We start from the raw sequence: 56,387 nt of genomic DNA, 5'->3' as shown, positions 1-56,387 counted from the left end.
GTCCAGCATCACCTGTGCGTCTTTATACAGATCACTGGCGCTTTCCCCGACCACTTCGTCGGTCAGAATGGCCGGGAAGGTTCCGGCCAGTTCCCATGCGCGGAAAAATGGGGTCCAGTCGATATAGTCGCGCAGCTCCGCCAGATCCCAGTCTTCATAAATATGCAGGCCGGGTTTTTTCGGAGCAGGCGCCTTCTTGCCCATATCGATGGCCGCACCATTGGCACGGGCTTCATCCAGCGTCGCCAGCTTCTTGGCCGTCTTGCCCGCGCGTGCCTGGCGAACCTGCTCGTAATCCTCGCGGGTGCTGGCGATAAAACCTTCAGCCTGTGTGTCGCTGACCAGTTGCGAGGCGACGCCCACGGCGCGGCTGGCGTCGAGCACATAGACAGTTGGCCCGGAATAGGCCGGTTCGATCCGCAGGGCCGTATGGGTTTTCGATGTCGTCGCCCCGCCGATCAGCAGCGGCATGGTCATCTTGGCGCGTTCCATCTCTTCGGAAACGGTCACCATCTCGTCGAGCGACGGCGTGATAAGGCCGGACAATCCGATCATGTCCGCGTCATTTTCATTGGCCGCCTTCAATATGTCTGTCCACGGCACCATGACCCCGAGGTCGATGACTTCAAAACCATTGCACTGCAGAACCACACCGACAATATTTTTTCCGATATCGTGCACGTCGCCTTTCACAGTAGCCATGACGACTTTGCCCTTGCCCTTGGCGCCTTCTTCCTTTTCCGCCTCGATATAGGGGAAGAGATGGGCGACGGCCTTCTTCATCACGCGTGCGGATTTCACGACCTGTGGCAGGAACATTTTGCCCGATCCGAACAGGTCGCCGACGACATTCATGCCGTCCATCAGGGGGCCTTCAATAACCTCGATGGGCCGCCCGCCGGCATCCTTCACCGACACCCGCATTTCTTCGGTATCTTCGATAATATGGGCATCAATGCCTTTGACCAGCGCATGTTCAAGGCGCTTGACGACATCATAGCCGCGCCATTCGGCAGCGGCTTTTTCGGCCGCCTTGTCGGTACCGCGAAATGTCTCGGCCAGCGTGATCAACCGGTCGGTGGCATCACCACCATCTTTCGGTTCACGATCGAGAATGACATCCTCGCAATGTTCGCGCAGAACGGGATCGATATCGTCGTAAATATCCAGCTGCCCGGCATTGACGATAGCCATGTCGAGTCCGGCGGGAATGGCGTGATAGAGAAAGACACTGTGCATCGCACGGCGTACCGGTTCATTGCCCCGGAAGCTGAAGGACAGATTGGACAGCCCGCCGGAAAAATGCACATGCGGACAGCGTGCCTTGATTTCAGCAACGGCCTCGATGAAGTCCAGTCCGTAGCGGCGATGTTCGTCTATCCCGGTTGCCACCGCAAACACATTGGGGTCGAAAATAATATCCTCGGGCGGAAATCCGATGCCGGTGAGCAGCTTGTAGGCCCGCTCGCAAATCTCGACCTTGCGCTCTTTGGTATCGGCCTGTCCGGTTTCATCAAAGGCCATGACGACAACAGCTGCGCCATAAGCCATGCATTTGCGGGCATGGGCGAGAAATTCCTCTTCGCCTTCCTTCATCGAGATGGAATTGACGATCGGTTTGCCGGACACGCATTTCAGGCCCGCCTCGATCACCGACCATTTGGAGCTGTCGATCATCACCGGCACGCGGGCGATATCGGGTTCTGCCGCGATCAGCTTGAGGAAGGTCGTCATCGCATGTTCAGCGTCGAGCAGGCCTTCATCCATGTTCACGTCGATAATCTGTGCGCCATTTTCGACCTGCTGGCGCGCGACTTCCACGGCGGCTTCATAGTCGTCGTTAAGGATGAGCTTTTTGAACCGCGCGGACCCGGTAACATTGGTGCGTTCGCCAATATTGACGAATTGCGCGGAAGAGGGAGCTGTGGTCATTTACTGATGTTTCTTTTGCATATTGCCGGCGATCGGATCAGGCGGCCATGGTGAAAGGTTCAAGGCCGGACAGGCGTGTCTGTACCGTCGAAGAAGCAACAGCCCGCGGCTTCGCGCTCTCTACCGTTTTGGCGATGGCGCCAATATGCTCCGGCGTTGTACCGCAGCAGCCACCAACAATATTGACCAGACTGTCATCCAGCCACTCGCCAATCAGCGCCGCGGTCTGCTCCGGCGTTTCATCATATTCGCCCAGTTCATTGGGCAGGCCGGCATTGGGATAGGCCATGATCAGCGTGTCGGCTTCCTTCGCCAGCATCGCGAGATGCGGGCGCAACTGATCCGCGCCAAAGGAACAATTGAGACCCATGGTCAGCGGTTTCAGATGGCGCACCGCGTGCCAGAAAGCCTCAACTGTATGGCCCGACAAATTGCGGCCTGAGAGGTCCGTAAGGGTCATCGAGATCATCAGGGGCACGTCGCGGCCACTGGCCTCGGTGGCTTCCCGTGCGGCCATGCCCGCGCATTTCGCGTTGAGCGTGTCGAAAATCGTCTCGATCAGCAGGAAATCGACGCCGCCTGCGATCAGGGCATCGCACTGTTCGCGATAGACGCCTTTCAGATAGTCGAAATCAATCTCGCGAAAACCGGGATCATTGACGTCCGGTGACAGTGACAGCGTCTTGTTGGTCGGGCCGATGGAGCCGGCCACAAAGCGTTTCCTGCCATCTTTCGCCTCGGCCTTGTCACAGGCCCGGCGTGCGATTTCGGCGGATTTGATGTTGATGTCCCTGACCAGATGCTCGCAGCCATAATCGGCCTGGCTGATCTCGGTAGAACTGAACGTATTGGTTTCGACAATATCCGCGCCCGCTTCCAGATAGGCGGTGTGAATACCCTCGATAATATCCGGCCGGGTCAGGCTGAGCAGGTCGTTATTGCCCTTCTGGTCATCGCTCAGCTCCAGCGTTCCGCGATAGTCCCGTTCGCCGAGACCATGGTTCTGAATCGCCGTGCCATAGCCACCGTCAAACACCAGTATTCGTTCTGCAGCAAGCTGGCGAAATTGTTCGGCAATATCGGTCATGCCGCTTTCTCCTCGGCCTTGCCCTCAGGGCGTTTGCCGAGAAGATGGCAAATCGCATAGCTGAGTTCGGCGCGGTTGAGCGTGTAGAAATGGAATTGGCGGACGCCACCGGCATAGAGTTTCCGACAGAGTTCGGCAGCGACGGTTGCAGCAATCAGCTGACGTGCCGCGGGATGATCGTCGAGACCTTCGAACAGGTCGTTCATCCACCCGGGTATCTCCGCCCCGCACATTCCCGCGAATTTGCGTGTTTGTGCGACATTCGAAACAGGAAGTATGCCCGGAACGAGCTCCGCGTCGATTCCGGCTTTTGTCGCTTCTTCGCGAAAGCGGAAAAACGCTTCCGCCGTGAAGAAGAACTGCGTGATGGCACGGCTGGCACCGGCATCCAGCTTGCGCTTCAGATTGTCGAGATCCGACTGCGGGCAATTGGCCTCCGGATGCGTTTCCGGATAAGCCGCGACCGATATCTCAAACGGGGCGATTTCCTTCAGCCCGGCGACCAGATCAGCGGCACTGGCATAGCCTTCCGGATGGGGGACGAATTTTGCGCCTTCGGCCGGGGGATCTCCCCGCAAGGCGACAATGTGCCGGATACCGGATTCCCAGTAAGCTTCGGCCACCTGCGCGATCTCTGCCTTGCTGGCGTCAACGCAGGTCAGGTGCGCAGCAGCCGGAATGCGGGTTTCTTTCGCAATTCTCGCGACTGTTGCGTGGGTCCGTTCTCTGGTCGATCCACCGGCACCATAGGTGACCGAAACGAAGCGGGGTGCCAGCGGCTCCAGTGTAATGACACTGTCCCACAAGGTTTTTTCCATCTTCTCCGATTTCGGCGGGAAAAATTCGAACGACACGTCGGCATCGCCATTGAGACCTGCAAACAGGGGGGTGTCAATCGCGCGTTTCGCTTCTTCAAGCTGGCTCAGGCCCAACGGGGGAATATGATCTGTCATGCACTTTCTCTGCGGTTTTGGGTCTCTTCACGTGACATGTCGATGCCCGAAGGGTGAATACGGCCAAGATCGGATTTTCGTCCGATCCATATCTTTACGGTCAGCTTGCCCCCATCAAGAGAACGGGTCTGGACAAGATCGATAGCCGCCTGTTTCAGCCAGCTGTTCATGCTTTCATCCGAGAAACCGAGCCGCGCATGGGCGTGTTCCGTACGCAGCTCCTCGTAATTATGCGCGGCGAAGTCAGCGATGAGAATGAATCCACCCGGGCTCAACACCCTGGCTACTTCTTCCAGCACGGCTTCCGGGTGCTGCGCATAATGCAAAACCTGGTGCATGATGACGCTGTCAATTTTGCCGTCCTTGATCGGCAGCCGGTTAAAATCTCCCAATCTCAGCTCTGTCTTGCGCGTGAGGCTGGTCTGACCAGACGGGCTGCTGTTGTCATCCAGAAGTTTCGCCCGCGCAAGACGTAGCATCTCCGGGCTATTGTCGAGAGCGGTCACCTGCTCGGCATGGGGTCCGAACAGTTCGACCATTCGTCCCGTTCCGGTGCCGATATCGAGCATATGTCCCAGATTCAAATCCTTGACCAGCGCCAGCATGGCCTGTTCAACCTTGTCCTCCGGCAGATGCAGCGAACGGATCGCATCCCATTCCGCGGCATGGGATGCAAAATATTGTTCGGCCATTTCCGCACGTTTTTTCCGGACCAGTGCCAATTTGGCCTCGTCGGCTGCCGCCTGGTCGGACGACCGGATGCTGTCCGAACGAAATATGCGCTGCAAAATGTCGAGGGCGGGAGCTTTCCCCGGGCGTAAAAACACCCAGCTACCCTCCTTTCGGCGTTCGGCCAGCCCGGCTTCATCCAGTATCCGGATATGCCTCGAAATCCGCGGCTGGCTCTGTTCCAGAATTTGCGCCAGCTCCCCAACCGCCAGCTCCATTTTCAGCAATAGCAGCATGATTCGAACCCGCGTGGGATCGGCAAGTGCGCGGAAAATGGTCAGAACGTCATCCATAAGCCACCTTATATAAAGAATCCTTTATATCTGGTCAATCGCTTAGATTTATTGGGTTTGCTGCCTTGATAAGGGGCAAGTTTACAAGAAATATCATGATGTGGGCAGCACCGTGAACGGTTGATTATTGATATCTCGTTTCGATCCCGCTAATGACGTGCGCCACATCCGGACGGAGGGAATTTTCTCGTTCGTTTGTTGGTATAATGAGGAAAATTAGAGGGTTTACCCAAATGAAAAAAGTTACAACATCAATCGTACTTGCTGCTGCTCTCGGACTGGCTGCTTGTTCCGGTGCAGAAAATGCCGAAGCCGGCGCTGAAGAAGCTGTAGAAGGCACGGAAGCAACCGCTGAAGAAGCTGCAGAAGACGCTATGGACGCCGCTGAAGGTTCTGCAGACGCCATGGGCGAAGCTGCTGCTGAAGCTACCGAAGAAGCCGGTGCCGATGCTGCTGAAGCCGCTGAAGGTTCGACCGACGCGATGACCGACGCTGCTGACAAGGCCAAGAATGCCGCTGAAGCTGCTGGTGACGCCGCTGACGCTGCTGGCGAAGCTGCCGACAAGGTAAAAGCTGCTGCAGACAAAATCGGCGGCTAATTGCTGATCCGACAAGTTTGAAAAAGGGCTGCCCTCGGGTGGCCCTTTTTTTTGCCAGTCAGGCCTGGGCTTATGTCCTGCTTGGAATCACAGTCCATCCCGGCTAGTTTCGCGCCATGGGCATTTCAACACATCGATGTAAAGTCGTCAGCGCCGGATTGGCGACGCTGCTGATGGTCAGCTCCTGCGGTCCGGCGGAGAATGATCCGGGGCCAGGCGGCGTCACCGTCGGCGAAGCAAGGGCGCTTGATGAAGCCGCCGAGATGCTGGATGAGCGCAACGCCATTCTGACGGAAACAGAAGACAGCGGATCCGTCAGCCCAACCGAATAGCCGCCGGCAAGATTATCTAGCGACGATGATATCGCGCGACGGCACGGGTGACGGACTGCATCAGCTGCATGCGTTCCGGGACGGGTGCCGTGGTATTGCCGAGCATGACAGCAACCGCGTAACGGGTGCCGTCCGGAGCCGTCATGATGCCGACATCATTATAGCCGGTGGATACCGCGCCAAGGACCTGTCCTGTGCCTGTTTTGTGCAAAAACCCCCAGCCAGGCGGTACACCGGCTTTCAGGCGCTTTGGCCCGCTTCGCGTGCGGGTCAGGATGGATTGCAGCAGGCGGGTGGAATTTTCTGACAGCAGTTTGCCGCGCGCCATCTTGTCGAGGGCATTGACAATCGCCCCGGGTGTCGCCCCATCAATCGGATCAGCGAGATAATCCGCCAGCGCCTGTTTCCGGCGCTCAATCGGGAGATTGGCCCGGGCCGTGTAAAATTTCCGGCCCTTGGACAATTCCTGGTTCCAGGTGAGGCCGGCAATCCGGCTCTGCATCAGTCTTTCTCCAGGTCCGAACCTGATTTCGCCCAGGCGGCTCCGGCGGATGAAATCATTGACCGCATCCGGTCCGCCCGCGTGACGCAGCAAGGCATCATTGGCGGTATTGTCGCTTTGTGCCAGCGCTCGGTCGAGCAAGGTGTATACGGATTTGGTGACGGCCCCGTTGCGTGCCACTTCTCGCGCGAGCGGCTGATAGAATAATGTCAGGTCATCGGGTCCGATGCGGATCGAATCGGACAAGGAGATTTCTCCCTTGTCGACCTTGTGCAACACCGTCATCGCGACCCACAGTTTCGACACGCTTTGTTGCGGAAAATTTTCATTGGCTCGCTGGCCGATTTCCCAGTTTTGACCAGATTTCGACGAATCTATGCGCTTGATGGCAATGCCGGTCTTGCCGGGAAAGGCGCGCCAGAGTTCGAAAATCTCGCGTTCCAGCGCAGGATCGGGCTGATTGGCGGCAAAGGTCACCGGGGGGCGTGGCTTCGGTTTCGCCTTTTGGGGTGGCTGCGGGGGTGCCTTGGCGCGTTCAACCGTTACGGGTGCGCTACCCTGCGAGGGGGCCACACAGGCGGAAATGCTGCAGGCGATGACGATTGTCGCGAGATATCGAAAATATGTCATAGGATCCAACTCATACCCTGATTGCCTCCGGAAGAGCGGTCGATGACCCGGGCAACCGCCTCCGATCATCACCCTACGTACAACCCCAAGCGTTAACAGAGACAAAACGCGGGTTTGCGACGAACGATTCTCCCTGTGCGATAAATGGCACCCGAAGTCGCGAATGCCGGGTGCCGCTATTCAGTCCTCTTTGCCTGATGGAAGGCGGTCCAGCCTCGTGAGACCCAGGTTGAACCGGCGAGTCACCGTGTAATCCAGTGTGTTCACAATGAAATAGGAAAGAGCCCAGCGGATACGGTTCAGCAGGGATTTCCGTGACTTGTGCACTTCGGGAGTGATCTGTTGGGATGCCCCGCACATCTGCATCACGAGATTGCGGGCATGATCGGCAAATGCCCGGTCTTCTATACGCACCATCATTTCGACATTGATGAACAGGCTGCGGATATCGAAATTGGCTGATCCGACATAGACAGCATCGTCGACGACGACCAGTTTCGTGTGCAGCCGCCGCGGCTGATACTCAAATATCCGGGCGTTGCGTTTGAGCAAATAGCCATAGAGAAGCCGGCTGGCCCCGATGGTGGCGCCATTGTCGGTTTTCCCGGGCAGCAGCAGATTGCTGTCTCCGCCTTTTTTGGACAGCCTGGCGATGCGGCGGAGGAGCCCCTGACCCGGCGAAAAATAGGCCGCGACCAAGTCGAGCCGTGATCCGGCCTCCAAGTCATTCTTTATCGACCATGCCCATCGGCTGAGACGATTGCTCGGGCCTCCCAGCAGCCAGCGGAACCTTCCATCGCCCGCGCTCCATGTCCTTACCATCTTTTGCAACTTCAAAATATTGCCATTGTCATGCTCCACCCAGTCGGACAGCCTGTCATACCATCGCGCCAGTGCCGAGACTTCCGGTCCCTCTATGGCGACACCGACATCTTCCCACATATTGGGTTCGCCTTCTTCCCGCCGGTTGAAATAGTCATCCGTGATGTTGAAGCCGCCGACAAGTGCGCGTGATGTATCTGAGATCGCTATTTTCTGGTGGTTGCGAACCAGATAACTGGTGGAAAAGCGCGGGCTGAACACGCCAAATTTACCGCCAGCGGCTATCAGCGGATTGAAGAAGGCGCGGGCGGTGGTATTGGACCCGAAACTGTCGATCATCAGTTCGACGGAAACACCGCGTTCACAGGCAGCAACAAGCTTGCTCAGAAGTTTGGTTCCGACCGCATCATCTTCAAACATGTAATAGAATAGCTGCAGCCTGTGTTCTGCCCGATCAATCAAATGCGTCAGGGCATCCATGCGATCCTGCGGTTCATGCACCAGTTTCAGGCGGTTTTCCCCGATGTCGAACCATGGAGGCTGATGATCTGAAGGAGAAGCCCGACTGTCCATTCCGGCGATGTAGGCGATCCGCTTTGCCGTCGCAACACTGGCCTGTTCGGGGATCAGCCGGCGTGACGGATTTGTTGACAAAAGCTGGCTGAAACCCTAGATGCACCTCTCATTTTCAGGAATTTTAGAGAATCAGGAGCGGCTTATGGCTCGCGTTACCGTTGAAGACTGCGTGGACAAGGTCACCAATCGTTTTGATCTGGTGCTTTTTGCGGCGCAGCGCGCTCGTGAAATTTCCGGTGGTGCGGAGCTGACCATTGACCGCGACCGTGACAAAAATCCGGTGGTGTCGCTGCGCGAGATTGCCGAAGAAACGATCAAGCCGGATGAACTGGAAGACAGCCTCATTCAGTCGTTGCGCAAAGTGCAGGTTGATGATGATGATGCGCCGGACGAAATCGGTTCGATCAGCCAGTCTGCAGAAGCCCTTCGGCTGACCGCAGCCGCGCCGCCACGCAGTGCAGGCGTCCCCGGAGACTATGGCGCCAACCGCCGTTAATCTCCAGTTTGCTGTTCAAAAAAACGGGCGGTGCTCTCAGGAGTGACCGCCCGTTTTTTGTGGCTTTTTGCTGTGTGACCGAAACGGCTCGACCAGGCTCCAGCCGAGACCCGAAGGCGCATCGGACTGATATTCATCCAGTCCGATGGTCATGCCTGCATGTCCGTCTTTGGGCTGCTCGACATATGTCCCGAAAAGCCGGTCCCAGATGGTCAGAAAGAAGCTGAAATTGCTGTCCGTTTCTGCGGGGCGAACCGAATGATGAACCCGGTGCATGTCGGGCGTGACAATTATCCATCGCAGGAGAGAATCCAGTCTAGCTGGCAGGCGAAAATTCGCATGATGAAATAATGATGCAGCGTTCAGGATAACCTCAAACAGGAAGACGGCGATTGCTGCCGGGCCGATTGCGGCAATGCAGAGCAGTTTCCACAGCATCGACAGGACGGCCTCTACCGGGTGGAAGCGGACCCCGCTGGTCACATCGAGATCGCGGTCGGCATGATGGATCTTGTGAAACCGCCAGAATATCGGAACCTTGTGAAACACAACATGCTGGGCATAGATCAGCAAATCGAGCAACAGGAAGGCCATGATGATTTCCGCCCAGAGCGGCAGGGTGATCATCGCCAGCAGCCCCCATCCATTTTGTGTGGCGAGGAGCGCCATTCCAATCGCCAACATGGGCATAGTAACCCGCAAGAGCAGCGTACCGGTGATGACCAGACCGAGATTTGTCGCCCATCGATATCCGCGCGGCTGCACCCGCTGTTTTCGGGGCATCACGGCTTCAACAACCGCCATGATCAGCAACATGCCTGCAAAAACGCCCAATCGGATTGCAGATTCATAGGGGGCGAGAAATTCCATTATGGCATTTTGCAGTGAAACCCGCCCGAGGCAAGGCCTTGTTCACGCAGCCTGCTCTACCAGACAACTCGCCAGATGCGCGTGCCGGTGGCTATGCGGACGGGTCAGCAGAAAATCGCAACCGGCGTTTGCGGCTGCGGCGCATCGCTCCTCCGACAAGGCCGAATCCGCCGATCATCATGGCCCAGCTGGCCGGCTCGGGTGTCGGACTGGATGATGGATAGTCGATCATCACAGACGTGAAGGAATCGGCATCAAAAATGTTCACAGGACCGGAGAGATCGAGCGATAATTCTATCACATTGTCGGAAAGCAGACCGTTCAGGTCGGCGAGGGACAGGTCAAAAACAGCCGTGAATTCGACATCATTGAAACTGAACCGGGTGAAACTGTCCGCGCCGACGGGTGCAAGGGCACCGGTCAACAGGCCCTCGATATCATATTCCAGAAACTCGATATCGGGAAATGGCGTCGAGTAATCCCCGCGCGCTGTAATCGTAATCGTTCCGGGACCGGTGGCCGGTTCCAGCCCGCCAAAACTGTAGGTGAACAATTGCCCGGCGCTCGTCTGGGCCTGGGTATCCATCACGGTCGCGGCTTGTGCTGATGCGGGCAACGCCATGGCGGTGATGAGTGCAGTTTTCAGAAATCTGGACATGCGGGGCAACTCCTTCCTGCAGAAGCCCCCGGATTGTCCGGAAACGGTCCCCTGTAAACCGCTGCCGAACAAAAGGAAATTTACTACGCCTGACCGATTCCTTCAACGGGCACCAGGTTCCGTCCGTCGCAAAATACCGGATTTGATCGGGTCTCGTGCCCGGACTGTCGCGGACAGGGCTTCAGATGCCCTGTGGCTTGGGATCTCCGCCGCCAAACGGACCCTTCCGCTTCTTCCCGGCTTTGGGGATCGACGTTCCGACGCTGGGAACTTCGGACGGCTTGATCACATCGCCGTCCGGCCGTTCGAATTTGCCCGTTTCAATGAGCTCGTCAATTTCGTCCCCGGACAGGGTTTCATATTCCAGCAAGGCATTGGCCAGCAGGTGCAACTGCTTCTCGTGCGTGGTGAGCACGTCCTTTGCCCGGTCATAACCGGCATCAACCAGTCCGCGGATTTCCTTGTCGATCAGTTTGGCGGTTTCGTCGGACATATGGACGCGCTGAGCCTGGGAATAGCCGAGAAAGGTTTCACCCTGTTCCTCTTCATATTGCAGAGGCCCCATCTTGTCGGACATGCCCCACTGGGTGACCATGTCACGGGCCAGTTTTGTCGCATATTGAATGTCGCCGGATGCGCCGGAAGACACCTTGTCATAGCCAAAGATGATTTCTTCGGCGACACGGCCGCCCATCGATACAGCCATATTGGCGTGCATCTTGTCCCGGTGATAGCTGTAATTGTCCCGCTCGGGCAGGCGCATGACCATGCCCAGTGCGCGGCCACGCGGAATGATGGTGGCCTTGTGAATCGGGTCGGAAGCCGGTTCGTGGACAGCGACCAATGCATGGCCTGCTTCGTGATAGGCGGTCATTTTCTTTTCGTCTTCGGTCATCACCATCGACTTGCGTTCGGTGCCCATCATGACCTTGTCCTTGGCCGCTTCGAACTCGTCCATCGCCACCATGCGCTTGCCGCGCCGGGCAGCCATCAGGGCGGCTTCGTTCACCAGGTTGGCGAGATCAGCACCGGAAAATCCGGGCGTGCCACGGGCAATGGTGCGCGCATTGACGTCGGGTGCAATCGGCACCTTCTTCATGTGCACTTCGAGAATCTTTTCGCGGCCCTCAATGTCGGGACGCGGGACCACGACCTGGCGGTCAAAGCGACCAGGACGCAGCAGCGCCGGATCAAGCACATCCGGCCGGTTGGTGGCGGCGATAATGATAATGCCTTCGTTGGCTTCAAAACCGTCCATTTCGACCAGCAGCTGGTTCAGCGTCTGTTCGCGCTCGTCATTGCCGTTGCCGAGGCCGGCACCACGGTGGCGACCCACTGCATCGATCTCGTCGATAAACACGATACAGGGCGCGTTCTTTTTGGCCTGTTCAAACATGTCGCGGACACGGCTGGCGCCGACGCCGACGAACATTTCGACAAAGTCGGAACCGGAAATCGTGAAAAACGGCACACCAGCCTCTCCGGCAATGGCCCGGGCGAGCAGCGTTTTACCCGTACCCGGTGAGCCGACCAGCAGCGCGCCCTTCGGGATCTGGCCGCCCAGCTTTGCAAAGCGTCCGGGGTTTTTCAGAAACTCGACAATCTCTTCCAGCTCTTCCCGCGCTTCGTCGATACCAGCCACATCTTCGAAGGTCACCTTGCCCTGTTTTTCGGTGAGCATCTTTGCCTTGGACTTGCCAAAGCCCATGGCGCCGCTGCCGCTGCCTTTCTGCATTTGCCGCAGCACGAAAAACGCGATGCCGAGAATAAGGATGAAGGGCAGGGACTGGATCAGGAGATATTGCCAGATGCTTGGGGTTTCTTCGGCCTGGCCGCTATAGTCGACGCCATTGTCGTCGAGCAGCTTTACGAGGCCGGTATCATTGCCGACGGGCGTGGTGGTGAAGCGGTCGCCGTTGGTCAGTTCACCGGAAATCTGGTCAGGAGCAATAGCGACGCTTTTGACGCTGCCTTCCGCAACCTTGTCGCGGAAGGATGAATAGCTCATCGCGCTACCCTGTTCGGCCGTAGCGCCTGCGCCAAACATGGACACGGTCAGCAGCAGTGCGACGATGACGCCTGCCCAGATGAGCATGCTTTTCATCCACGGATTTTCCTTGGGATCCTGTTCGTCATTCATGATGTCGTGCGTCCTGTCATTATTCAGCGGACCAGTGCCCGGTTTTGGCTTCTGGCGGGGAAATTCTTCCCTCAAGATAGGTCTTTTCCGGGTAATGACAATATCATTAGCCATGTTTTTGACGGAGTGACCCCCATGGCCGCCCGATGCCGTCTGGATTTTGTCCGGAATTCAACTGCTTCGGCGACTGGGGGCCTTGGAAAATTGCCATTTTTTACCACCTTTGCAGATGATATCTCCAATCGTCACCGTCTGACCCTGCTGCAAGGCGGAAATGGTCCGTTCGAGTTGCGCACCCCGCGGCGAAAGGGCCGGATCGCATAGATGCAGGGATTTCAGCACCAGGCGGCGCACGATTTCATGCGGAAAATCCCAGCGCTCCAGCACAGCACCCGTCCCGGTCTTGCGCAAATGTTGATCGGCCTGTTGGTCAACCGCCCACTGCAATGCTGTCCGGGAGTCGTCCAGCGCGGCAGCACTCTGGCTCGCGTTGCTGACATTGAACCCCTGTAACTCAGCTAATGCCTTGCGAATTCGGACCCGATCGAAACTGTTGTCGGCATTGGACGGGTCGTCAATCGGAGTGATGCCCTGAGCCGCAACAAACTCCGCCAGCTCATCCTTGGCCAGATGCAACAGCGGACGAATGATATGCCCGCGTCGCGACCGAATGGCCGACATGCCGTCCAGTCCGCTGCCCCGCAAAATCCGCATGACCAGGGTTTCCAGTTGATCATCGGCATGATGGGCGGTGGCGAGCCAGGCAATCTGGTGCCGCTCCAGCCAGCCGCCCAGCAAGGTATAGCGGACCTTTCGGGCTTCCGCCTGAATACTGCCCCGAATGGGAATGGCGGGCTGCAATATTTCATGGGGTATGCCCCTGTCGGCGCAGAGGCTGGCCACGAATTTGCATTCTGCTCGTGCTTCCGGGCGCAAGCCGTGATCGACACTGGCCGCAGCGATCCGGTCAGGGCTGTGCTGATGGGCGAGCAGAAGGAGCGCAAGGCTGTCAGGCCCGCCCGATACGGCCAGACCCAGCCGGTCACTATTGTCGGCAAAATCCGGAAGCAGTTTGTTCAGCGCCAGGGCAAAACGATCCTGGAGGGAGACTTCAGTCACGTGCCAAAGATCCCGGGCCCCACATGACTACCGGCAATTGGCGGCCTGTTTCCCGCTGGCAACGCGCCGGGCCAGGCGACCGCTCGCCAGATCGGGATAGACGTCCTCCAGTTCGGCCAATACCCGGCAGGCATCGTCCTTTTTGTCCAGCTGCACCAGAGCAGTGCTCAGAAAATACAGGCTGTCGGCTGCGCGACCGCCGCGCGGCCGTTTCTGGTAATTTTCATAGAGGGCAACCGATGCCAGAGCGGGCTTGCCGTCATCCAGATACGCGCGGCCCAGCAAATTTTGGGCAAAGCTGGCACGGCGGTGGTCGGGATGATCCTCGACCGTTTTCTTCAGCTGCGCCTGCGCCTCGGGATAATATTTGGCCTCCCAGAGACGGAAGCCGTAAATGTAGGAATCTTCCCCGGCGTCACCGGTGTCGGGCATCACAATGGCCGCCACCGCGCTGACGCGCTCCGGATCCGGCGCCGGTGTTGCCGCGGCGGGCGTGGTTGTTGCGGTTGACGATGGTCCGCTGTCACCAATTGCTGGCGGTGCGGGCGCCGTTTCCATTGCGGCCAGCTTGTCTTCGATCTGCTTCATGCGAAAGCCGTTGCGTTCTACCTGGTCGGTCAGGTTCGCGAGGCTGCGTTCCAGGGCATCAACCCGGGTAATCAGGTCCGATACGGCGGACGTTGTGGTTGCAGGGGCGTTGGCTGTCTCCGTTTCCGGTGCAATGTCGGGTTCGAAAAACCTTGAAGAACCGCCCGGGAAAACCTTTCGTTGTACAGCGCGCATTTCTTTTTCCAGGCGCTCGACCCGCTTGTCCACACCGCTTTCCTGCGCCGCGGCGGGAACGGAAAAGAGCAAGCCCGAAACGAGGAAGGGCAAAACGAACAATTTCATGCAGTGGCTCCTGAGGCTCAAACGGAATTTCAGCTTTCTGTTAACCATAAACGAGTTGCAAAAGCAAAGCAGGATCGGTCATGCCGACACCCAGTTATTGATAAACGAGACCGACCACGCGCTACTCAGCGTTGTCGCTATTTCCACTATTGGTGTTGCCGACACTACTGGATGCTTCGCTTCCGACATTGTTGCGTGCAAGCAGGGCCGCCGCGCTGATCCCGACATCCTTGATTGTTCGTTCTGCGGTCCCCAGCGCAGGGATCACATTGCCGTCGATCGTGACAGTGAGTGCGTCCGGTCGACCCGTCAGGATCTGGGGTCCTGCGGCATCCGAAGGCACCGTGTAGGTTTCGCCCGGTGCCATCTCTTTTTCAAACAGGCGGTCGCCGTTTTCATCATAGATTTTCAGCCAGACAGTCTCGGTTGCCGTGAGGACAACAGTACCATCCGCGGACGGCTGATCTCCCGCGGCAGCCGGGATGGTGCCATCGGTGACGATATCGCTGGCCGAATTACCGTTGTCGGCAAGATCGGTGCTGTTGCCCAGCGCATCAAAATCGGATGGCTGCAAGATCACCGTACGCCAGACAATATAGCCGACGAGAATGATTGCACCGAGGCCCGCGGCAACAACGGCCAGGGTCTTCGGAGGAATGCTGCTCGGACTGGCAGGGGAATAGCCGCTGGTTTCCGGTTGATAGGCGGCATGGCCCTGATCATCCATTTCTTCGCGCAGCTGCGTGCCAATGGCGGCATCGCTCAGTCCGACAGCTCTGGCATAGGATTTCCCGAATCCGATGGCATAGGTTCGTCCCGGAAGCGCCTCAAAATCCCCAATTTCAATGGATGACAAATGTCGTTGCGGGATGCGCGTTGTCTTCGCGACTTCCTCGATGGTCAGATTTTTTTGCTCGCGCGCCTGTTTGAGCAATTGGCCTGCGCTGTGCAAACTGAGTTCTGCTACACCGTCATCATTCTCTTCATTGTCAATCGATTCTGCGGCCATATCACTCTCCAGCGGCCGGTTCGCGGTGCGACCCTTTCCCCCAACTGCAAACAGAAAAGCCATCTGGACGGCCAAATGTCAATGGCAATCACCGGCCGGTGAATCGGAATTTGTAAATAGATGTTTAGCCGAGATCGATCTTGCGCTCTTGCGCCCATTTTTCCAGCGCGGTTCGGGAATCGGTGATCGGGCTGGACAGATGGTCTTCCATAAACGCCGAAATGTCCTCCAGATTCACGGAACGGATCATCGCCTTGATCGGTCCAACGGATGCGGGTGTAATCGACAATCGGCGGATCCCGAGGCCGAGCAAGGCCAGAGCGTCCAGTGTACGACCACCCATTTCTCCACATACGCTGAGCTCAACGCCCAGCGAGTCTGCCTGACGCGCGATCCGGCGCAAATAGCGCAGGATGGCCGGGCTGAGCCAGTCGAACCGCTCGGCCAGCTTGGGGTTGCTGCGATCTGCGGCAAACAGGAACTGGGTGAGATCATTGGTGCCGATCGAAAGGAAATCGAGCCTGGGTGCGATCAGGTCGAGGCACTCGGCCAGCGCCGGGACTTCCAGCATCGCGCCATAGCGAATGGAAATCGGCAATTGTTTTTTCCGGTCTTTCAGGAAGGCCAGCTGTTTCTCAAAAACCGCCTTGGCTTCGTCAAATTCCCATGGTTCGGCGATCATTGGAAACATCACGTTGAGTTTTCTTCCGGCGGACGCCTCCAGCAAGGCCCGCGCCTGAACCTTCATCAGCGCATCCCGTTCGAGCCCTATCCGCAGGGCGCGCCAGCCCATGGCCGGGTTTTCTTCCCTGACTTCGCTGGCCTGAAAATAGGGCAGGGGCTTGTCGCCACCAATATCCACCGTCCGGAATATCACAGGCTTGTCGCCCGCCGCATCGAGGACGTCGCGGTAGAGTCGCAACTGGCCCGCCCGACCCGGCATGGTGGCCGCCACAAGAAACTGGAATTCGGTCCGGAACAGTCCGATACCATCGGCGCCGGTCAGTTTCAGCATGCCGACATCGTCCCGCAGTCCGGCATTGATGTTTAGCGCAATCCGCGTGCCATCGAGCGAAATGGGCTCCTTGTCGCGGAGTGCCATATAGGTGGCCCGCTTTTTCTGGCTGAGTTCCACCTGTGCCTCGAACGCTTCCTCCATCGACGGATTCGGACGCACGAACAGCGCATTGTCATCGACATTGAGGAGCAGCAGATCATTTTCGCGAATCCGCTGCCTGAGGCCCGGCACCTGACCAAGAATGGGAATGCCCATGGCCCTTGCAATGATGGTGACATGGGCGGTCAGCGAACCTTCCTCGAGCACGACCCCCTTGAGCCGTCGCCGATCATATTCGAGCAGCTCTGCCGGACCGAGATTGCGCGCGATCAAGATGGTGTCCTGGCGCAGGCCGAGAGTGGCCGCCGTACCCATTTGTCCTGACACGATCCGCAGCAGCCGGTTGGCCAGATCCTCGAGATCATGCATCCGGTCGGCAAGCAGCGGATCGTCAATCTGGCGCATCCGCATGCGGGTATGCTGCTGCACGCGTTCGATCGCGGCCTCGGCGGTCAGACCGCTGTCGATCGCCTCGTTGATCCGCCGGCTCCAGCCTTCGTCATAAGCGAACATCTTGTAGGTTTCGAGCACCTCTTCATGTTCCCCGCCGACACCGAATTCCGCCTGGGTCGTCATATTATCGATCTGGACCCGCATCTTGTCGAATGCAGAGTAAACGCGGTGGCGTTCGGCTTCGATATCTTCTGCGACCGTATGCTCGATCTTCACGCGTGGCTGGTGAAAAACGGCATGTCCGCTGGCCTTGCCCTTGACCAGTTGGAACCCCGAGAGCCGGATGGCACCGCTTTCGGTCGCCTCGGTGATTTCCGCGCTATTGTCATCAATCAGTTCCGCATTGGAAATCAGTTCGGACAGCACCATCGCCGCCGTCTGAAAAGCTTCGATTTCCTCTTCATGATATTTCCGCGGTTCAATATGCTGGGCGCATAATACCCCGACCGCTTTCTGGTTGCGGATGATCGGGACGCCGGCAAAGCTGTGGAATTTTTCCTCACCGGTTTCCGGCCTGTATTGAAAGTCCGGATGGCTGGCCGCCTCGTCCAGGTTCAGGGTTTCGACATTATTAGCAATATAGCCGGTAAGTCCTTCCCCCAAAGCGAGTTTTGTGACGTGGACAGCTTCCTGGTTCAGACCGCGCGTGGCGAAAAGTTCGAGCACGCCATCGCGGCGCAGATAGATTGAGCACACCTCACTGCTGACGGCGTCAGCAATGGTATCGACAACCTGATTCAGTTTCGACTGCGCATTGGTTGACGCGGCCATGATCTCGCGCAACCCCGTGAGAATATTCCGCGCGGTGACCGGAACAGGATTCGGTTTTGTGTCCATGAGGCATGCCTAGCAGAAAGCATGCCCTCAGGCGACATGCATTGGGGTGTCAAAATGCGTAATCTTTGAATTTTGGAGTCGGCCGAAGCGCCGAAAGCTCAGGCCTCGGCGAGCATCTCTTCCTTGAGCCGCAATTTCTCTTTCTTGAGACTGTGGATCAGAATTGTATCGGGGGAAGGGCGGGACTCTTCTTCGCTGATCTTGCGGTCGAGAGCTTCGTGTTTTCCGCGCAATGCCGACACATGATTCTGATCCATATTAATTCTCCTCAAAGACTAGATTTTCGATGATGAAAGCGGTTGCGGGTGTCCCTTTCTGCGATCCGGCCGGCATTATCTTGCGGTCCGGGAGTTCACGATCCGATTGGCTCCGGCCGATTTGTCTTGGTTTCGGCCTGTTCCGTGAATAAGGTGAAGATGACAAAAATGTAGCGGACAGGCAAGAGAGAATTAGGACCGTTATGGGGATGAGCGATGAGGAGTTGCGGCAACGGCTTGAGCTGCTGCGGGAAGAGCATCGTGATCTCGATGAAGCCGTCACGGCGCTGCGTGATTCCGGCAGCCAGGACCAGTTGCGGATCGCCCGCCTGAAGAAACGGAAACTGCAACTGCGAGACCGCATGATCATGATCGAAAATCAGTTGATACCGGACATCATTGCCTGAACTCCGGCTGTCGGTTTGTGCATGACAGCCCGTTAACCCTGATCGTCAACTGATTAACCTGCAACTCCGGGCCGTATCACATTGAAACAACCGGAATATTAACCCTGTTTCCGGAAATTTTAACTGTCCCTGCAGGGGAAAATACTGCTATGATCGCTTCATGTCGACAAGTGGAACACTGATCACGCCGAAGGTGCTGGATGCCCTCTATACAGAGGCTATGGTGCTTGCTGATGAAGCAAGATCCTATTTCGAATCGGGCCGCTTCCACGACGAATGTTCCGATGATCCGGAAGTTTCGGTCGCTTTTTCCTGCGAGTCCCTGAAAGTCACCACACGGTTGATGCACTGCATCGCCTGGCTGCTGAACCAGCGCGCGCTGCATGGCGACGAGCTGACCGAAGGCGAGGCCTGGAACCATGACCGGGCGTTGGGCTATGCGGCGTCCAGTGACACCGAAATGACCCGGCTTTTCCCGGAAGAAGCCCGTCAGATTGTGATGGCGAGCGAAGAACTGTTTTTCCGTCTGCAGCGCTTGTCGGCAAAGCTGGAGACGATTGCCGATCCCGAGCCCGAAGTGCACAACCTGTTCCGCCGGTTGCAATCTTCCTTCTAGCTCTTCCTTCTCACTTGTCCTTTTGACGGAGCCGCCACCGGCCCGCCTCGGCTGCGTTCAGGCTTAGGCAGCTGTTTCCCGGTTTTGGTCCATCGTCGGATAGTCCACATAACCTTCCGGCCCCTGACTGTACCAGGTCGGCGTGAAATCAATCGGATTGAGGTCAGCGCCTGCCTTGAAACGTTCCGGCAGGTCGGGATTGGTCATGAAGGTCCGCCCGAAACTGATCGCATCAGCCCGGTCATTGGCCAGCGCATCCGTGGCGTTATCGTAGAAATAATCACTGTTCAGAACCAGCGGGCTATTGAATACCGGGCGGATATCCGGACTCACGGGTGGCACATCCGTGGCGCCATAAGTGCCATGTGCGGGCGGTTCCCGCAGTTCCAGAAACGCGATTCCGATCTTGTCGAGCAGCATGGCCGCCGCCGTAAAGGTTTCGACAGGGGTCGCATCGTCAGCGCCCTGGGAATCGCCATTGGGGGACAGGCGCACGGCCGTCCGGTCGCTGCCCCAGATATCGACAAGCCGCTGCGTGACCTCGCCGAGCAGGCGGATCCGGTTTTCGATCGAACCGCCATATTCATCTTCCCGGAAATTACAGCCCGAGCGGATGAACTGGTCGATCAGATAGCCGTTGGCACTGTGCAGCTGCACACCGTCAAACCCGGCCTTCTTCGCATTCTCGGCAGCATGGGAATAGTCGTCGAGCAGGGCAGGGATTTCGTCCTTTTCCAGCGGCCGTGCTTCCTCATAGTCTTTTTTGCCGAGATAGGTGCGCACCGAACCCGGAGCGGTGGTCGCGGATGAGGAAACGGGCTTTTCCCCATCCAGAAAATCCGGATGAACAATCCGGCCCATGTGCCACAGCTGACAGATGATCCGCCCACCGGCTTCATGTACGCGTTCGACAACGGGTTTCCATGCTTCGGTTTGTGCTTCGTTCCAGATACCCGGCGCGAACGGTGTACCGAGGCCCTGCTGGCTGATGCCGGTGGCTTCGGAAATGATCAGGCCGGCACCGGCGCGCTGGGCGTAATATTCGCCCATCAGCGGGGTTGGCACGAATTCCATGGTAGAGCGACACCGGGTCAGCGGTGCCATCAGCATCCGGTTCGGCGCTTCAATGGCTCCCAGCTTGATGGGGTCGAACAATGTGGTCATGGCGGAATTCCGATGTGCAGATGAATGTTAACTGCACAGTTAAGAGCGCGCACATCGAAATGCAATGCTTTGAAAGCCCATATGTTTCCCCTATATTGATAGCAGCGCAAATCGCTGTGATAACTCCGGAGTCGCCATGACCGCCAGCCTTCCCGAAGACCCCACCCTTGATGAAGTGCGCGCCTTTCTGGCGCCGTCGCTGGCCATGCAGGCGGCATTTGACGGATGGAACGAGACAGCCGTCGAAGCGGCCGCCGTGCAGGACGATGTCGATACCGACCTCGCGCGACTGGCGTTCAATGATGGTCCAGTCGACATGATTGCAGCCTGGTTTGAATCCGTCGACGCCCGCATGGCTGAAAGATATTCTGCTGAAGAACTGGAGGCGATGAAGATCCGCGAACGGATCACAAATCTGGTGCGGGCGCGGCTCGAAATTCTGGAACCGGATCGCGAGGGGCTGCGCCGGGCGCTGGCCATTCTCGCTGCGCCACCCAATGTCCGCCGGGCCGCAAAGCTGGGCTGGGGTGCCGCGGACAAGATGTGGCGGCTCGCCGGCGATACCGCGACGGATTATAATCACTATACCAAGCGGACCTTGTTATCTGCAGTCTATGGCAGCACCATCAGCGTGTTTCTTGACGATGAAAGCGAAGACTTCGCCGAGACGCGGGCGTTTCTGGATCGGCGGATCGAAAATGTGATGCAGTTTGAAAAGATCAAGGCAAGGGTGACGGGCCGGGGCGGCGACCGCTTCAGCATGGCGCGCTTCTTCGGTCGGCTTCGCTATCGCAATCTCTGATCCGGATGTCCCGCAACAAAAGACTCGCCAGCCTGTTTCTATAATGATAATCACTCGCAACTAACCTGTTTTCGAGTAGCTGAATGGCCCGTTCCGATCTAACTGAAATTACGCTCGATCGCCTGTCCTTGCGACAGGTGGCGCAAATTCGCTCTGTCGACTGGGAAGCCATGTCGGAAAACGAGGGGCGCCGCTTGCGCGCCCTCGGGCTCGACGAAGGAGTTGCGGTGGAAAAACTACACAAGGGCATGTTCGGCTTTAACGACCCGATAGCCCTGAAAGTCGGGCGGATGATGGTGGCCGTCCGGAAATCCCACGCCATGGCCATTTCGGTTGTTCTGAGCGACTGATGATGACGGAAGCAGCGCCCCTGATTGTCCTCGCGGGCAACCCCAATGCCGGAAAAAGTGCGCTGTTCAACGCGCTGACCGGCGCACGTCAGAAAATCGCCAACTATCCGGGCGTGACAGTGGAACGCAAGGCGGGACATTTTGCCCTGCCAAATGGCCGGCCGGCGGAACTGGTCGATTTGCCTGGAAGCTACAGTCTCGATCCAACCAGTCCGGACGAAGCGGTGACGCGTGGCGTGATCATGGGCGCGCAGGATGGCGAGCGGAAGCCGGACGCGATCATTGTGGTTCTGGATGCTGCCAATCTCGACAATCATCTGCGCTTTGCGCTGGAAATTATTGCGCTGGGGCAACCGACCATTATCGCACTCAACATGATGGACCTGGCTGAGAGAGACGGGCTGACGCTCGATCCTGCGAAGCTTGAGGAATTGCTCGGCGTGCCGGTCGTACCGACAGTGGCCGTCCGCCGCCGGGGACTGGAGGATCTGTCCGCCGCCGTCGAAAACCGTCTGTCCGGAAACGCCCCGGTTGCGGAGCCGGTGGTGGCGAAGGAACGGGATCACGGACTGCGTTTTCAGGCCAAGAAAATCGCTCAGGCGGCCATTGTCTCGGAAACCGCCGGGCGGCGCTGGTCGGAGCGGGCCGATGCGCTTTTCCTGCATCCCGTTGCCGGACCGATCATCCTGCTCGCCATCCTGTTTGTCATGTTCCAGGCGGTCTTCGCCTGGTCCGAGGCGCCGATCGGGTGGATCGAGCAGGGCACGGAAATCGCGGCCGCCGCCGTCGAAGCCGGGCTGCCCGACGGGTTTTTCAAGGACTTTCTGATCGAAGGCGCCATCGGTGGTGTCGGGTCAGTGGTGGTGTTCCTGCCGCAGATTCTGATCCTGTTCCTGTTCATCCTGCTGCTGGAGGCCAGCGGTTACATGACCCGTGCGGCCTTTATCATGGACCGGCTGATGGCCAGCGTCGGGCTGTCTGGCCGGAGCTTCATTCCGCTGCTTTCCTCCTTCGCCTGTGCGATTCCCGGGATCATGGCGACGCGCAGCATATCGGATCCCAATGACCGGCTGACCACCATTTTGGTCGCCCCCCTGATGACCTGCGCGGCGCGGCTGCCCGTTTATGCGATCATCATTGGCGCCTTCATTCCGGCTCGCGACGTTGGTGGCGGTGTTGGCCTGCAGGGGCTGGTCCTGTTCGGGCTTTACATATTTGGCATAGTCGGCGCGATGATCGTCGCGCTGGTTCTGCGCAGCACGGTCGCCAAAGGACCCAATGCCGGATTCCTGATGGAAATGCCGAAATACCAGCTGCCCCGGATCCGAGACATATTGCTCGGCCTGTGGCAGCGCGCATGGATCTTCCTGCGCCGGGCCGGCACGATCATTTTTGCAGCGACAGTCGTGCTTTGGCTGATGCTGACCTACCCCAAGGTTCCTATCGACAGCCCGATGAGCCAGGTTGATTATTCGGCAGCCGGGCGGATTGCCAATGTCATCGAACCGGTGGTCGCGCCGATTGGCTTCAACCGCGACATGGCGCTCGCCCTGATCCCGGCCATGGCCGCCCGCGAAGTGGCGGTGTCGGCACTGGCCACGACCTATGCGATCGATGCGCCGGATGAAGAAGCAGAGGCCCGGTCGCTCACGGAAAGGCTGCAAAGCCGCTGGACACTGCCGATGGCGCTGGCTTTCCTCGCCTGGTTTGTGTTCGCGCCACAATGCATCTCGACCATTGCAGTGACAAAACGGGAAACCAATGGCTGGAAATGGCCGACCTTCATGCTGGTCTATCTTTTTGCGCTCGCCTATGTCGCGGCCGGTATTACCTACTGGACGGCGGTTGCACTCGGCCTGTAAAGAACCGCCAGAGACTCGAAACACATTCAATAAATCTGGGGAATTGCATAATGGCAGGCAGCGTAAACAAGGTCATCATCGTGGGAAATCTTGGCGCTGATCCCGAAGTGCGGACGTTCAGCAATGGCGGAAAAGTCTGCAATCTGCGTGTCGCGACCAGCGAAAACTGGAAAGACCGCAATACCGGCGAGCGCAAGGAAAAGACCGAGTGGCACAGCGTCGCAATTTTCTCCGAAGGCCTCGCCGGAGTCGCCGAGCGCTATCTGCGCAAGGGCAGCAAGGTCTATCTTGAAGGCAAGCTCCAGACCCGCAAGTGGCAGGACCAGTCCGGCAATGACCGCTATTCGACCGAAGTCGTCCTGCAAGGCCCCGGCGCGGTCATGACCATGCTCGACGGACGTCAGGGCGGTGGCGGCCAGGGCGGCGGTTCAAATGACGGCTGGGGTGGTGGTGCATCCGGCGGTGGTCAGGGTGGCGGCTCGAACGACGGCTGGGGTAATACCGGCGGTGGATCCGGAGGCGGCCAGGGCGGTGGTGCCTTCGACAATGATCTGGATGACGACGTTCCGTTTTAGGGTTTGGGGCGAAGTTCTTTTTTTGAGGCGGATGCCGGTCGGGTTTTGCAGCGCAGTTGGCATCATCTTCGGAAGCGGAAGTGGGTTGCGGGCTATTTTCAACCGGCGGAGACTTCGTGGTAATTTACAAATTGGGATCGCCACCTTCCGGAATGCCACCCACTTTGTGCAACAATTGGATGATGGCTTTCTTTTCTGAAGACTTGAGGGGTTCGAGGAACTGCGAATTTACCTTCTGAATTACCCGCGGAAGCTCGGTTGCTTTTTTTCGTCCCTTGTCTGTGAGGAATACCAATACTGAACGCCTGCTATTTGGATCGGGGCGCCGCTCTGCCAATCCGGCGTCAATCAGGGCATCGACGTTGCGGCTTGTGAAATAGTCTGGAAATTCCAGCAAATGCCCCAGTTCTTTCTGGGTGATGCCATCCCTGTCGCTCAACACCATGAGATTGGCAAACAGCTTCACATCGACGTCAATTTTAGCCAGTTCTTCTTTCATGGTCGCGTCAATGCGGCGGGCGATCACCTGCATCAAGAATCCAAAGCTGGATTGCCTCTGTTTCTGCCCTGCCGAGATTTTGGCCATCAAATATCTGCTTTCGATCATCGGATAATCCTAAATCATGCCTGCTGCAACTGTTGCGCTGAAATCAGTTGCAAACGCAATTAAACTTGTATACGCAACAAATGCACTTGCAAGTATAGCATATGCAAGTTAAAGGCAAATCCACACTGATCCCATTCAGCTAAGAGGATACTCAAGATGTCAAAGGCACTTTTTTTGCTTCCCCTGTTCGTTGCGGTACCAGCCTGTACGGCTCCGGATCAGCGTGACACGCGGTCGGAAACCGAAGCACCAGCAAAGCAGAAATTCGAGAAATCGCAGCGTGGCGAAGCCAAGACGGAAGGGCAAAGACTCGCGCGCCTGGGCTTTGACCAGGTCGATAATGGCAAGAAGGGATATCTCAACACCGGAGATATCGAGACATACCGCACAAACATTTTCGCATCCATGGATGCTGACGACAGCAAAGATATCAGTCTCGCCGAATTTACGGGCTGGGACTATGGTTTCTCCCAGGCTGCGGATGCGGCAAACCGGCGCAGCGAATATGACACCGCTTTGAAGACCGTGTTCGCGCTATGGGACCGGGATACGGACGGCAAGATTTCCGAAGCCGAACATCGCTATGCGATCCGCAGCGACTTTGACCGAATTGATATCAACCAGAACGGCATTTTGGAGGAGCCGGAGTTCCTGAATGGATTCTCGGTCTTTGCGGCGATCCGCTCCGCGCTCAAAACAAGCTGAATCTATATTCTCTCACGAAGGAAAACGCGCCATGTTGAAGCGAAGGGCATCGCTCGCCATCATCGTTTTGTTGCTGGTTTTTTCCATCCTGCATCTCGGTTTTTCACCCGCCGAAATCGAGCGACAGGTAGTTGGAACCAGCATGCTTGGCGGCTGGGCATTCTTATTGATGAGCTGTTCGATCTTCCTTTCAACGCGGCTGCGGTTTCTGGAACCTTTCTTTGGAGGCCTCGACCGGATGTATCAGGTGCACAAATTCTGCGGGATTTTTGCGATGCTGCTTATCCTTGCGCATTTTTTCTTGATCCCGAAAGAACTGCCCGAAGGCATCGATCCCATCGCCAATGCACTTGTGCCATCAGCTCCGCTTGGCATGCTGTCGATGATATTGCTGATCTTGGCGCTCGCGATCACGCTTAACCGCAAGATCCCCTATCACCGCTGGCGCAACCCCCACAAGCTGATGGGGTTGGTCTATTTGTTGGGCACAGGACATTTTATCACGGCGCCAGCTGTCTTTTTTGAACGGTTCAGTCCATCCGGCATAATGCTCATCATTGCTGCCGTGATCGGTACACTCTCACTGCTCTATAGCCTTTTCGGGATGAACCGAAAAACCGCAAAGCGCTATGTGATCGAAAAGGTCAACGCGCTGGAACGTGCGACCGAACTGGTTTTGAATCCGCTCGAACAGCCGCTAGAGTTTCGCCCCGGTCAATTTGCCTTTGTAGAGGTGCAGGGCAAAGGCTGGAGAGAGCCCCATCCGTTCACCATCTCCAGCGCGCCTGCTGATGAGAAATTACGTTTCACGTTGAAAGTGCTCGGCGACTGGACCCGCAAGGTACGCGAAGAGATTGAAACCGGCGCAGAAGTGCTGGTGCGCGGCCCCTATGGCTGTTTTGACACCAGCAAAGCACGGAGCAAGCAGGTCTGGTTTGCTGGCGGTATCGGAGTCACACCATTTCTGTCGATGGTTCGCGCGATGCAACCGGACGACGTGCGGGAAGTCACGCTTGTCTATGCCGTTCGCGAAAAGGATGAAGCGCTGTTCCTGGATGAATTGCTGGCCAAGGCAGCGGAAATGACCAATTTCCGGCTGGTGCTGCTGCAATCCAATGAAGGAGAGTTTGCGCGGGTCGACAAGATGAAAGAGAACCTGTCTGAACCGCTCAGCGAATATGGCTATTTCCTCTGCGGTCCCAAACCGATGATCAATGGTCTGACGAGGGACATGCGCAAAGCAGGCGTCTCTCGCGATGCAATCCATACCGAAGCTTTTGAATTTCGCTGATCGACAGCGGGAACAGCACAACAAGGGAGGCCCCAATGGAACTGATCAAGCAAAACCTGTTCCTGTTCAACATGATCCAGTTTCTGGCATCCTGCCTGACCGGTTTTGGGGCAGTCGTGGTCGTTATCACCATGGGATCGGCGAGCCTGCCGATACTCTTTGGCTGCGTGACGGCGGGCTTCATACTTGGCTTTCCCGTCGCCTGGTTCGTGACCCGGCGCATTGTTCACTCCCAATCATAGCCTGTAGTCAAAAGGAGAAACCATGACTCATACATTTTTCAATATCATCACGCTTCCGGAAGGCGATGACACCGAAGCGCTCAAGGCATGGGCAGCCGTCGGTGATTGGATGGAACAGCAGCCAGGTTTCTTGGGCTCAACTCTTTATCGTAACCGCCGTCAGCCGAACACTCTAATAAACAAAGGCCGCTATGAAACCGAAGATTCGTTCATGGCATCGGTGAAAAACCCGGAATTCCAGAGATTGTCACAGGTGTTAACAGATCTCGGCGTCGAGCGGCTGGCAGGACTTTATGATGAAATAAAGTCATTTGGTGCGGGTGGTAACTAGGTCCCGCGGGAATTGCAGGGGGGAATGCTCTTGTCCTACATCCCGAAAAGCTCTCGTCAGACTTTCCTGAAAATCAAATCCACAATACCATCCGCATGTTTTTTCAGGCTGGCGGGTTTGCTGATATCCTCACCGGGAAACCGGCGCCACTGATCAATCGGGCGAAACCGGGGGTTGATCCCTAGATCCCGATAATCGGCCGCAGCATTCTCATTACCGGGTTGGAGAATTTCAGCTTTCCTTCCAGCGCGACGAGCGTGATGCACGCTTCGCCATGATCGTCGACGATGGGCATATGGGTGCAATCCTCATCTTCGCGGTGCAGGTCGCCAAGTCCATATCCGGTTTCGCCGACATGATATCCGCCCTGCAGGATGAGCGCCCATTCTTCGCCCTTGTGGCTGTGTTGAGGCACTTTTAGTCCGGGGCGCGCTTTCAGGAGGTAGAGCTCCTCGTCATTCTCGGTCGACAGCGAAGCGCGTTCGACACCAAAGCCGAGTTTCTTCCATTTGAGATCGATCCCGGCCCTGCTGAGAAAATCCTCCAGAGGCGATGGCATCCATGCCGGTCTGGCTGATGGCTCGGTCTGGGCGTCATCCTTTGCGTCCTGCGCCACAGGCGCCGGAGAAGCGTCCAGCTTGTCCATTACGCGGGACAGGAACCCGTCTGAAACTGCTTCACCCTGGGCCGACTGCAGCAAGGCGCCACCTACGGCGTCCATTGCCGACAACCGGGACGACAGTTCCGGGCGAAGCGCTGCCTGACAGGAAATCAGCAGGCGCTTGGCGCGTGACAATCCGCCGGCGCTGTAAGAGGCGAGCCATTCCTCATCGACGGAATGAAATTCGGTCTGAGATGACATGTTCATCGGTTAACTCCACGAAAATTCTCTAGGCGGTTCTGCATTTTTTTGAGCGGGGCGCGGATCCGGCTCTTGACCGTACCAAGCGCCAGTCCGGTGCGCTCCGCTATTTGACTGTGGGACAGGCCTTCAAAGAAGGCGAGGTGCAGCATCTGTTTCTGATCGAGGGGCAATCTGGCCAGTTCGGACTGCACCGCTTCGGCGGCCTCGTTCTGATCGACGGCAACATCGGCAGCGTCCACTGGCGCGTCGGCCATGATCGACATGATATCGGGGGATGTTGGCTGGAGCCGGTCATGTTTGCGCTTGTGATCAATCCAGCAATTGCGGGTCATGCGAAAGACCCAGACAGAGAACGTCCCTTTCGCAGGATCGAATTTGCCAGCCTTGACCCACACCTGGATGATAACGTCCTGCGCAATGTCCTCTGCAGTCGAGGACTGTTCGCCGCGATACATCAGCCACGCCTTTAATCGTGGGGCATAGTGACTGGCAATATCTTCGAGGGCAGAGCGATCGGACGCCTTTACTATACGCTGCATAAGATACGCATCCCGGTCGCCACGTCCGGGCAAAGCATTCACAGTCGCGGACCCTTTGAAACCGGATGCCGATGCTGCCTGCGGATATTGTCGTTGCTCACGCATTTTTGTCTCCAATAAACCATCTACGGTCAAGCGATGATTTTGGATGATATCGGGAAGATATTTTTTCTGTTCTTCCGCGGAATTCCTTGAATCTGATTGTGGCGCACAGTTTTTTTCCAATTTTATGCAATCCACTTTGCCGGCCGGTTCGTAGTCAGGGAGCAAGTCCCCCACCAAGACCGAAAGGAAATCTCTCGTGAATATTGCACAAAAAATGACCAGCATGGCGTCCGCCGCCATTCTCTCCACCGCCCTGTTGAGCGCGACCCTCGTACCCACCGATACCGCCATTGCCGGCGACCACGCAAAGAAGGCATCTGCTGATATCGTAGATACGGCCGTCGGAGCTGGCTCCTTCAACACGCTGGTGGCTGCTGTTCAGGCTGCCGGACTCGAACAAACCCTGCGCAGTGAGGGGCCTTTCACGGTTTTTGCTCCGACCGACGAAGCATTTGCCAAACTTCCCGCTGGCACCGTCGAAACACTGTTGAAGCCGGAAAACAAGGACCAGCTGGTTTCCATCCTCACCTATCATGTCGTTTCCGGGAAGGTCTATTCAAAGAGCCTTGCGGGCAAGACCCTCGAAGCCCCGACTGTCCAGGGTACCACGGTTGCCATCGACGGAACCAATGGCGTGAAGGTCGACAACGCCAATGTGATCAGTGCTGACATCAAAACGTCAAACGGCGTGATCCATGTCATCGACACGGTGATCATGCCCTGAACGGACTGACTACAACATCGTCAGAAAAATCCCCCCGGGCATCCCGTTCCTCCCTCTCCCTTTGACGGAGATGCCCATTCGCCGCCGCGCCCTCTGATGGTCGCGGCGGCTTTTTCATGAGATATCGAGCCTGTCGCCCGGTCGAAGTGACGGCAGAATTCGGTCCATCGCATCGCGGGCAATCGCCACACAGCCTTCGGTCGGCTGACCGTCATTCCATATGTGGAAAAAGATCGCGCTGCCTTTGTCCGGAACGGGCGGAGCATCATTGTGGCCGAGAACCAGGATGATATCGTAGAGCGGGTCGTCTCGCTGCAGCTTCTCGGCACTGAAACCGTGTGGCAGGCGCACCGGCCGGTTATAGGCTGGATCAGCAGGATCATCGGACCATCCATCGCGCAGCGCTGTCCACCGCCAGGGCAGGGCCATGCCTGGGGGCGGGGCCGCCCGGCCGGGCCGAAAAAGCGCGGTCCGCAACGGCCAGTTTCCCAGCGGCGTGCAGCCGTCACCCTCGCGTTTATCTATGGCCGGACAGGCACCGGACCGGCCGATGGCACAAGGAATGGTGATTTCGCCGAAAGTCAGGGTCCGCGCCGCCGCGTCCACCTGGATATCGGTCAAAGCTTGTGCCCCGTGCGATCGCGTTTGGTGTCGAGGTAGAATTCATTGTGCGGATTGGCGGCAATCTTCACCGGCAATCGTTCCTCCACCCCGATGCCGCTGGCCTCCAGGCCTTCCACTTTTTCGGGATTGTTGGTCAGCAGTTTTACTGTGGAAATGCCGAGCAGGTCGAGCATTCGGGCGGCGGTTGAAAAATCCCGCGCATCGACAGCAAACCCGAGCCGCTGGTTGGCGTCAACCGTATCAAAGCCCTGATCTTGCAGCGCATAGGCCCGAAGCTTGTTGATCAGACCAATGCCGCGTCCTTCCTGACGGAGATAAAGCAATACACCCCATTGCGCTTCGCTCATCTGGCCCAGCGCGGCATGCAGTTGCGGGCCGCAATCGCATTTCAGGCTGCCCAGCACGTCCCCGGTCAGGCATTCACTGTGCAGGCGGACGATCGGCGTCGAACTGTTCCGTTCGCCAACCACAAGCGCGATATGATCGGTGGCATCGGCATCGCTGCGGAACCCGTAAATATGCGCCTGGGCATTCGCGGCAACCGGAAGCCGGGCATGCGTGCTGATCGTGAGTGAACCGGAATCTGCGTAGGCGGAGACATCGCTTGCCGATACGGTGTCTTCGGCCGGCTCATCAACAATCACAAATGCTGGCAAAATGGCGCCAAGCCGGGTCAGCTCCATCGCTGCCTTTGCCGCCGGAACGGAATGTAGTTGCTCGCTGCGGAACGGACCTTTCAGGGGGAATTGCATGTCGAGGACCGGATCGACAATGGCCTGGATTTCAGCAGCCGATGTTTCGGGATCCAGCGCGATCTGAACCGGCAGTTCGGGATCGGCCGCCGCGCGCTGGTTGAGCAGTTTCAGCGTGTCGGCCCGGCTGGAGGATATCAGCAATGTCACGGATTTCGAACCGGCAAGCTGCTGCTCCAGATCAACCGTCTCTACCGGCAATAGATGGAGCGCTTCTCCATCAGCGTGTACGGTTATCGACCATCCGCGGCGCAGGGCGTCAATCGCCCGGGCGGCGCGTCTGGCCGCTTGTCGGTCAGATCCGGTCGACGGCGCCATTCAGAATTTGAACTCGGTGATGAGAGGGGCATGATCAGATGGCTTGGTCCAGCCGCGGCTGTCCTCATGCACCACATGGCTGACCGCCTTGTCTTCCAGTTCCGGGCTGACCCAGACATGATCCAGTCGCCGGCCCTTGTCGGACTGGCGCCAGTCGCGGGCACGGTAGCTCCACCAGGTGTAGAGGCGCTCCGGATCCGGAATGAACTTGCGTCCGATATCGACCCAGCCATGCGCATCCTGCAGCTTCTTCATGGTGTCCACCTCAATCTGTGTGTGGCTGACAACATTGATCAACTGCTTGTGGCTCCAGACATCTGATTCGAGCGGTGCAACATTGAAGTCCCCAAGCAGGATGGTCGGGGTCTTCAAACTGGCCGACCAGTTGGTCATGCGCTCGTAAAAATCGAGTTTCTGCCCGAATTTGGGATTGGCTTCCCGGTCCGGTAAGTCGCCGCCAGCCGGTATGTAGACATTTTCGATGCGGACACCATTTTCCAGCACCGCACCGATGTGTCGGGCTTCGCCGTTATCCTGCCAGTCAAAGCGATTATGTTCGTGCAGCGGAACGCGGCTCAGCATGGCGACGCCATGATGCATCGGTTGGCCACACAGAATGAGATGGTTATAGCCCAGCCGCCGGAACATGCCCTCCGGAAACTGGTCATCGCGGACCTTGGTTTCCTGCAAACAGAGAATATCGGGGGATTCTTCGGTCAAAAAGCGCTCGACCAGTTCGATTCGGGCGCGAACGCTGTTAATGTTCCAGCTAACGATCTTCAGGGTTTCACTCATGAAGATGCTATCTAGACAGGCTCATCCCGAAACCCAAGCCAAAAGCCGAACAAACTGTCCGGATCGGCTGAACTGGAGTGGAAGAGGCTGGTTTTGAACGAAAAACCCCCACCTCCGGGGGCATTTAGGAGGTGGGGGCTAACTCGCGTTCGTCACGCTTGGGATGCTCCGAAGTTTGTAAAGTCAGGTAACAGGGGGAAAACCTGACCGCCTCGTCTCATCCTGTAATCCTTATACGCCGCCATTTCTGTCGCTTAGATGAACGAAAGATAACAGGCCTTCACCTTATCGGGGTGGGGCCTCCGTTCATCGCCTGCCGCGACGATTCTTTCTGGGGTCGGTCCAGTTGAACGTACGATTGGCTACGGGAACGCCGAATTTCTGGTCGGATAATCGAATGGTGGTGCGATTGTTTTTCGAATCGACCGATACCCAGCCATCCAGTCTGAGTCCGGCCGGCGCCCCTGGTGTTTTGATGAAAACCATTGTGATCACACCATATTCCGGGCGTTTCGGATCACGAACTTCGACACTGAGCACATCCGGATTCCTGGTTGGGATCATCTTGCCATATTTGGATAGATCCCGCTCCGGATTGAGCAGGGCACCCAGCGGGCTGTTCCGGATCGGCCAGCGCTGCACCTGGTTCACGTCATAGTCGATCATCGTCAGCGATTTGCCGTTGCCAACGATCAGCAAATTGGCTTCCTTGCCATATTGGAACCGAATGCGGCCCGGCTGTTTCAAAGTCAGCTTGCCGGACAGAGTCTGCCCTGAGCGGTCTGTCTGAGTAAAATCGGCGGTCATCGTGGTCATGGCCCGCAAATGCGCGGAAATCTGATCGAGGCTCGCGGTGGAGCTTTGCTGCGCGGTGGCAGGAATGCTTGCCAGCAGGGCGACCGGTGCAGCTGCCAAGGCCAAAGCGTATTTCAACATCTTGAAAACTCCTGAAAAATTAAGTCTACGCATAGGCTGTGACAATTGAACCATTGCTGAATTGCCTTGTCAGACTGGCTGTCAGATGGGTTCGCCATTCTGGTCACGCAAGACCTCGCGCCGACCGATATGGTTGGGCGGGCTGATGAACTCATCCTCCTCCATCCGGTCGATAATCCGTGCGGCCGTGTTGTAACCGATCCGCATCTGGCGCTGCAGCCAGCTGGTCGAGACTTTCTGTCCCTCAAAGACAATCTGGCAAGCCTGGGCATATTGCCGGTCTTCCTTGTTGTCTGACAGGTCGGCACCGTCGAGAGCGAAACTGCCATCCTCGGGTTCTTCGGTGACGGCCTGAATATATTCGGGTGATCCCTGTGCGCGCCAGTGATCGGCGATCTGCCGGACCTCGTCATCGGACACAAACGGACCATGGACCCGGGTCAGCTGTTTGCCGCCTGGCATGTACAGCATGTCGCCTTTGCCCAGCAGTTGTTCGGCACCCTGTTCGCCGAGGATCGTCCGGGAATCGATTTTCGAGGTGACGTGGAAGGAAATCCGGGTCGGAAGATTGGCCTTGATCACACCGGTAATCACGTCAACCGACGGCCGCTGGGTCGCCATGATCAGGTGAATCCCGGCCGCTCGGGCTTTCTGAGCAAGACGCTGGATGAGAAATTCGACTTCCTTGCCGGCGGTCATCATCAGGTCGGCAAGCTCGTCGACGATGATAACGATCTGCGGCATCACCTCATATTCCAGCGTTTCCTCTTCATAGATAGGCCGGGATGTTTCGGGATCATATCCGGTCTGCACCTTGCGTCCCAGCGGTTCGCCCTTGGCCTTGGCGGCTTTGACCTTCTCGTTGAAATTCGCGAGATTGCGGACTGAGATGGAGGACATCATCCGGTAGCGCTCCTCCATCTGCTCGACTGCCCATTTCAGGGCGCGGATCGCCTTGGTCGGTTCGGTGACCACGGGCGCGAGCAGGTGGGGGATATCGTCATAGGTGCTGAGCTCCAGCATCTTTGGATCGATCATGATCATTTTGCACTGGTCTGGTGTCAGACGATAGAGCAGCGAAACAATCATGCAGTTAAGCCCGACGGATTTACCCGATCCGGTGGTTCCCGCAATCAGCAGATGCGGCATTGGTGCGAGGTCGGCAATGACCGGATCGCCCGAGATATTCTTGCCGAGGATGATCGGCAGTTGCCCCGACTGGTCGGCGAAACTGTCGCTGCCGATCATTTCGTGGAGGGACACCATTTCGCGGTTTTGATTGGGCAGCTCGATGCCCATGACCGTGCGACCCGGGATCGCCGCCACGCGAGCGGACAGCGCCGACATGTTGCGGGCAATATCTTCTGCCAGCTGGATTACCCGGCTCGCCTTGATGCCGGGAGCGGGCTCCAGTTCATACATGGTGACGACCGGGCCCGGGCGAACGGCATTGATCGTGCCCTTGACGTGGAAATCGTCCAGCACGGACTCCAGCAGACGAGCATTGCGTTCCAGCCCGGCCTTGTCGATGACATTGTTCGGTTGCTCTTCCGCGGGGCTCAGCAAGTCGATCGAGGGCAGAGAATAGGGGCCAAAGAAATCGCCCTGTTTGCCCTTGCCAAGACTGGCCTTTTTCGGCGGCAATGCCCGATCGCTGATTTCCGGCGGTGGCCGGTTGTCGGGCTTGACGGACTTGCGGGGTTCGGGCGCCTTGCGGGGTTTCTTGGCGGTACCGGCTTCGGGTTCGATGACCAGGCCAGTGTCGGTTTCTCGCCGCAATTTTGGCAAACGGAATTCCGGTATCGAAAAAAGCGGCCGGTCGAGACGCAGGCTGAAATAGCTGAGCACCAGGCCGCCGGTTACGGTTAGCGCCGTCAGGATACCGGACACCAGGCCGCTCCAGCTGGTCGAAATCGCGTCAAGACCGGCCCCGGTCGCCTTGGCGACCAGCATGCCGGCAAGACCACCCGGGCCGGCCGGGAGGTCCGCCTGGCTGTCCGGGAACCAGAGCGAGAGTCCGAAGGCGATCAGCAGAATGCCCAGCAGGCACCAGCCCAGCTGTTTCTTCCACTCGGCCTGTTCAATATCCCGCCACAGCCGGTGAGCGAAAACGGCAATCAGCGGCAGCAAAATGACAACCGGAATACCAAATAGCGAAAGCAGCAGGTCCGAAACATAGGACCCGATCAGACCCATCCAGTTATGTTCGACATTGCCTGCAGCGGTGTTGAACGAAGGATCACTGGGCGAATAGCTGACCAGTGCCAGGAACAGCATGATCGCGCCAAGACCCAGCAAAACTGCGCCGATCAGGGCGCTGCTGCGCAACAGGCTGGAGCGCATGATATCGCGCCAGTTTGCTTCTTTTGCCTTTCCCGCCATAACTCTTTTCGGGACCTCCTCCAGCGGACGCGAAACACCGCGCCGTTGTTAACCATGCCACCTTTGCGCGAATCGGGGAGTCCCCGTCAAGTTTTGATGCAAACCACCCCCAGATAATCGCTTCCGCTGACTGGCCTGATTTGTGTCTGGCAATTGCCGCAGGCGGCGCCTATTCTGGGCGCCACCCACCCCGAAACGCGAGAGTCTCTCATGAACGCCAAAGGCCAGAATAGCGATATTGTCATTCTTGGAGCTGGCCTGATCGGACTCACCCAGGCGCTGACCCTGGCGGCGCACGGTTTGCACATTACCGTTATCGACAGGGCGCGGGCCAGCGATCTCCTGGATCCCCGAAAGGATGCGCGCGTATCGGCCATCAACAGCTCCAGCTGGAAGATGTTCGACGCGATCGGGCTGGCGGACAAACTGGAGCCCAGCGGCTGCCCGATCCGCCAGATTGTGATCAATGATGGCCTGAAACCCGGCAAACTCGATTTTCGGCCGGACGAAGATGACGATCCGCTTGGTGTGATGGTGGAAAACGGATTGTTGCGCCAGATCCTGTTTGCGGCTGCCGAAGCCAGCGATCAGGTCGAATTGCTTATGGAGGCTGCAGTCAGGACCGTTGATCGCGCGGAACATCACGTCAGCGTGACGCTTGATGACGGCCGAAAAGTCACGGCTCCGCTGCTGATTGCCGCCGATGGACGCGGGAGTGCGATGCGTGAGGAGGCCGGCATTGTCATGGCCAAATGGCAATATGATCACAGCGCCATCATCTGTACTGCCGCGCACGAGCATCCGCACGGCAACACGGCTTACGAAATCTTCTACCCGGGTGGACCGTTCGCGATCCTGCCGATGCGGGACAGTGACACGGGACAACACCGGTCGGCCATTGTCTGGACAGTCGCCCGGCAGGACGGTCCGGCACTGGCCGGGATCAATGCGCGGGCCTTTCAGGCGGAACTGATGAAAAAGTCCGGCGGGTTTTTGGGCGAGATGACTCTTTTGTCCGAACGCGCCACCTATCCGCTCGGTTTTCATCACAGCGCCGAGCTGACCGCGCACCGGATGGCGCTGGTCGGAGATGCCGGTCACGGCATTCACCCGATCGCCGGGCAGGGGCTGAATCTGGGACTGCGTGACGTCGCGGCCCTCACAGAATCCATTGTCGATGGCGCACGAACGGGGCTAGATCTCGGCGATGCGCAGATACTGGCCCGCTATGACCGCTGGCGCGGGCTCGACAACATGATGGTGTCAGCCGCCACGGATATTCTGACCCGGCTGTTCGGTCTGCCCGGGGATACATCTTCCGCGATCCGTCGGTTCGGAATCGGCATGATCCAGAGAATCCCGCCGCTGAAATCCCAACTTATGGCCGAGGCCAGAGGGGAAAGCGGGGACCTGCCGAAATTGCTGATGGGTGATCTGGTTTAGGTTTCTGATTGGATAACCGTCGGTTTGTGCTTCGGGTCTGCGCATCTCTGAAAGCAGTATCTAAAGCTCTGATTATTCCGGTTTCCGCGCGACGATAAAAGCAACTTTGTCTTTGCTCATGCGATGATGATCCTCAATGACAAATCCGGCCTCTGTGATGGCTGCAGCAAGCTCTTCATGTGTCAAACTGTCAACGACTTTCGGAGCTTTGCCGATCAACTTCATCGCACGGATCAGGAGCGGAAAGAAAAATGCCATATTGCCGAGGCAGACCGTTGAAGAAATGAACCTGCCGCCCGGCTTCAGCGTATCGTGGATCTTGACCAGCCCGGCGGGCCGATCCGGCAGCAGATGCAGGATGCTCATGGCGAGTACGGTATCGTATTGAGCGGGTGGCCAGTTTGCCGTACCGATGTCCTCCTCCGCAAAGGTCACATTGTTGACATCCTGATCTTCCGCCTTCTTGCGAGCAATTTCCAGCATCTTGGATGAAATGTCCGTGGCCAGATATTTGGCGACATGGGGAGCGTGGCGCAAAGCCGTTGTACCCGTGCCGCAGGCGATTTCGAGGACTTCAGCATGGGGCGGGAAAAGCTTTTGCGTGATCTCCAGCTTCTTCTCGTAGGCACGTTCGTCCCGGATCTTGGAATTGGCGTATCCTTCAGCGATTTTATTCCAGAACTCTGCAGATTTAGGCATGACACGCTCCCATCGATGTTCAAATCAGACATGGGAAGCCAGAAGTCGGGATTCAATATCGGTCAAAGCGTTGCGAGTCCGCAATGACGGCGGGCCAAGACGCCCACTTTTGCACCCAATGTGGACATTGTCACTCTTCCGGCCCCAAAGCCTCAACGCGGCCCCTGTCCGTCGTCGACCTTCACTACAGTCCCCGTCACGGCATCTGACGAAGGCGACACCAGAAACAGCAGCGTGCTGTCGAGCTGGTCCGGCCGGGCAATTCTTTTGCGCGGAAAATGTACCGAGAAATCTCCCGATCGTTCGATCATTCCATCCGCCATGTCGGTGGCAAACAGGCCCGGTGCGATGCCATTGACGTTGATATGGAATTTTGACCATTCCACCGAGAGCGTTTCGGTAACCCGGGCGACTCCGGCCTTGGTGATGGAATAAAGCGCTGCGCCATTGCCGCCATAATGAGACGCCGCGATCGAGGCGATGTTGACGATCCGGCCCGGCTGTTTCTGTTCGATCAATGGCCGGGCAAATTCATTGGACAGGATGAAGACGCTGCGCAGGTTGGTGTCGAGTACATTGTCGATCAGCTCCAGCGACATTCGGGTCGCATGTTCGGCATCAACGATTCCGGCATTGTTGACGAGAATGTCGGGCTGTCCCAGTGCTGTGGTCACCTCTGGCACGATGGCCTTGAGCTGTTCTGCATCACGCACGTCCAGCGCAAAGGCCTGTGCTTCTCCGCCATTGGCCCGGATCTGTTCGACCAGATCATCCAGCTTGTCCTTGCGCCGCGCGGTGCACGCCACCTTGGCCCCGCTGGCAGCCAGGACTTCGGCAAAACGCTTGCCCAGACCGGCCGACGCACCGGTGACGATGGCGGTGCTGCCGGTCAGGTCGATCGAGAAATTTGGTGTAGTCATGAAATCGGGCATCCTGTTCTGTTATCCGGAACGGGATGCCCGATAGCTGTTCGATAATGCAAGAGCGAACTTGGCCGCCGGAATCTAGCCGGTGAGGTCTTGCTCCCTGATCGGCACGATTCTCAGTTCAACCCGCCGGTTGGCTGCCCGGCCTTCCTCCGTGCTGTTGCTGGCAATCGGCTGGCTCTCGCCATAACCACGGGTCTCGACACGGGCGCGCTGTACACCGCTATTGGCAAGGAAATTCGCCACCGAGTCGGCGCGGCGCTCGGACAAGGACTGGTTATACTGATCCGTTCCGGTGCTGTCCGTGTGGCCATAAACATCGATATAGCTTTTCTCATATTCGGAAAGGGTATTGGCGACACTCATAAGCGTATCGCGAAACTCCGGCTGAATTGCCGAGCTGTCGACCGGGAAGGTGACGTTAGACGGCATGTTGAGGATCAGATTGTCGCCATCGCGAGTCACGTCCACACCGGTGCCTGCTGTTTGCTGTCGCAGCTTCTTTTCCTGTTCGTCCATATAATAGCCGACGCCAGCCCCGGCCAGACCGCCAAGTCCGGCCCCGAGGATCTTTTCGGTCCGGTCATTGCGGCCGCCGATCAGGTCACCGAGCAGATAGCCGCCCAGCGCCCCGCCAATGCCGCCAATGGCGGCCTTCGAAATGGTCCGTTCTCCGGTTTCCGGGTTGGTCACACAGCCGCTGGTGAGGGCCAGGGCAGCTGCGGAAAGCGAGATGGTGAAAAGATGATTATGTTTCATTTTGCGTTGTTTCCCGGTTGCTTGTTTCAGGGGGACCAGGCGTTTTCAGCGAGTTGGCTCCCTTATATCCGGTGCAAAATGAACGGGCGATGATGAACCGAAACTGACAGCGGGTTTGATATTTTGTAAAACATGTGGCTATAGGGTTTTTCGCGCTCCTTTCGCTTTTCTATTGGACAATATGACACCTTTTCCCTGGTTTGATGTTGCAATCATCGTCGTTCTGGTGCTCATCAACGGCGTATTCGCCATGTCCGAACTGGCCATTGTTTCCGCACGGAAATCGTCGCTGAACAGCCTGGCAGACAAGGGCAGCCGCGGTGCCCGGGTGGCGCTGCGCCTCGCCAGTGATCCGGGAAAGTTCCTGTCGACCGTCCAGATCGGTATCACCCTGATCGGCATTGTTGCCGGGGCATTTTCCGGCGCCAGTCTTGGCGGTCCGGTGGCAGAACGGCTCGAACGACTGGGCATGGCACCGGATCTGTCGGTCAGTTTCGGTTTTGCGCTGGTCATCGGTTTGACGACTTACGCGTCGCTGGTCATCGGTGAACTGGTTCCCAAACAATTCGCGTTGCGCTCATCCGAAAAAATCGCGGTCATCATGGCGCCGCCGATGGACCTGCTCGCTCGGGTTGCGGCGCCGCTGGTCTGGTTGCTGGACGGCACCAGTGCGCTGATTTTCCGCCTGCTGGGAATGAAACGCAACAAAAGCAGTCATGTGACTGCCGATGAGCTGCAGATGGTGTTTGCCGAAGCCACCCAGTCGGGCGTGATTGAAGAACATGAACGGGCGGTGATTTCCGGGGTGGTCCGAATGGCTGATCGCCCGATCCGGGAAGTCATGACCCCTCGCACCGAAGTGGACTGGCTGGACATGTCGGCCACAACCGCAGACATCCACGACATGCTGATCGCATCGCAGCACAGCCGGTTTCCTGTTGCGGAAGGTTCGGTGGACGAGATCCGCGGTGTGGTTGTTGCGCGGGACATTGTCGCCGCGCAACTCAGCGGCGAGGAACTGGACCTGACGAACATGATGCGTTCACTGGAAAAGGTTCCCGACCAGCTGGACGCACTGGACGCTTTGGACATATTGCGGGAAGCGGATGTGCCGATGATACTGGTGCATGATGAATATGGACATTTCGAAGGTATCGTCACGCCCAACGATCTGTTGAGCTCAATTGCCGGAGAATTTGTCTCCGACCAGGACGAAAAAACCCAGCGCAGTCTGATCGAACGGACCGACGGCAGCTTTCTGGTGGCAGGTGCGATGTCGATTGACGCTCTGGCCGAACGTCTGGGTATCAAGCTCCCAGATGACCGGGACTATGCCACCACCGCAGGGCATGCCCTGGCCCAGCTTCGTCACTTGCCCGAAGAAGGGGAAAGCTTTGAGGATCAGGGCTGGACGTTCGAGATTATCGACATGGACGGCCGCAAGATCGACAAGCTGATCGTCCGGGAGAATCCGGAAGCCTGAAGTTAACCGGCAAGCTTGTTTGCCGCTGTCTAGAGCTTGCCGTATTTCTTCTCAAAGCCGGCAATATCGTCCTTCGCAAGATATTTCGCCTGGTCAATCCAGGCATCGCGCGTGATCCGGCCGCTAAAGCTTTCCAGATACTGATCCACTTCTGCGATTTCCGCCTCTTTCCAGGCGGCAATCTGATCAAAACGGGTGATGCCAAGATTGTTGAGCAGTGTATTGAGCTTCGGACCCACACCCTTGATCAGCCGCAAATTGTCCGGATCACCGGAGGCCTGTGGAATGTTCGGCTTGCCGCCGGGAGGTGGCGGTGGAGGAGTCGGTTTTGCCGGTTTCCGCACCCGCGGTTTGGGCGTGGGCGTTGCTGCCGCCGCTACCGGTTTCGTCCTGGCTGCTGGCGCGGGTTTGGGGGAGGGCGCTGGTGCCGGTGCCGGTTCTGGCGCGGCCACGGGGGCTGCTTTTGGCTCTTCGGCAACCTCGGTTACGGATTCCGGTTCCGGTGCTGGTGGCACGGCATCACCGGCTTTTTCCAGCAGGCCATCATCGGCATCAAATTGTTCCGGACCAGCCTCGCGGCCGGAAGCCGCCCAGGCCCAGAAAGCTGTTGCGACACCCAGCACCAATGCAATCAGAAAGAGCAGCCAATTGGCAGAAACCAGCGATATCATTTCTCTAAATCCCTATAATCCAAATCATTGTCGCCCGATCATTTCTGGTGCCGGACGTTCTCCCGTTCGACGGGCCTTTCAGATATCTCCCCGGTCCCGGCCCCAGATGAGCCAGCCGATGCCGAGGCCAATTGCAAAAGTCAGCAAGAGGAGCAACATGTTTTCAATGAGCAGAGGCATGGTTTATTTTCCCTGTTGCGCGTCGGCATCATTGCCGCTGGCCAAAATCTTGAACTCAATCCGCCGGTTGGTGGCATCTGCTTCAGGGCCGCTGTCTGTCGCGAGCGGCTGTTCCGAACCGTAACCGGTTGCTGTGACCAGATTTTCGGCAATGCCCCGATCGATCAACCCGGCTCTGACCCGGTCCGCCCGTTCCTGTGACATGGTCTTGTTGACTTCGGCATTGCCATTGTTGTCGGTGTGCCCGCCAATCGCGATGGCATAATCACTGCAAGTCTGAAGGGCGCTCGCGACAGAATCGATGATTTCATTTGATTCTCTCGAGATGTACGCGCTGCCTGACCGAAAACTGAGTTTTCTCCCGGCAATCGCGGTATCGACTTTCTCCTGACAATTGCTGTTCACTGTGGAAGCTTCCTGCGAACTGCCGTCGGTTGTGGACTCAGGGCTGTTTTGGTCTCCAGCCCAGTTTGCACCCGATATGCCGGCAACCGATGCCACCGCTGCTAGCGCGGTTTCCTTGATATCGTCGCTGACTTCGCCATCGAGGATGGCGTGACGGGAGAGGGGGTTGCGGGACAATTGCATTTCGACCCCGTCCATACCCTGCGCAGCCAGTTCGGTTTTTGCCTTTTCTTCGAGACCGGAAATATAGCTTTCTCCGGTCACCAAATGCCCAGCTATGGCGAGTATGACTGTTGCTGCCGCTCCGGTGAATATCTTGCCACCAACTTCCATTCCCGAAACCCCGTGTCTGTCCAGATTGTCTTTTGTACAATCCTGTAAAATGGAGGATTATGCGGACCGAGTCCAGTTCCCCCGACTGGATTCAGCCCAAATTATCGGGCAGTTCGAGGCAATTCTGTCCCCAATTGGGACAAAGTCCTGACAAACATGGTTAATCAGGTGTGACACTTGGGGATTCGATGGGCGGTCAGCTCCGGCTTTGATCCGCAGCCAGTTCATTCAGCTGACGGAATTCCTGGCGCCAGTAGTCGCCGCCCGATCCGCTCAGCAATCCGATCTTTCCGAAGTCATAGTCGCCGAGATATTTGTCTCCTCGCAGCTTTTGGCCGAAGGCGGCAACGGCCACCGCAAAGGCCATGTCGCCGCTTGGTTCGGATGCATCTTGCAGTCGCGATGCCGCGATCTGGCGAGTGATCAGACGGGATTTTTTCCCCTTGGGAAGCTTGTAGCGCAGCTTGATTTGCGCCAGCTCTTCCTGCAGACCAGTGGCTGCTTGTGCATTGCGATTGCCGGGGTATCGACGTTCCGGGAGCCAGCCTGAAGCGCTTGCCGGCATCACTTCGTACAGCGCGGTTACCTGATGCCCCGCTCCAATGTCGCCGGCATCAATCCGGTCATTGTCGAAATCCTCTTCTGCCAGCAGCCGATTTTCATAGCCGATGAGGCGGTATTCCTTGACCTGGGCGGGATTGAACTCGACCTGGATCTTCACGTCCTTTGCGATCGTGAACAAAGTGGAGCTCAGTTCCTGACCAAGCACCTTTTTGGCCTCCATCGCGCTGTCAATATAGGCGTAATTGCCATTACCAACATTGGCGATGCCTTCCATGAGTTCGTCGCGAATGTTGCCCGTTCCATAACCGAGCATGGTCATTGTCACGCCGCTGTCGCGCTGTCTGGCGACATATTTTTTGAGTTCCTCCGTGCTGGATGTGCCGACATTAAAATCACCATCCGTGGCCATGATGATGCGGTTGATCCCGCCTTTGAGGAAATTGTCCCGCGCCGTGGCATAGGCCAGCTTCAGAGCGTCGCCGCCAGCAGTGGAACCTGCGGCATGCAGACAATCAACGGCTTCCCGCACATGGTCCTTGTTGGAGGTCGGTGCCAGCAACAATCCGACGGTGCCGGAATAGACCACGATTGACACCCGGTCATCGCTTCGCAATTCGCCGGTCAGGGACTTCAACGTGGCCTTGACCAGCGGCAATTTGTCCCGGCTGCCCATCGAACCGGACACGTCGACGAGGAAAACCAGGTTTGCGCGCGGCCGTTCGTCGCTGCTCACGTCATAGCCGCGCAGTCCGATGCGCAATAGGCGGCTGCTGTCATTCCACGGCGTCCGGGCGATATCGGTGGTGATGCTGAACGGCGTGCTGCGGTCGGATGGCCGGGGATAGTCATAACGGAAATAATTGATCATCTCTTCGGTCCGGACCGCGGCTTCCGGCGGGAGTTTCCCGTCGTTGAGGAAGCGGCGGACGTTGGAGTAACTGCCGGTGTCAACGTCAACGGCGAAGGTCGATACGGGTTCGTCCGCCACCCGCTTGATGCTGGCGACGTCCTTGCCGTCATAGCGTTCGCGATCGCGGGGGACCGGATAGGGGCGGGGCAGGGGATAGGGTGCGATGCGTCTTTCGGCTGCCGCGGGGCTGGCTGCGCGGGACATCGCCACCGGGGGTGGCGGGGGTGGAGCAGGCAATGCGGAAACCTGCCGTCCGACCCGGCTGCCTGTTACGCCCGATCGACCGCGTTTGAACCCTTCCCCCTGACGAGAGAATATGCTGCAATTCACCGGATGCGGGTATCGGGTATGCTGGCTTTCGGGATGCTTGACCGACCTCGCATTGATCGGATCCGTGGACGGTCCGGCCATCAGTCCAATCACGGCCAGTCCGCAAAGGCTTTTTGAAAACAAGGCATATCGGGACATCATATACTCTCCCTCGCTACGCAACCCACGACGGAAAGTGGCAAAGCCAGGCTGACTGGAGAATGAACCAGTGAAATGATATGCTGTTAGACCAACGTCTGCCGATATTCCTCCATTGAGACGCCGTTCTCCACCGGCCAAGGAAAGGCGTGTCAGCTGTCTGCTTCGCGCGCCACCTGTCGCCAGCCGATATCACGACGACAAAAGCCCGTATCAAAGTCGATCTTGTCGACGGCGGAATAGGCTGCGGCCTGGGCTTCGGTTGTATTGCTGCCGGTTGCCGTAATGTTGAGCACGCGTCCCCCATTGGCGAGCAACTTGCCGTCCTCTTCAGCGGTACCGGCATGGAAGATCTTGATGGCAGACGAGCCCGGGTGCCCCCGTTCTGCCCTTGCGAGATTGCGGATCTGGCCCCCTTTGTCTGGTGAGCCGGGATATCCATTGGCGGCCATCACCACTGTCAAAGCCGTGTCAGCGGAAAATTCCGGCTGCCCAAAGCCGGACAGTTCGCCCTTTGCCGTCGCCAGCATCAACCGGGCAAGATCGGATTGCAGCCGCATCATCAGCACCTGGCACTCGGGGTCCCCGAACCGGGCATTATATTCAATCAGCTGTGGGCCCTTGTCAGTCAGCATCAGGCCCGCGAAGAGTACCCCGCTATACGGCATGCCTTCGCTGGCCAGCGCATCAACCGTTGGCTGAATGATCGTGTCGAGAACCTCCTGCTGCAGCGCATCGGTCAGGACCGGAGCCGGGCTGTAGGCGCCCATGCCGCCGGTATTCAGGCCCACGTCACCTTCGCCGACCCGTTTGTGATCCTGTGCAGTGCCGAATGGCATCACGGTTTCGCCATCGGTAATTGCAAAGAAACTGGCCTCTTCGCCGGTCAGAAATTCCTCGATGACTACTTCGGCCCCGGCATCGCCAAATTCGCCGTCGAACATCATTGCGATCGCCTGTTCGGCATCGGCACGGGTTTCGGCAATTATCACGCCCTTGCCAGCAGCCAGTCCATCGGCCTTGATCACCACCGGAATCGGAAAGTCGTCCAGTGCCGCGAGGGCATCAGCTGCATTGGTTGCCCGGACAAATCGTGCGGTGGGAATATTGGCGCGGATGCACAGATCCTTGGTAAAGCCCTTCGACCCTTCCAGTTGCGCCGGCAACCGGTTCGGTCCGAAAACCGCGATATTCTCGGCCCGCAAACTGTCTGCCAGTCCGTCAACCAGCGGCGCTTCTGGTCCGACGACCACGAGATCAATGTTTCGCATCCGGCAAAAGTCGGAGATGGCCGCATGATCCGTGGCGTCCAGCGATACGCATTCGGCGTCCTGCGCAATTCCGGGATTGCCGGGTGCGGCATAAAATTTCTCGACCAACGGGGATTGCGCGAGCTTCCATGCCAAGGCATGTTCGCGACCACCGGACCCGAGCAACAGGATATTCATGAACGATTCCCTCTCTTTGGATGCGAAGCTGTTAGCCGAGAGCGGCAGCGGCGACAATGCCCCGCCGCTGAGTGTTTCGGAAATTTCCGGCGCACTGAAAAGAGTGGTCGAGGACCGGTTCGGCTATGTCCGTGTGCGAGGCGAGATATCCGGGTTCAAGCGGGCTGCCTCGGGGCATGTCTATCTTGCCCTGAAGGATGACAAGGCCGTGCTCGATGGGGTGATGTGGAAGGGTAATGCTGCCCGGCTGGGTTTTGCGGCGGAGGACGGCATAGAGGTTATTGTCTCCGGCAAGCTCACTACCTATCCGGGGCGTTCCAAATATCAGGTGGTCATCGACAAGATGGAACTGGCTGGCGAAGGCGCATTGATGCAGCTTCTCGAAAAGCTGAAGGCCCGCCTGCAGTCGGAAGGCCTGTTTGACCGCGACCGCAAACGACCCACACCTCTGCTGCCACGTACCATCGGTGTTGTGACATCGCCCACCGGCTCGGTGATCAGAGATATTCTGCACCGCCTGTCCGACCGATGCCCCAGCCATGTGATCGTCTGGCCGGTTCTGGTGCAGGGCGAAGGCGCAGCCCGCCAGATTGCCAGTGCGATCAACGGTTTTTCCAGCATGCCTGAAGATGGTCCCGTGACGCGCCCCGATCTGCTGATCGTCGCCCGTGGCGGCGGATCGATCGAAGACCTATGGAGCTTCAACGAAGAAGAAGTTGTCCGGGCCATTGCTGCGAGCAGCATTCCCGTCATCTCTGCTGTCGGACATGAAACCGATACGACACTTGCCGATTATGCAGCAGACTTGCGCGCTCCAACCCCGACAGCGGCGGCGGAAATGGCCGTCCCCGTGCGGGCAGAGTGGCTGGCCACGCTCGCTGACAGCAAGGCCCGCATGGCTCGCTCCGTTCAGCGCGGACTGTCAACCGCTCAGGAGAGGCTGGAATCCCAGCGGCGCCTGATGCCGGCACTGGCAGATTTGTTGCGGCCACACCAGCAACGGGTCGACGAGATATCCGATGCGATGAAATATGCGATGGGGCAGAATGTTGCGAAAGCCCGCAGCCGCTTTGCATCAAGTGAAGGCGCGCTGCGTCCGGCTCTGCTCAGGCAGAGACTGGTGCAGGCGGAAGAAAGGCTGAGCCGGCTGGATTTGCCGGTATCACTGGTGAAAAAGCCGCTGGAAGATGCCCGGCAAAGGCTCGATTCCCTGTGGAGACTGGCCCGACAGGTGTCTCCGGATGGTCCATTGAAAAGAGGATATGCCAGGGTTTCGGCCGTAGACGGATCATTTGTCGGCGGTCGTAGGGAAGCGGAGCAGGCCGGTGAGATCGAGCTGCATTTTCATGACGGCAGTATTGGTGCAACAGTCGGCAAGAAGGGCAAAAAACCGGAAAAATCTGAGGTTTCCAAGCCAGTTTCACGAAAATCGCGAGCGAAGAAACCCGTTGATGACCGTCAGCAGGATTTGTTTTGAGCCATTTTTTGTTATATCGGGCTTAATGAATGGCCTGTAAATTGCGGGTAAATGGGAAATGAGGTAAAGTTACTGCCATGTTGATGTCCAATCGCAACAAGACAGCGAAACTCCACTACATGCCGAACGGATTTCGCATGCTGTCTTCCGGTGACCATGTATTTTGTGCGGTTTCCGGGGAACGGGTGGCACTTGACGACCTGCGCTACTGGAGCGTGGAAAAGCAGGAACCCTATGCGACAGCGCAGATTTCGGCACAGGCACATGTGCGAGGGACAGGCTGAACAGACGGAGTAGAGTGAGGGGCATGCGTAAAACAGTATTTGTGGGAATTGTGATCGGAGCCGCCATGCTCGGCGCTCCTGCTGCGGCAGATCTGGATGCAAACGGATCGGGTGCCACAGCTTCGGAATCGTCAGACTCAGCGGCTGTGGAAGCCTCAGCCTTCCGCCAGGCGACGCGATTTGGTTTTTCCGGTCAGGCCATCCAGGGCGGTGTGATGCTCGGCGATGCCCCTGAGGGCACGCGCAGTCTGACCCTGGACGGGCAACCGGTGAAATTTGACGCGGATGGCAAATTTATCATCGCCTTCAACCGCGATGCCGGGCAGTCTTCCCAGCTGGTGGCGACTCTCGATAGTGGCGAAACCGTGCGCAAGTTTTTCAGCGTTGCGCCGCGCAAATGGAAAATAGAGCATGTCGCTCTCAATCGCCGGGGCCGGACAGCGAGCGCCGCCTTCATGAAGCGCCGTGCTCCGGAGCTGGCGCAAATTGGCGCGGCGCGGGCGGCAAATTCGTCCAGCGAAGGCTGGCGTCAGACTTTTATCTGGCCGGCCAAGGGTCGCATTTCAGGGATGTTTGGCAATCAGCGCATCTATAACGGGACTCCCGGAAGCTATCATAGCGGTATTGATATCGCGGCGAAAACAGGCACATATTATGTCGCGCCCGCTGATGGTGTCGTGACCCTGGCGACAAACCGGCCCTTTTCGCTGGAGGGGAATCTCCTGATCATCGACCATGGCATGGGCCTGAACAGCGCCTTTTTGCACAGTTCGGAAATCCTGGTGAAGACCGGCCAGGTGGTCAAGCGCGGTGAACCTATTGGCCGCATCGGTGCCACCGGCAGCGCAACCGGCCCCCACCTGCACTGGTCAATGAAATGGAACAAGGCCCGGATTGACCCGATTCTGCTTACCGGACCGATGAACTGACCGGGACTTTCGACGGCGGTTTTACCGGACCCGCCGCACCCGGATCGCACGACCGCCTTTAATGTTCGCCTTGTAACTGCCAAGGCTGGCACGTTTGATGATGATCTCGTCCCCGGATCGAGCGCGCACGCTGTACCGCGACTTTTCGGTCTGCTCCCAGACAGCATCGCCTTCTTCAATGGTGATGATGTAGAGTCCGCGGTAATTTTGCCGAACCGACTTGATCTTGGTGGTCAGCTCCTTGAACTCTTCCTTTTCATCCTTGTCATCGTCCCCTCCACCGAACAGCTTGATCTTGGGAAGCGAGAAGCCGAACAGGCCGCGACGGGCTTTTTTGATCTGTTCCCGATCGGCGACAACCACCTGCTTGCTGGCCTGTGCAGATTCAAGGGCCGCAACTTTTTCATCATAGCAGGCCAGTCTGGCCGTCGGGTCGGAAACATCCTTGCAATCAATCACCGCCTGGAAAATCGCCGGCGGTGCGTCATCTTCCTTGTCATCCCTGGCGAGCGCGGGCGTAGCAATCATGCAACTGACAGCGAACAGAGCTGTAGAAAGGGCTGCTGGGAACTTCTGAACGGATTTGCGCACCATGATATTACCTCACTCAAATGGTCGTCACGGTACATGCGCAGCACCGTAACCTGATCAAACTGTTGTTCCAGCTGGTAAACCGACAAGTGACGATGCACAACCGAAATCCCGTGCTGACCGACTGTGGCAAAATAGTTACAATAGTCACAAAAACCGCTCTTTTTCCCTAGCTGACGCTTTACAGCCAACAACCCATGTTGCATCCGGGCGCTAACTCGGGAGACGAATCCGTGCGTTTGGGGCGTATGGGTGTCTCTCGAACCACAACCGGGGGCGTCCAATGGTGGCCGACCTCTCCAGAATAAGGGACTGGATTAACATGAAAAAATTTACAAGCTTGAAGGCGACTGTGGCTCCTGTAGCTCTTGGCCTTGCCATGCTTTCGACGCCTGCATATGCGCAGGATCAGGAAGAGGCAGCTGAAGAAGATCAGGGACTGATCGTCGTCACGGGTTCGCGTATCGCGTCTCCGACGGTGACCTCTTCGGCTCCGCTGCAGATTCTCGACGATGTCGCAATTGACGACGCTGGTGTTACCAACGTTCAGGAGCTTCTGCTGGAAAATCCGGCATTTGGTACTCCGGCTCTCAGCCGTACCAACTCGGCCTTCCTGACCTCCGGTACCGGTGTTGCAACGGTTGACCTTCGTGACCTCGGTTCAGCCCGTACGCTGGTTCTCATCAACGGCCGCCGCGTAATCGGTGGTGTTGCCGGTACCCCCAATGTCGACTTGAACATCATCCCGACGCAGTTCCTGCAGCAGGTTGACGTTCTGACCGGTGGTGCTTCGTCACTCTACGGTTCTGACGCTGTCGCCGGTGTTGTGAACTTTGTTTACAAGCGCGATTTTGAAGGCATCGAAGCCAATGGCCAGATCGGACAGACCGAGCAGGGTGACGATCTTCGCTACCAGGCAAACCTGACGGTTGGCACGAACGTCGCTGACGGCCGTGGCAACATCATGGTGCACTTCGGTTATTCCAACGAAGAAGGCGTATTGTCGCGTGAACGTGCAAACACCTTCACCGATGATTTTGACGGATTTCGGGTCACCGGCAATGTCGAAGACTTTGGTGATTCACGTGGGCCATTCTTCTCCAGCGGTTCGCCTCAGGGCCGTTTTGACGTAAATGGTACGCCTACAACCGCGGATGACTTTACATTTGATCCGGTGACGGGCGCTATCAGGCAAGGCTTCTTTACCAACGGCCCGGCCGGTGATGGCGTTAATGCCGATGGCTTTAACCGTCAGTTTTTCCGGACCATTGCTGTTCCGGTCGAACGTTATTTGTTCGCGACTGCAGGTACATATGAAGTCACCGACAATATTAACGTGTTCTTCGAAGGTACGTACAGCAAAACCAAGTCTTCGCGTATCATTGAACCGTTCTTCCTTTCTTCCGGTGATATTTTCCCGGCGAACGGCGGACGTGTTCCTCTTGAAACCGACGTTAACGGTACTCTGATCGTTAACCCGCTCGTGCCGCAGGAAGTTGTCGATGCTTCGCAGGATGTCGACGGTGACGGACTGCGCGACTATGGCTTCATTCGCCGTATCGTGGAATTCGGACCGCGTCAGGGTAGCACGACACGTGACGTTTATCGCTTTGTTGTCGGTCTCGACGGTACACTGTTTGACGACAAGTTTACCTGGGACATCAGCTATAACTATGGTTCGAATACGGAAAACCAGTTCTCGTCCGGTCAGATCAACGTTCTGAACGCCAGAAATGCTCTTGCGGCAATTCCTGACGCGAACGATGTTGACGGCGACGGCGACACCACGGAAGCTATCTGTGCCGATGCAGAAGCTCGGGCACAGGGCTGTGTTCCGCTGAACTTCTTCGGTGCTGGCTCGATCTCTCCGGGTGCTCTGGCATATGCCAACGGCGAATCCAGCTTCCAGGTCGATCAGACCCAGCAGGTTATCTCGGCAAACATTTCCGGTTCGCTGTTTGACCTTCCGGGTGGAGCAGCTGGTATCGCTGCCGGTGTGGAATATCGTCGTGAAAACAGCATTACCGAGCTTGACGCTCTGACCAATGCTGGTCTGAATGCCGGTAACGCCATTCCCGACCGTCGCGGTAACTTCAACGTCATTGAAGGCTATGTCGAAGTCAAACTGCCGATCCTCTCGGATCAGCCGTTCTTCGAACTGCTCGAAGTTGGCGGTGCGGTCCGTGTTGCCGATTACTCGACTGCAGGAACCGTCGTCAGCTACAACGGTCAGGTCACCTGGCAGCCGATTGATGACATCCGTCTCCGCGGTACATACTCCCGCTCTGTTCGTGCACCGAACATCGGCGAGCTGTTCAGCGGCCTGAGCGAGACCTTCCCGTCTGGTCTGACCGATCCCTGTGCGGGAATCGGGCCTACCGGTGGCGGAACCGCTGGTGACGTCTGTCGTCGTGACGCTGGTGTCAACGCGAATATCGCGGCTAACGGCACCTTTACGCTGACGCAGCCCGACATCCAGGGTATCGGTGGCTTCAACGGTGGTAACCCCAACCTGTTTGAAGAAACTGCAGACAGCTACACGATTGGTGCGGTCATCAACCCGCGCTCGATCGACGCTCTGCGTAACCTGACCATCACGGTTGACTATTATAACATCGAAGTTGAAGACGTGATTGCTGCACCACCGCGTGCCTTCACACTCGACCAGTGTTACAATCAGGACAACCCGACCTTCTGTCAGCTGATTATTCGGCGCCAGCAGGGCGATGCTCAGAACAGTGCCGGTTCCATCGAGTTCATCAACGCAACGCAGATCAACGGCGCTGTGCTGAAGACCGACGGTATCGACGTGACCGCAACCTATCGCACCAATCTGGACGCCCTCGGTATCGAGGACGCTTCGGTCAGTGCACGGATTGCGTACACACACGTGTTCAACAACGACTTTGCTCCTTCGACAACCGCACCGTTTGACCCGTCCGCCGGGGAAATCGGAACGGCTGAAGACAAGTTCACGGCTAACCTGAACTTTGAAAAGGGACCACTGCGCTGGAACTGGACGGGTACGTTCATCAGCAAGTCGTTCGAAGACGATCAGTTCTGTCAGGCATTTGGGCTGGACGCCGAGTGTATCAGTGTACCGGCTGAATTCTATCTCGATACGCAGATCAACTATGCTGTATCGGATGAGTTCGAGTTCTACTTCGGTGTGAACAACCTGCTCGACAACGATGCGCCGAACATTCTGTCCGGCACCTCGTTCAACGTGACGGGTACCGATACCGCTGCAGACGTATATGACGTCTTCGGTCGTAGCTATTACACCGGCGTCCGGATGCGCTTCTAATCGCAACCGACCACTGGTGAAAAAGAAGGCGGGCTCTCGGGCCCGCCTTTTTTATTTGTCTGCGTAACGATGGGACAGCGGCCGAAACTGTCTTCAGCTGAAGACCATTGCCTCAGGGGTCCATCGCCCAGCCGGTGATGGAAAAGCGTCCGACGGGGGCAGATGGCGCAACCAGGGATACCGAATGGCGCTGTGGAACGCGGAACAGGTTCAGGCTGTTGAATACCGGTTTAAGGCCCAGGCTGACATTGCCTTCTTCGTCGAAAAAATTCAGAAAACCACCCCATTCCGATTTCCAGTCGGGAATGGTCAGGTGCAGCACATAGGCGACCCGGCGCGGTTCCATTGAATGGCTGTCATCATGTTCGGACAGGAAATTGCCGGGTTCATAGCTGGTCGCCTGAGCAGAGGCGCGAATGATCGTATCTATTCCCGTGACATCCCGGATCAGGTCGAGAAAAGGCGGGCTGTTAAGGTGCTCCAGCATCTTGTCCAGCGGGTGACCCGGATCCCATTTGTTGAGATAGGCCTCCAGCATGGGATACTGCCGATAGAGAAAACCATATTCACCAGAACCGATGGCCGCATGGGCTTGTTCAGACAGACTCTGCAATTCTGACGGTTGCATGGATGACAGGTCTTCAAACCGGTAGTTTTTCGGATCTGATGGTGCCGCCCGCCAGGCGAGTCCCCAATTGATCTGCGATGCGAATATCTCCCGCAGGCCTTCGGCGCTTGCTGGTTCTAGGACATCTCTGATTTGCAAGCGATGATCCTGAATGAACCGCTTTTGCAAGGCGGCGCGGTCCAGCGCCGGATTAATCTCGAACTGCACGTTGTTCTGATCCATAAGCTTTCATTGACGACCGGTTGATCCGTTCGTCAACCCAAAACGTCGGTCAGCACCCTCTGCCAGTTGCCGCCCATGATCCTGGCTATATCGGATTGCCCAAAGCCATCATCGACCAGCGCTTTCCTGATCGTGGCCATGCGTGCGAGATTGTTGAGCTCTGGGATGACAACATGTTCGGGATCTTTCTCATATCCGGGAATGCCGAGCTTGCGCATCGCTCGCCACCAGCCCAGATATTGTTTTACGCCTTCCCGGTTGTCGTTATCGAGCTTGCGCAAATGCTGCTGACCGGACATCGGGAAGTCATTGGCGATCGCCACGGCATCAATGCCGCCGACGTTCACGACATGCCGGATATGGGCGATCAGGTGACTGATATCCGGAACCGGCTCATTGGTCAGCCAGAAGCTCATCATGAAAATGCCGATGACGCCGCCGCGAGATGCGATCGCCCGGATACCTTCGTCGGTAATGCAGCGCGGATGATCGACAATCGCCCGGCACGCGCCGTGGGAATAAATGATGGGCGACTGGCTGGCTTCGGCTGTTTCGAGAATGGTGGGGACCGAGCCATGGGCAACATCGGGGAGCAGACCCACTCTGTTCATCTCCGCCAGTCCCGCCCTGCCAAGTTCGGTCAGACCGCTATGTTCGGTCTCGATTGCGCCGCCCGCGAACAGATTATTGTTGTGATGCGTCAACTGGAGCGCGCGCAAGCCCTTTTTGTGGAAATAGGAAATCCGCCGCAGATCATCGCCGATCGTTTCGCAGGATTGAAACTGCAAAAAGGCGGCGCAGCCCGGTTTGCTGCCGATGTCGCTTCCACGCCTGGCGACAAATATTGCATCGCTTCCTGCAATGCGTTCCAAAGCCTTGTCCAGCGCTTCGTCATTGACGCCGAAATTGCGCTGGTAACGCGGTGTACCGTCAGGATCGCGGACCTCCTCCACTTTGGAGACATCGCAAATCATGGCGGTCAGCCCGGCCTGCCGGATCTCCTCCAGATTGTCCGGCAGGAAACTGAGTCCGTCAATAACGGGAGCAGGCTTGTCGGGTGTAGAAGCAGCCAGGGATGTGCGGCCAGTACAGCCGACCAGGGCGGTGGCAGCAGAGGCAGCAAGGAATGTTCGGCGGGTAAAGGGCGGAGATTTGATCATGCAGCGATTATGACCAGCTCCGCCCGTTTGTCATGCTGTTTTTATATCCAGCGCCCCGTCACCTTCATCAATCCTGACGATTGTGTCATCGGGAATATCCCCGCGCAAGATGCTGTCGGCCAGCGGATCCTGCAGATATTTCTGGATGGCGCGTTTGAGCGGCCTCGCGCCATAGACAGGGTCATAACCGACACGGCCCAGCCAGCGCTTGGCGGCATCGGTAAGTTCCAGAACGATCTTGCGATCCTTGAGCAGCTTCTGCACCCGGCCGACCTGGATTTCGACGATCGGCGCCATATGCTCTTCCGCCAGCCGGTGGAACAGGATGATCTCGTCCAGCCGGTTGAGAAACTCCGGCCGGAAATGAGCGCGGACCACATCCATCACCTGTGGCTCGACATCCTTGACCTTCTGACCCTCTTCCAGATTGGCCATGAACTGGCTGCCAAGATTGGAGGTGAGGATGATCAGTGTATTGGAGAAATCGACGCGTCGGCCCTGTCCATCGGTGAGATGTCCGTCATCAAGCACCTGAAGCAGGACATTGAAAACATCGCCATGCGCCTTTTCCACTTCATCAAAAAGGATGACCTGATAGGGACGACGACGAACCGCTTCGGTTAAAACACCACCTTCATCATAACCAACATAGCCTGGTGGTGCACCGATCAGGCGGGCGACACTGTGCTTTTCCATGAATTCGGACATGTCGATACGGACCATTGCCTGGTCGTCGTCGAACAGGAATCCTGCGAGCGCCTTGGTCAGTTCCGTCTTGCCGACACCGGTCGGTCCGAGGAAAAGAAAACTGCCCAGCGGACGGTTGGGATCCTGCAGCCCCGCGCGGGAGCGCCGGACGGCAGCAGACACGGCCTCGATGGCATCTTTCTGTCCGATCACCCGTTTGCTGATCAATTCTTCCATGGCGAGCAGCTTCTCGCGTTCGCCTTCGAGCATCTTGTCGACAGGAATACCGGTCCAGCGCGAAACCACGGAGGCAATGTCTTCGCTGACCACTTCCTCCCGCAACATCGCGCCTTCGGTCGCATCAGCGGCCGTTTCCAGCTTCTTTTCGAGATCGGGAATCTTGCCGTAGCTCAGTTCGCCAGCCTTTGCGAGGTCACCGGCACGTTCCGCCTGCTCCAGCTCCAGCCGGGCGGCGTCAAGCTCTTCCTTGAGATGGGCTTCAGCGTGAATCTTGTCCTTTTCCCCCTGCCAGCGGGTGGTCAGTTCGGTCGACTCTTGCTCCAGATCGGCCAGTTCTTTCTCTAGCGCTTCCAGCCGGCTTTTCGATGCGTCGTCATTTTCTTTCGACAGAGCCTCGCGTTCGATTTTCAGCTGGATGATCCGCCGGTCAAGCGTCTCGATTTCTTCCGGTTTGGATTCCACTTCCATCCGGATCCGGGACGCGGCCTCGTCCATCAGGTCGATGGCCTTGTCCGGCAGAAAACGGTCGCTGATATAGCGATGTGACAGGGTCGCAGCGCTGACCAGCGCCCCGTCGGTGATGCGGACGCCATGGTGCAATTCGTATTTTTCCTTGAGCCCGCGCAGGATCGAGATCGTGTCTTCCACAGTGGGTTCACCGATCACTACCGGCTGGAACCGGCGCTGCAGGGCAGGGTCCTTCTCGACATGTTTCTGATATTCATCGAGCGTTGTGGCACCGATACAATGCAGTTCGCCGCGCGCCAGCGCAGGTTTCAGCAGATTGCTCGCATCCATTGCGCCTTCCGATGCTCCGGCCCCGATCAGGGTATGCATTTCGTCGATGAACAAAATGATCTCGCCATCGGCTCCGCGCACTTCGTCGAGCACGCCTTTCAGCCGTTCCTCAAATTCACCGCGATATTTCGCGCCGGCGATGAGAGAGCCCATGTCGAGCGCCATCAGGCGACGGTCTTTCAGGCTGTCCGGAACATCCCCATTGGCGATGCGCAAGGCCATGCCTTCCGCGATCGCGGTCTTGCCGACACCGGGTTCGCCGATCAGGACGGGATTGTTTTTGGTGCGCCGGGCCAGGATCTGGATGGTCCGCCGAATTTCCTCGTCGCGTCCGATCACCGGATCCAGTTTGCCATCCCGCGCTGCTTCGGTCAGATCGCGGGCGAATTTCTTCATCGCCTCATAACGGTCTTCGGCAGACGCCGTGTCCGCTGTCCGCCCGCCGCGCAGATCGTTGATTGCGCTGTTCAAGGCTTCAGCC

54 protein-coding genes (2 of these 54 only partly in view) are annotated in these 56,387 nt (G+C 57.4%); 20 read left to right on the top strand and 34 right to left on the bottom strand.

What is annotated here, in order from left to right; genetic code table 11:
• The 4 genes in view from metH to BUQ90_RS15995 are tightly spaced (at most 37 nt apart) and all read right to left on the bottom strand, a layout consistent with a single transcriptional unit that may run on beyond the window.
• Positions 1 to 1,932 carry the 5' portion of a methionine synthase gene (gene metH / locus BUQ90_RS16010; protein ID WP_074206106.1) on the bottom strand. It extends 699 nt beyond the left edge of the window, so 1,932 of the gene's 2,631 nt are visible here — the first part of the coding sequence; its start codon is at positions 1,930 to 1,932; the stop codon falls past the left edge of the window.
• 37 nt (positions 1,933 to 1,969) lie between these two features.
• A complete protein-coding gene (locus tag BUQ90_RS16005) occupies positions 1,970 to 3,019 on the bottom strand; it encodes a homocysteine S-methyltransferase family protein (RefSeq protein ID WP_074206105.1) in 1,050 nt (349 codons plus the stop codon).
• The gene (metF, locus tag BUQ90_RS16000; protein WP_074206104.1) at positions 3,016 to 3,972 is read right to left on the bottom strand and encodes a methylenetetrahydrofolate reductase; all 957 of its coding nucleotides are present in this window, start codon (positions 3,970 to 3,972) and stop codon (positions 3,016 to 3,018) included. The genes BUQ90_RS16005 and metF overlap by 4 nt, the downstream gene beginning before the upstream one ends.
• A complete protein-coding gene (locus tag BUQ90_RS15995) occupies positions 3,969 to 4,994 on the bottom strand; it encodes an ArsR/SmtB family transcription factor (RefSeq protein WP_074206103.1) in 1,026 nt (341 codons plus the stop codon). The genes metF and BUQ90_RS15995 overlap by 4 nt, the downstream gene beginning before the upstream one ends.
• Before the next feature lie 233 nt (positions 4,995 to 5,227).
• On the opposite strand from BUQ90_RS15995, the gene BUQ90_RS15990 reads away from it, so the two are divergent.
• Positions 5,228 to 5,593, top strand: a complete 366-nt coding sequence (locus tag BUQ90_RS15990) for a hypothetical protein (protein WP_074206102.1) — start codon at positions 5,228 to 5,230, stop codon at positions 5,591 to 5,593.
• A 116-nt stretch (positions 5,594 to 5,709) separates the two neighbouring features.
• The gene (locus tag BUQ90_RS15985; RefSeq protein WP_074206101.1) at positions 5,710 to 5,925 is read left to right on the top strand and encodes a hypothetical protein; all 216 of its coding nucleotides are present in this window, start codon (positions 5,710 to 5,712) and stop codon (positions 5,923 to 5,925) included.
• A 16-nt stretch (positions 5,926 to 5,941) separates the two neighbouring features.
• Here BUQ90_RS15985 and BUQ90_RS15980 read toward each other — a convergent pair whose 3' ends face one another.
• Complete coding sequence (locus BUQ90_RS15980; protein WP_074206100.1) at positions 5,942 to 7,057, bottom strand: serine hydrolase; 1,116 nt, start codon at positions 7,055 to 7,057, stop codon at positions 5,942 to 5,944.
• Positions 7,058 to 7,237: 180 nt separating this feature from the next.
• Complete coding sequence (locus BUQ90_RS15975) at positions 7,238 to 8,533, bottom strand: phospholipase D-like domain-containing protein (RefSeq protein WP_084192747.1); 1,296 nt, start codon at positions 8,531 to 8,533, stop codon at positions 7,238 to 7,240.
• Positions 8,534 to 8,597: 64 nt separating this feature from the next.
• On the opposite strand from BUQ90_RS15975, the gene rpoZ reads away from it, so the two are divergent.
• Entirely contained in the window at positions 8,598 to 8,951 is a 354-nt protein-coding gene (gene rpoZ / locus BUQ90_RS15970; protein WP_074206099.1) for a DNA-directed RNA polymerase subunit omega, read from the top strand.
• Between the two features lie 36 nt (positions 8,952 to 8,987).
• Here rpoZ and BUQ90_RS15965 read toward each other — a convergent pair whose 3' ends face one another.
• The 8 genes from BUQ90_RS15965 to BUQ90_RS15930 all read right to left on the bottom strand — a co-directional run bounded on the left by BUQ90_RS15965 (position 8,988) and on the right by BUQ90_RS15930 (position 18,302).
• Positions 8,988 to 9,821, bottom strand: coding sequence for a sterol desaturase family protein (locus BUQ90_RS15965; protein WP_074206098.1), 834 nt, complete (start codon positions 9,819 to 9,821; stop codon positions 8,988 to 8,990).
• Between the two features lie 91 nt (positions 9,822 to 9,912).
• Positions 9,913 to 10,479, bottom strand: coding sequence for a PEPxxWA-CTERM sorting domain-containing protein (locus BUQ90_RS15960; RefSeq protein WP_074206097.1), 567 nt, complete (start codon positions 10,477 to 10,479; stop codon positions 9,913 to 9,915).
• A gap of 181 nt (positions 10,480 to 10,660) precedes the next feature.
• A complete protein-coding gene (ftsH, locus tag BUQ90_RS15955; RefSeq protein WP_074206494.1) occupies positions 10,661 to 12,619 on the bottom strand; it encodes an ATP-dependent zinc metalloprotease FtsH in 1,959 nt (652 codons plus the stop codon).
• A gap of 171 nt (positions 12,620 to 12,790) precedes the next feature.
• Positions 12,791 to 13,738: a tRNA lysidine(34) synthetase TilS gene (tilS, locus tag BUQ90_RS15950; protein WP_074206096.1), complete on the bottom strand. Its 948-nt coding sequence runs from the start codon at positions 13,736 to 13,738 to the stop codon at positions 12,791 to 12,793.
• Between the two features lie 27 nt (positions 13,739 to 13,765).
• On the bottom strand, positions 13,766 to 14,629 hold the full coding sequence (locus BUQ90_RS15945; RefSeq protein ID WP_074206095.1) for a tetratricopeptide repeat protein: 864 nt from the start codon (positions 14,627 to 14,629) through the stop codon (positions 13,766 to 13,768).
• A 121-nt stretch (positions 14,630 to 14,750) separates the two neighbouring features.
• Complete coding sequence (locus BUQ90_RS15940; protein WP_074206493.1) at positions 14,751 to 15,638, bottom strand: helix-turn-helix domain-containing protein; 888 nt, start codon at positions 15,636 to 15,638, stop codon at positions 14,751 to 14,753.
• A 124-nt stretch (positions 15,639 to 15,762) separates the two neighbouring features.
• Positions 15,763 to 18,045, bottom strand: a complete 2,283-nt coding sequence (gene ptsP, locus BUQ90_RS15935) for a phosphoenolpyruvate--protein phosphotransferase (RefSeq protein WP_074206094.1) — start codon at positions 18,043 to 18,045, stop codon at positions 15,763 to 15,765.
• 98 nt (positions 18,046 to 18,143) lie between these two features.
• Positions 18,144 to 18,302, bottom strand: a complete 159-nt coding sequence (locus BUQ90_RS15930) for a YdcH family protein (RefSeq protein WP_074206093.1) — start codon at positions 18,300 to 18,302, stop codon at positions 18,144 to 18,146.
• A 209-nt stretch (positions 18,303 to 18,511) separates the two neighbouring features.
• Here BUQ90_RS15930 and BUQ90_RS15925 point away from each other — a divergent pair, with 209 nt between their 5' ends.
• Positions 18,512 to 18,709 (top strand): YdcH family protein, encoded by a 198-nt coding sequence (locus tag BUQ90_RS15925; RefSeq protein WP_074206092.1) that lies wholly within the window; start codon positions 18,512 to 18,514, stop codon positions 18,707 to 18,709.
• A gap of 160 nt (positions 18,710 to 18,869) precedes the next feature.
• Positions 18,870 to 19,325 (top strand): DUF1465 family protein, encoded by a 456-nt coding sequence (locus tag BUQ90_RS15920; protein WP_074206091.1) that lies wholly within the window; start codon positions 18,870 to 18,872, stop codon positions 19,323 to 19,325.
• A gap of 63 nt (positions 19,326 to 19,388) precedes the next feature.
• Here the strand turns inward: BUQ90_RS15920 and BUQ90_RS15915 are convergent, their stop codons facing one another.
• Positions 19,389 to 20,489: an alkene reductase gene (locus tag BUQ90_RS15915; RefSeq protein WP_074206090.1), complete on the bottom strand. Its 1,101-nt coding sequence runs from the start codon at positions 20,487 to 20,489 to the stop codon at positions 19,389 to 19,391.
• A 136-nt stretch (positions 20,490 to 20,625) separates the two neighbouring features.
• On the opposite strand from BUQ90_RS15915, the gene BUQ90_RS15910 reads away from it, so the two are divergent.
• From BUQ90_RS15910 to ssb, 4 genes are all read left to right on the top strand, one after another.
• On the top strand, positions 20,626 to 21,291 hold the full coding sequence (locus BUQ90_RS15910; RefSeq protein ID WP_074206089.1) for a COQ9 family protein: 666 nt from the start codon (positions 20,626 to 20,628) through the stop codon (positions 21,289 to 21,291).
• 83 nt (positions 21,292 to 21,374) lie between these two features.
• Positions 21,375 to 21,641, top strand: coding sequence for a FeoA family protein (locus tag BUQ90_RS15905; protein ID WP_074206088.1), 267 nt, complete (start codon positions 21,375 to 21,377; stop codon positions 21,639 to 21,641).
• 2 nt (positions 21,642 to 21,643) lie between these two features.
• On the top strand, positions 21,644 to 23,503 hold the full coding sequence (gene feoB / locus BUQ90_RS15900) for a ferrous iron transporter B (RefSeq protein WP_074206492.1): 1,860 nt from the start codon (positions 21,644 to 21,646) through the stop codon (positions 23,501 to 23,503).
• A 50-nt stretch (positions 23,504 to 23,553) separates the two neighbouring features.
• On the top strand, positions 23,554 to 24,078 hold the full coding sequence (gene ssb / locus BUQ90_RS15895; protein WP_074206087.1) for a single-stranded DNA-binding protein: 525 nt from the start codon (positions 23,554 to 23,556) through the stop codon (positions 24,076 to 24,078).
• 124 nt (positions 24,079 to 24,202) lie between these two features.
• Here the strand turns inward: ssb and BUQ90_RS15890 are convergent, their stop codons facing one another.
• Entirely contained in the window at positions 24,203 to 24,685 is a 483-nt protein-coding gene (locus tag BUQ90_RS15890; protein WP_084192745.1) for a MarR family winged helix-turn-helix transcriptional regulator, read from the bottom strand.
• A gap of 156 nt (positions 24,686 to 24,841) precedes the next feature.
• On the opposite strand from BUQ90_RS15890, the gene BUQ90_RS15885 reads away from it, so the two are divergent.
• From BUQ90_RS15885 to BUQ90_RS15870, 4 genes are read left to right on the top strand one after another with little or no spacing between them, the layout of a single operon-like run.
• On the top strand, positions 24,842 to 25,390 hold the full coding sequence (locus BUQ90_RS15885) for an EF-hand domain-containing protein (RefSeq protein ID WP_074206086.1): 549 nt from the start codon (positions 24,842 to 24,844) through the stop codon (positions 25,388 to 25,390).
• Between the two features lie 31 nt (positions 25,391 to 25,421).
• Entirely contained in the window at positions 25,422 to 26,681 is a 1,260-nt protein-coding gene (locus BUQ90_RS15880) for a ferredoxin reductase family protein (protein ID WP_074206085.1), read from the top strand.
• Between the two features lie 35 nt (positions 26,682 to 26,716).
• Complete coding sequence (locus tag BUQ90_RS15875) at positions 26,717 to 26,923, top strand: hypothetical protein (protein WP_074206084.1); 207 nt, start codon at positions 26,717 to 26,719, stop codon at positions 26,921 to 26,923.
• Positions 26,924 to 26,945: 22 nt separating this feature from the next.
• Positions 26,946 to 27,254 (top strand): antibiotic biosynthesis monooxygenase family protein, encoded by a 309-nt coding sequence (locus BUQ90_RS15870; RefSeq protein WP_074206083.1) that lies wholly within the window; start codon positions 26,946 to 26,948, stop codon positions 27,252 to 27,254.
• A gap of 181 nt (positions 27,255 to 27,435) precedes the next feature.
• On the opposite strand, the gene BUQ90_RS15865 is transcribed toward BUQ90_RS15870, so the two are convergent.
• Positions 27,436 to 28,122, bottom strand: a complete 687-nt coding sequence (locus BUQ90_RS15865) for a ChrR family anti-sigma-E factor (protein WP_074206082.1) — start codon at positions 28,120 to 28,122, stop codon at positions 27,436 to 27,438.
• Complete coding sequence (locus BUQ90_RS17720; protein WP_204244806.1) at positions 28,119 to 28,763, bottom strand: RNA polymerase sigma factor; 645 nt, start codon at positions 28,761 to 28,763, stop codon at positions 28,119 to 28,121. Before BUQ90_RS17720 ends, BUQ90_RS15865 begins: the two co-directional genes overlap by 4 nt.
• A gap of 196 nt (positions 28,764 to 28,959) precedes the next feature.
• On the opposite strand from BUQ90_RS17720, the gene BUQ90_RS15855 reads away from it, so the two are divergent.
• Entirely contained in the window at positions 28,960 to 29,487 is a 528-nt protein-coding gene (locus BUQ90_RS15855) for a fasciclin domain-containing protein (RefSeq protein WP_338044545.1), read from the top strand.
• Positions 29,488 to 29,601: 114 nt separating this feature from the next.
• On the opposite strand, the gene BUQ90_RS15850 is transcribed toward BUQ90_RS15855, so the two are convergent.
• From BUQ90_RS15850 to BUQ90_RS15830, 5 genes are all read right to left on the bottom strand, one after another.
• Complete coding sequence (locus BUQ90_RS15850; RefSeq protein WP_074206081.1) at positions 29,602 to 30,108, bottom strand: L,D-transpeptidase family protein; 507 nt, start codon at positions 30,106 to 30,108, stop codon at positions 29,602 to 29,604.
• Entirely contained in the window at positions 30,105 to 31,181 is a 1,077-nt protein-coding gene (gene ribA, locus BUQ90_RS15845) for a GTP cyclohydrolase II (RefSeq protein ID WP_074206080.1), read from the bottom strand. Before ribA ends, BUQ90_RS15850 begins: the two co-directional genes overlap by 4 nt.
• A complete protein-coding gene (gene xth / locus BUQ90_RS15840; RefSeq protein WP_074206079.1) occupies positions 31,182 to 31,976 on the bottom strand; it encodes an exodeoxyribonuclease III in 795 nt (264 codons plus the stop codon).
• Between the two features lie 306 nt (positions 31,977 to 32,282).
• A complete protein-coding gene (locus tag BUQ90_RS15835) occupies positions 32,283 to 32,912 on the bottom strand; it encodes a LolA family protein (RefSeq protein ID WP_084192742.1) in 630 nt (209 codons plus the stop codon).
• A gap of 81 nt (positions 32,913 to 32,993) precedes the next feature.
• The gene (locus BUQ90_RS15830) at positions 32,994 to 35,294 is read right to left on the bottom strand and encodes a DNA translocase FtsK (protein ID WP_074206077.1); all 2,301 of its coding nucleotides are present in this window, start codon (positions 35,292 to 35,294) and stop codon (positions 32,994 to 32,996) included.
• Positions 35,295 to 35,504: 210 nt separating this feature from the next.
• On the opposite strand from BUQ90_RS15830, the gene BUQ90_RS15825 reads away from it, so the two are divergent.
• Positions 35,505 to 36,737, top strand: coding sequence for a UbiH/UbiF/VisC/COQ6 family ubiquinone biosynthesis hydroxylase (locus BUQ90_RS15825; protein ID WP_074206076.1), 1,233 nt, complete (start codon positions 35,505 to 35,507; stop codon positions 36,735 to 36,737).
• A 72-nt stretch (positions 36,738 to 36,809) separates the two neighbouring features.
• Here the strand turns inward: BUQ90_RS15825 and BUQ90_RS15820 are convergent, their stop codons facing one another.
• The 3 genes from BUQ90_RS15820 to BUQ90_RS15810 all read right to left on the bottom strand — a co-directional run bounded on the left by BUQ90_RS15820 (position 36,810) and on the right by BUQ90_RS15810 (position 39,121).
• Complete coding sequence (locus tag BUQ90_RS15820; protein WP_074206075.1) at positions 36,810 to 37,436, bottom strand: class I SAM-dependent methyltransferase; 627 nt, start codon at positions 37,434 to 37,436, stop codon at positions 36,810 to 36,812.
• A 152-nt stretch (positions 37,437 to 37,588) separates the two neighbouring features.
• Positions 37,589 to 38,356, bottom strand: coding sequence for an SDR family NAD(P)-dependent oxidoreductase (locus BUQ90_RS15815; protein WP_074206488.1), 768 nt, complete (start codon positions 38,354 to 38,356; stop codon positions 37,589 to 37,591).
• A gap of 84 nt (positions 38,357 to 38,440) precedes the next feature.
• Positions 38,441 to 39,121 (bottom strand): YiaD family glycine zipper/OmpA-like lipoprotein, encoded by a 681-nt coding sequence (locus tag BUQ90_RS15810; RefSeq protein ID WP_074206074.1) that lies wholly within the window; start codon positions 39,119 to 39,121, stop codon positions 38,441 to 38,443.
• Positions 39,122 to 39,302: 181 nt separating this feature from the next.
• Between BUQ90_RS15810 and BUQ90_RS15805 the strand changes: the two genes are divergently transcribed.
• Positions 39,303 to 40,604, top strand: a complete 1,302-nt coding sequence (locus BUQ90_RS15805) for a hemolysin family protein (protein WP_074206073.1) — start codon at positions 39,303 to 39,305, stop codon at positions 40,602 to 40,604.
• 29 nt (positions 40,605 to 40,633) lie between these two features.
• On the opposite strand, the gene BUQ90_RS15800 is transcribed toward BUQ90_RS15805, so the two are convergent.
• The 4 genes from BUQ90_RS15800 to purD form a co-directional block, all read right to left on the bottom strand.
• Positions 40,634 to 41,275, bottom strand: a complete 642-nt coding sequence (locus tag BUQ90_RS15800) for a hypothetical protein (RefSeq protein WP_074206072.1) — start codon at positions 41,273 to 41,275, stop codon at positions 40,634 to 40,636.
• 183 nt (positions 41,276 to 41,458) lie between these two features.
• Complete coding sequence (locus BUQ90_RS15795; RefSeq protein WP_074206071.1) at positions 41,459 to 42,193, bottom strand: OmpA family protein; 735 nt, start codon at positions 42,191 to 42,193, stop codon at positions 41,459 to 41,461.
• 196 nt (positions 42,194 to 42,389) lie between these two features.
• Entirely contained in the window at positions 42,390 to 44,138 is a 1,749-nt protein-coding gene (locus BUQ90_RS15790) for a vWA domain-containing protein (protein ID WP_239447453.1), read from the bottom strand.
• Positions 44,139 to 44,287: 149 nt separating this feature from the next.
• Positions 44,288 to 45,583: a phosphoribosylamine--glycine ligase gene (gene purD, locus BUQ90_RS15785; protein WP_074206070.1), complete on the bottom strand. Its 1,296-nt coding sequence runs from the start codon at positions 45,581 to 45,583 to the stop codon at positions 44,288 to 44,290.
• Between purD and xseA the strand changes: the two genes are divergently transcribed.
• The 3 genes from xseA (at position 45,582) to BUQ90_RS15770 (ending at position 48,273) form a co-directional block, all read left to right on the top strand.
• Positions 45,582 to 47,060: an exodeoxyribonuclease VII large subunit gene (xseA, locus tag BUQ90_RS15780; RefSeq protein ID WP_074206069.1), complete on the top strand. Its 1,479-nt coding sequence runs from the start codon at positions 45,582 to 45,584 to the stop codon at positions 47,058 to 47,060. The genes purD and xseA overlap by 2 nt on opposite strands.
• A 77-nt stretch (positions 47,061 to 47,137) precedes the next feature.
• Positions 47,138 to 47,344: a DUF2093 domain-containing protein gene (locus BUQ90_RS15775; RefSeq protein WP_074206068.1), complete on the top strand. Its 207-nt coding sequence runs from the start codon at positions 47,138 to 47,140 to the stop codon at positions 47,342 to 47,344.
• Between the two features lie 23 nt (positions 47,345 to 47,367).
• On the top strand, positions 47,368 to 48,273 hold the full coding sequence (locus BUQ90_RS15770; RefSeq protein ID WP_143182891.1) for a M23 family metallopeptidase: 906 nt from the start codon (positions 47,368 to 47,370) through the stop codon (positions 48,271 to 48,273).
• A 21-nt stretch (positions 48,274 to 48,294) separates the two neighbouring features.
• Here the strand turns inward: BUQ90_RS15770 and BUQ90_RS15765 are convergent, their stop codons facing one another.
• Entirely contained in the window at positions 48,295 to 48,801 is a 507-nt protein-coding gene (locus BUQ90_RS15765; RefSeq protein WP_143182890.1) for a hypothetical protein, read from the bottom strand.
• Between the two features lie 385 nt (positions 48,802 to 49,186).
• On the opposite strand from BUQ90_RS15765, the gene BUQ90_RS15760 reads away from it, so the two are divergent.
• Positions 49,187 to 52,171: a TonB-dependent receptor domain-containing protein gene (locus BUQ90_RS15760; protein ID WP_074206066.1), complete on the top strand. Its 2,985-nt coding sequence runs from the start codon at positions 49,187 to 49,189 to the stop codon at positions 52,169 to 52,171.
• Between the two features lie 112 nt (positions 52,172 to 52,283).
• Here BUQ90_RS15760 and BUQ90_RS15755 read toward each other — a convergent pair whose 3' ends face one another.
• The 3 genes in view from BUQ90_RS15755 to clpB are tightly spaced (at most 32 nt apart) and all read right to left on the bottom strand, a layout consistent with a single transcriptional unit that may run on beyond the window.
• A complete protein-coding gene (locus BUQ90_RS15755; protein ID WP_074206065.1) occupies positions 52,284 to 53,021 on the bottom strand; it encodes a 2OG-Fe(II) oxygenase in 738 nt (245 codons plus the stop codon).
• A gap of 32 nt (positions 53,022 to 53,053) precedes the next feature.
• Positions 53,054 to 54,181, bottom strand: coding sequence for a membrane dipeptidase (locus BUQ90_RS15750; RefSeq protein ID WP_084192740.1), 1,128 nt, complete (start codon positions 54,179 to 54,181; stop codon positions 53,054 to 53,056).
• A 30-nt stretch (positions 54,182 to 54,211) separates the two neighbouring features.
• Positions 54,212 to 56,387, bottom strand: the 3' portion of a protein-coding gene (gene clpB / locus BUQ90_RS15745; RefSeq protein ID WP_074206064.1) for an ATP-dependent chaperone ClpB. Its footprint extends 404 nt past the window's final position; only the last 2,176 of its 2,580 coding nucleotides appear in the window; its start codon lies beyond the right edge, outside the window; its stop codon occupies positions 54,212 to 54,214.

The sequence above is a fragment of the Parasphingorhabdus marina DSM 22363 genome (genome assembly GCF_900128895.1).
Classification (GTDB): Bacteria; Pseudomonadota; Alphaproteobacteria; order Sphingomonadales; family Sphingomonadaceae; genus Parasphingorhabdus; species Parasphingorhabdus marina.
This window is presented reverse-complemented; position numbering and strand designations above follow the sequence as displayed.

Coding starts and splice junctions, on each gene's coding strand:
- BUQ90_RS16005 (WP_074206105.1), bottom strand. CDS start 3,019: ATGACCGATATTGCCGAACAATTTCGCCAGCTTGCTGCAGAACGAATA.
- metF (WP_074206104.1), bottom strand. CDS start 3,972: ATGACAGATCATATTCCCCCGTTGGGCCTGAGCCAGCTTGAAGAAGCG.
- BUQ90_RS15995 (WP_074206103.1), bottom strand. CDS start 4,994: ATGGATGACGTTCTGACCATTTTCCGCGCACTTGCCGATCCCACGCGG.
- BUQ90_RS15990 (WP_074206102.1), top strand. CDS start 5,228: ATGAAAAAAGTTACAACATCAATCGTACTTGCTGCTGCTCTCGGACTG.
- BUQ90_RS15985 (WP_074206101.1), top strand. CDS start 5,710: ATGGGCATTTCAACACATCGATGTAAAGTCGTCAGCGCCGGATTGGCG.
- BUQ90_RS15980 (WP_074206100.1), bottom strand. CDS start 7,057: ATGACATATTTTCGATATCTCGCGACAATCGTCATCGCCTGCAGCATT.
- rpoZ (WP_074206099.1), top strand. CDS start 8,598: ATGGCTCGCGTTACCGTTGAAGACTGCGTGGACAAGGTCACCAATCGT.
- BUQ90_RS15965 (WP_074206098.1), bottom strand. CDS start 9,821: ATGGAATTTCTCGCCCCCTATGAATCTGCAATCCGATTGGGCGTTTTT.
- BUQ90_RS15960 (WP_074206097.1), bottom strand. CDS start 10,479: ATGTCCAGATTTCTGAAAACTGCACTCATCACCGCCATGGCGTTGCCC.
- ftsH (WP_074206494.1), bottom strand. CDS start 12,619: ATGAATGACGAACAGGATCCCAAGGAAAATCCGTGGATGAAAAGCATG.
- BUQ90_RS15945 (WP_074206095.1), bottom strand. CDS start 14,629: ATGAAATTGTTCGTTTTGCCCTTCCTCGTTTCGGGCTTGCTCTTTTCC.
- BUQ90_RS15940 (WP_074206493.1), bottom strand. CDS start 15,638: ATGGCCGCAGAATCGATTGACAATGAAGAGAATGATGACGGTGTAGCA.
- ptsP (WP_074206094.1), bottom strand. CDS start 18,045: ATGGACACAAAACCGAATCCTGTTCCGGTCACCGCGCGGAATATTCTC.
- BUQ90_RS15930 (WP_074206093.1), bottom strand. CDS start 18,302: ATGGATCAGAATCATGTGTCGGCATTGCGCGGAAAACACGAAGCTCTC.
- BUQ90_RS15925 (WP_074206092.1), top strand. CDS start 18,512: ATGAGCGATGAGGAGTTGCGGCAACGGCTTGAGCTGCTGCGGGAAGAG.
- BUQ90_RS15920 (WP_074206091.1), top strand. CDS start 18,870: ATGTCGACAAGTGGAACACTGATCACGCCGAAGGTGCTGGATGCCCTC.
- BUQ90_RS15915 (WP_074206090.1), bottom strand. CDS start 20,489: ATGACCACATTGTTCGACCCCATCAAGCTGGGAGCCATTGAAGCGCCG.
- BUQ90_RS15910 (WP_074206089.1), top strand. CDS start 20,626: ATGACCGCCAGCCTTCCCGAAGACCCCACCCTTGATGAAGTGCGCGCC.
- BUQ90_RS15905 (WP_074206088.1), top strand. CDS start 21,375: ATGGCCCGTTCCGATCTAACTGAAATTACGCTCGATCGCCTGTCCTTG.
- feoB (WP_074206492.1), top strand. CDS start 21,644: ATGACGGAAGCAGCGCCCCTGATTGTCCTCGCGGGCAACCCCAATGCC.
- ssb (WP_074206087.1), top strand. CDS start 23,554: ATGGCAGGCAGCGTAAACAAGGTCATCATCGTGGGAAATCTTGGCGCT.
- BUQ90_RS15890 (WP_084192745.1), bottom strand. CDS start 24,685: ATGATCGAAAGCAGATATTTGATGGCCAAAATCTCGGCAGGGCAGAAA.
- BUQ90_RS15885 (WP_074206086.1), top strand. CDS start 24,842: ATGTCAAAGGCACTTTTTTTGCTTCCCCTGTTCGTTGCGGTACCAGCC.
- BUQ90_RS15880 (WP_074206085.1), top strand. CDS start 25,422: ATGTTGAAGCGAAGGGCATCGCTCGCCATCATCGTTTTGTTGCTGGTT.
- BUQ90_RS15875 (WP_074206084.1), top strand. CDS start 26,717: ATGGAACTGATCAAGCAAAACCTGTTCCTGTTCAACATGATCCAGTTT.
- BUQ90_RS15870 (WP_074206083.1), top strand. CDS start 26,946: ATGACTCATACATTTTTCAATATCATCACGCTTCCGGAAGGCGATGAC.
- BUQ90_RS15865 (WP_074206082.1), bottom strand. CDS start 28,122: ATGAACATGTCATCTCAGACCGAATTTCATTCCGTCGATGAGGAATGG.
- BUQ90_RS17720 (WP_204244806.1), bottom strand. CDS start 28,763: ATGCGTGAGCAACGACAATATCCGCAGGCAGCATCGGCATCCGGTTTC.
- ribA (WP_074206080.1), bottom strand. CDS start 31,181: ATGGCGCCGTCGACCGGATCTGACCGACAAGCGGCCAGACGCGCCGCC.
- xth (WP_074206079.1), bottom strand. CDS start 31,976: ATGAGTGAAACCCTGAAGATCGTTAGCTGGAACATTAACAGCGTTCGC.
- BUQ90_RS15835 (WP_084192742.1), bottom strand. CDS start 32,912: ATGTTGAAATACGCTTTGGCCTTGGCAGCTGCACCGGTCGCCCTGCTG.
- BUQ90_RS15830 (WP_074206077.1), bottom strand. CDS start 35,294: ATGGCGGGAAAGGCAAAAGAAGCAAACTGGCGCGATATCATGCGCTCC.
- BUQ90_RS15825 (WP_074206076.1), top strand. CDS start 35,505: ATGAACGCCAAAGGCCAGAATAGCGATATTGTCATTCTTGGAGCTGGC.
- BUQ90_RS15820 (WP_074206075.1), bottom strand. CDS start 37,436: ATGCCTAAATCTGCAGAGTTCTGGAATAAAATCGCTGAAGGATACGCC.
- BUQ90_RS15815 (WP_074206488.1), bottom strand. CDS start 38,356: ATGACTACACCAAATTTCTCGATCGACCTGACCGGCAGCACCGCCATC.
- BUQ90_RS15810 (WP_074206074.1), bottom strand. CDS start 39,121: ATGAAACATAATCATCTTTTCACCATCTCGCTTTCCGCAGCTGCCCTG.
- BUQ90_RS15805 (WP_074206073.1), top strand. CDS start 39,303: ATGACACCTTTTCCCTGGTTTGATGTTGCAATCATCGTCGTTCTGGTG.
- BUQ90_RS15800 (WP_074206072.1), bottom strand. CDS start 41,275: ATGATATCGCTGGTTTCTGCCAATTGGCTGCTCTTTCTGATTGCATTG.
- BUQ90_RS15795 (WP_074206071.1), bottom strand. CDS start 42,193: ATGGAAGTTGGTGGCAAGATATTCACCGGAGCGGCAGCAACAGTCATA.
- BUQ90_RS15790 (WP_239447453.1), bottom strand. CDS start 44,138: ATGATGTCCCGATATGCCTTGTTTTCAAAAAGCCTTTGCGGACTGGCC.
- xseA (WP_074206069.1), top strand. CDS start 45,582: ATGAACGATTCCCTCTCTTTGGATGCGAAGCTGTTAGCCGAGAGCGGC.
- purD (WP_074206070.1), bottom strand. CDS start 45,583: ATGAATATCCTGTTGCTCGGGTCCGGTGGTCGCGAACATGCCTTGGCA.
- BUQ90_RS15775 (WP_074206068.1), top strand. CDS start 47,138: ATGTTGATGTCCAATCGCAACAAGACAGCGAAACTCCACTACATGCCG.
- BUQ90_RS15770 (WP_143182891.1), top strand. CDS start 47,368: ATGCGTAAAACAGTATTTGTGGGAATTGTGATCGGAGCCGCCATGCTC.
- BUQ90_RS15765 (WP_143182890.1), bottom strand. CDS start 48,801: ATGATTGCTACGCCCGCGCTCGCCAGGGATGACAAGGAAGATGACGCA.
- BUQ90_RS15760 (WP_074206066.1), top strand. CDS start 49,187: ATGAAAAAATTTACAAGCTTGAAGGCGACTGTGGCTCCTGTAGCTCTT.
- BUQ90_RS15755 (WP_074206065.1), bottom strand. CDS start 53,021: ATGGATCAGAACAACGTGCAGTTCGAGATTAATCCGGCGCTGGACCGC.
- BUQ90_RS15750 (WP_084192740.1), bottom strand. CDS start 54,181: ATGATCAAATCTCCGCCCTTTACCCGCCGAACATTCCTTGCTGCCTCT.